Below are 57,671 nucleotides of genomic sequence, written 5' to 3' on the forward strand. Positions count from 1 at the left end.
TCAATCAAAAAATATACAGTCAATTCTCGGCAACTAAAAAGGCTGCCCCTTTTGAGACAGCCTCTTTAGTTTTTTCATTATCTCAAATCTCAATTCTTAAATCCTTTTCTAAACTCCTTGTGAAAGCTTTTCCATTTTTTCTACTGGAATATCTTTTAGATTCAATACCAAAAATCCATCGAGTGAATTTTCAAATTTTGGATCGATATTGAAACAAATGATCTTCGCATTAAGTTGGATATACTGTCGTAGAAGAACCGGCATTTTACTATTGCTTATTTCAATCTCCGAAATTAATGCATCCAATGATTTAAGTGAGCTGAATTGTTCAATTAATACATCTGTATCAACATTTGTATGTGTTACCTTAAACTTTGTTTTAGGTGAAACGTACTGTGCTAAGGTGTGATCATAAAAATTCTTGGTAATAAAATCAATGATCAATGATTGCGAAAGGTTAGAGAAATTGCTACTAATACTAACCGGGCCAATTAAATACTGAAATTCAGGATGTTTAAGAACATAACTACTGATTCCTTTCCATAGTAAGAATAATGGAAGAGGTTTCTGTTGGTACTCTTTAACAATGAACGAACGGCCTAACTCTAGTGAATGTTTAAGCACGTTGTTCATTTGATCTTTAATATTGAACAATGTGTTGATGTAGAAGCCTTTTTTTCCGTAGGCATAAAAAATATCATTTCCACGTCCAATACGATAAGCTCCTACAATCTTTTTAGCTTCTTTGTCCCAAATGAATAAATGCCTGTAATACAGATCGAATTCATCCAAGTCAATTTTTTTGTTGGTTCCTTCGCCTACATGACGGAAAGTAATCTCACGTAAACGTCCAATTTCCCTTATAATGTTCGGGATTTGTTGGGTTTTGGCGATGTATACTTCGTAGTTTTTCTCGGTATAAACTAATGCTTCTTCTTTGATTTGAGCTACATCTTGTTCAAGCAAATGCTGTTCAGTAGCCTCAACAATATCCTCAGGTTTTTTTAAAACACTAAAGAGGTCTTTTACGAAAAACCGGTTAACATCCGTTTCGAAACTCGAATTTAATGCATAGGTTCGGGCCCTTAAATATTTTAATGATTTTTCTGGCGTATTAAACGCATTATATTCAGCAGGCATTATCGGTTTTCCGATTCTTAACTTTATCGTAGTACCTTTTTTATTGAAGAGCTCCGATGGGAGTTTTACTGTTCGAAGTGAAGGGTGTATTAAACCAAGTAAATGGAATAAAACACCATTATTTCCATGGAAATAAATTGGAACAACCGGTAATTGTGCCTTTGTTATTAATTTCCCAACTATAGGAGACCACTTTTTATCGGTGATGGTTTGTGCTTCTGCATTATAAGTAGAGACTTCACCAGCTGGAAAAATACCAACCGGAATATTTTCTTTCAATTTCTCCATGGTTAGCTTCATTCCAGCCATGCTCGAAACGCTTTTAACGTTTTCAAAGGGGTTTACACCAATAAAGTAATCCGAAATATTTGGTATTTTCTTAAGTAAGAAATTAGCCATTACTTTAGCTTCCGGCCGAACCATGCAAAGCAGTTTCACCAAAATTAACCCTTCCACACCTCCATATGGATGATTAGCCAAAGCTATAAAACCACCTTCTTTCGGAATGTTCTTCAGATCATCTTCGTCAAATTCAATAGTAACACCGATATCTTCAAGTACCCCGTCAATAAAATCAAGTCCTTGTTTATCAATATTTTCGGCAAAAATTCTATTTACTTTGTTAATCTTGGTCAACTCCATCACTAGTTCGGCCAGGCCAGGCATTTTCAGCTTATCCAGTTTTGTTGCCTTCGCGAACTCATTTTTCGTGATTAACTTCATTTTTTCCATTTAAGGTTTAATCCGCAAAAATAAGATTTAGGTTTTTAAATATTGCTATTCGCTAAAGATACTTATTTGAGACTTTCTTTAAAGTTTGAAAATTGTGAATTATACTTTAATTTTTCTGTATGAAAAACATCTACAATCTATGGATTTCCTTCTCAAAAAAGGAACAAAATGGCTTATTGGTTTTAGCTGTTATTAGTTTGATTGTCATTGGATTAAACTTTTTAAAGGAAAGGATTTTCAGAGAGCCACCAATTGATTTTACTGAATTTGAGAGAGAAATAGCTCAATTTGAAAAGAGTAAAATGCAGAATTCAAATAATCATGTCTTCAAGAAAATTAATTCAAATGAATTAAAAAGTGCTGAAATTGAGCTAAAACTCTTTAATCCTAATAATCTACAATTAAATGAATGGCTAAGCATGGGTTTAACTGAAAAGCAAGCCCGTGTAATTATTAATTATGTTCATAAAGGAGGGGAGTTCAGAAAGAAGGAGGATTTAAAAAAGATCTATTCCATAACAGAGAAAGATTACACAAGATTAGAACCTTATATTGTAATAGACAATCATTCTAAATCTTCTTCAAACAGCTATAAAGTCGATGGGCCTCCCAAATCATCCATTCTTATAACAAAACCAATAGAGTTAAATGCTGCTGACTCTACTGAGTTAATTACTTTAAAAGGTATTGGGCCAACTTTTGCAAATCGGATTTTAAAATATAGAAACCGACTTGGAGGTTTCCATTCGAAAGAACAACTTAAGGAAGTATACGGCTTAGATTCGGTATTATTTCTTGCAATAATAGATAAGGTATTCGTTAATTCAGCCCTGATTCAAAAGGTTAATATCAATAACGCTTCGTTTAATGACCTTAAAAGGTATCCCTATTGGAGTTACAAACAAATCAATACGGTGTTAAATTATCGAAAGCAACATGGTAAGTTCTTAAAAAGTGAAGATCTGTTACAAGCTGTAGTTCTCGATAAAGCGGTTTTGACCAAATTAACCCCTTATTTATTGTTCGAGTAAAAACTGGTTTTATTTAGAACGTTGGATTTAACTATATACAAAGTTTTATAATGCCTGTCTTATGACAGGCATTTTTGTAAATTCGGTATATAATCATTAATCAAAATCATGACAATTGAACAACAAATTAAGGCTGTAATTAGAGATGTTAATGACTTTCCAAAACCAGGGATCGTTTTTAAAGACATCACACCAATATTAAAACATCCTGGACTCTGCAATGATATTGCCGAAGAATATGTAAAAAGGCTTAATGGTGTTAAAATTGATGAAGTTGCAGCAATTGAAAGTCGTGGTTTTTTATTTGGCATGATGATAGCGCATAAACTAAACGTACCGTTTGTCCCGATCAGAAAGAAAGGGAAACTTCCTTACAAAACAATTGAACAAGCTTATAATCTTGAATATGGCCAAGCTACTCTTGAGGTTCATGCTGATGCGATTGAAGAAGGAAAAATTGTGCTGATTCATGATGATTTATTGGCTACTGGTGGAACAATTGATGCGGCTGCTAAATTGATTGAAAAGTTGGGAGCTAAAGTGGGAGCGATCTCTTTTTTGGTGGAACTTGATTTTTTAAAAGGAAGGGAAAGATTGTTGCCTCATTCTGACAGAATAATTTCTCTCGTCAATTATCAATAACCTTTTATATATAACCTTATGATGACCGATTTAACTTTTGATTCAACCATGAACCTATCCTCCGAAAACCTACGGTTGGTAAGGGAAATGGCCAGAGACTTTGCTGTAAAGAATATTTTGCCCAATGTGATGGACTGGGATGAGAGTCAGTATTTTCCTGTAGAACTTTTTAAACAAATGGGAGAATTGGGAATAATGGGAGTGCTCGTTCCTGAACAGTATGGAGGTGCTGGTTTGGGTTATTTTGAATATGTGGCCATCATTGAAGAAATCGCAAAAGTGTGCGGTTCAATCGGCTTATCGGTAGCAGCACATAATTCGCTTTGTACCGGGCATATTCTTCAGTTCGCTAATGAGGAGCAAAAGCAACGGTGGTTACCTAAACTCGCATCTGCCGAATGGATAGGAGCATGGGGGTTAACCGAGGCAAATACCGGGTCTGACGCTCTGCGCATGAACTCTACCGCTGTTCGAGATGGAGATTATTATATAATTAATGGCAGCAAAAACTGGATTACCCATGGTAAATCAAGTAATGTTGCGGTTGTTATGACCCGTACAGGTAAATCAGGTGATTCAAACGGAGTATCGGCCTTTGTAATTGAAAAGGGCACTCCCGGCTTTACTCATGGTAAAAAAGAGAATAAATTGGGTATGCGTGCTTCTGAAACCACTGAGTTGATTTTAGATAATGTACGTGTTCATAAGGATAATTTATTAGGAGTTGAGGGTGAGGGTTTCAAACAAGCAATGAAGATTTTAGACGGAGGTCGGATATCTATTGCTGCATTAGCATTGGGAATTGCCAAAGGAGCATTTAATGCCGCCAAAAACTATTCGAAACAACGCCAGCAGTTTGGAAAACCGATTTGCGAATTTCAGGCTATTGCATTCAAATTGGCTGATATGGCTACAGAAATTGATGCCGCTGAGTTGTTGATTCATAGGGCCGCGGATTTAAAGAATAGGGGAGAGAAAGTAACCAAACAATCGGCAATGGCTAAGTATTACGCTTCGGAAGTGGCTGTTCGAACAGCTAATGAAGCTGTCCAAATATTTGGTGGCTACGGCTATACAAAAGACTTTCCAGCCGAAAAATATTATCGTGATGCTAAGCTTTGTACAATAGGAGAGGGAACCTCTGAAATACAAAAGATAGTTATTTCCAGGGAAGTGTTAAACGACTAACGGTACTTTAATTATTCTACTAAAAGCCAGGCTTGAAAGTCTGGCTTTTTCATTTATTTTAGGTCTATTAAATCAATCAATTTATGAAGAGAGTTCTAACAATTTTATTTTTCTTATCGGTGATACTTACCATAGCTGCCAATTATTTACAGTTTATAGAGTTAAGATATATCGCAAAGCCTTTAATAATGGTTTTTCTGGCTTGGATTTTCTCGTTAAACACTAATGAACAAAATCAGCCAATTCGAAGAATTACTTATTTAGCTTTTTTGTTTTCGTGGTTAGGTGATATTGCCTTGCTGTTTGCAGATGATTCTTCTAAAGCGCCTGGGTTTTATTTTTTCATTGCTGGTTTAATTAGTTTTTTAACAGCTCATGTATGCTATATCATTGTTTTTAGGAGAATTGCAAAACGTATATTGTTTTCAGGGGTAAATAAGAATAAATTGTTTTTAGGAATACCAGTATTGATAGTCGCGGGAATTTTGATCTTTAAAATTATACCTCATTTAGGGCCGATGATGGCACCAGTAATTGTTTATGCGATAGTTATTTCAACGATGGCAATTGCAGCTATAGCCTTACAGGGAGGAATTGAAACTGCCAATTTTAACGCCATTTACATTGGTGCGGCTCTTTTTTTAATCTCTGATACAACACTTGCGGTTAATCAATTTGTTTCTCCGAGCGCAACTTTAGGAATAGTGGTAATGATAACTTACGGCTTTGCGCAATATTTTATAATGCAAGGCTTATCCAGTCTGCAATTAAGGCAGCAAGTAGTTGAAAAAGTAATTTAAAAATAGTTTGATAATCAGCTTATTTGTCTTACCTTTGTCATCCCACTGAAAGGAGGTATATCAAGGGTATGATTATCATTAACGTAAAAGAAAACGAAGCAATTGATAAGGCGCTTAAGCGTTTTAAAAAGAAGTTTGAAAAGACTGGTGTTTTGCGCGAACTTAGAAGCCGCCAAGCCTTTGAAAAGCATTCTGTAGCACGTCGTAATGTTGTTAAGAAAGCTATTTACAAGCAAACACTTCAGCAAGAGAATCTGTAATTCTTTTTGCAATTACATATCAATGGTCGTATATTCATCTGAAATATACGACCATTTTTTTTGATGCATTTCGAAAGTTTCTTCCGATACCTTGAGTTTGAAAAACGTTACTCTTCCCATACAATAACATCTTACAAAAATGATATTGAGCAATTTTGTGCCTTTCTCACTCAATACGAAATCAATAATCCTGCTGAAGTAACACACCCTATAATCCGGTCGTGGATGGTTGAGCTGATGGATAATAAGCAAAGTTCGGCCACAATAAATCGAAAGTTATCTACTTTACGTACCTATTTCAAGTTTCTTTATCGCGAAAGTTTTATTAATTCTAATCCTGTTCTAAAAGCGCAAGCTCCTAAAAAGGAAAAGCGTCTCCCTGTGGTAGTTGAGGAGGTTTCAATGGAACAACTTTTAAATAATGTAGATTTTGGAGAAGGATTTTCAGGTACGCGGGATAAACTTATCGTTGAAATGTTTTATCAAACCGGTATTCGTTTATCGGAGTTAATCAACCTAAACCATGCCGATGTAGATTTTTTCAACCTCACTATTAAAGTATTAGGTAAAAGAAATAAGGAAAGAATGATTCCTATTACAAAATCATTTGGAAGTTTAATTTCAGATTACGTAATTGTTAAAAAATCAGAAGGATTTGATAACAATAGCGGATGCCTGTTCGTTACTAATAAAGGAGAACAGTTATATCCGAAGTATGTTTACAACTTAGTTAACAATTGTCTTACACACGTAGCCACTATAAAAAAGAAAAGCCCTCATGTTTTAAGGCATTCATTTGCCACTCATTTATTGAATAAAGGGGCTGAACTAAATGCAATTAAAGAACTCTTAGGCCACAGTAGTTTGGCCGCCACTCAGGTGTATACACATAATACCACTGAACGATTAAAATCTATTTATAAACAAGCCCATCCCAGGGCCTAACAAAAAAAAGGAGGATTTATGAAAATTCGTGTGCAATCCATTCGTTTCAATGCAGACATTAAATTGATTGACTTTATTCAACGTAAATTGGATAAGTTAGACTCATTTTTTGATCATGTGATAGACGGAGATGTTTTTTTGAGGCTTGATAAAGCTGAAGATGATGCGAACAAGATTGTAGAAATTAAAATTAATATTCCTGGGAAAGATTTATTTGTTAAAGAACAATGCCAAACATTTGAGGAAGCTACCGATATTGCGGTTGAATCCTTGGCAAAACAATTAAAGAAACATAAAGAAAAATTAAAAACTCATTTAGGAAAAGCCAATTCACCAGTTGAACTTGAGCCGGAGTTTTAAGATAATTAATAAAACAAGCAATGAAAGGCCGATGGAACACCCATCGGCTTTGTTTGTTTTTAGATTTTTTTATTGATGGATTTGGGACTAAATGATGGGGGTGTTCGGCTATCTTTTAATTTGCTTTGAAATATTTCTACCTGACTATCAAATGCAAAGAGAAATCATCAGAAAAAAAACTAAAAATATTCTTGCTATTTGGGTTAAAATATTACTTTTGCAGCCGCTTCGGCAATGTTCTTTGAAGGTACAAAAATCAGATTTTAGGGCTATTTAACCCACTTTTTATTAATCTGAACTCAAACAAAAAATATTTTAAAATAAATTTTGACAGAGTATAAAAATTTGTACATTTGCAATCCCTTAACAAAACAGAAATGTTAAGCGGATAAAGAAACAAAATAAGTTCTTTTAAATAGCAAAATTAAGCCTCCTTAGCTCAGCTGGTAGAGCAACTGACTTGTAATCAGTAGGTCATTGGTTCGATTCCGATAGGAGGCTCAAAAGAAGCAAAGTTTTGTTTCTGATGGGGAGGTTCCAGAGCGGTCAAATGGGACGGACTGTAAATCCGTTACTTCGGTTTCGAAGGTTCGAATCCTTCTCTCCCCACGCTAACAATTAGGTAGATGGTTGATTTTGCAAGTCAAGATCAACCATTTAGCTTCTAAAAACAAAATTACAAGCGGGAGTAGCTCAGTTGGTAGAGCGACAGCCTTCCAAGCTGTAGGTCGCGGGTTCGAGCCTCGTCTCCCGCTCTCTTGTAATCAATATCGTTAACAGTTAGAGTTTCTTTTTAATGAAAGATACCACTAGCGGTTAACCTTTGATTGTTAGGCGAGGCCTTTGTAGCTCAGGGGTAGAGTGCATCCTTGGTAAGGATGAGGTCGGGGGTTCAATTCCCCCCAAAGGCTCTGAATTAGTTTAGTCTAATTTTTAATCAATTTATAAAACTACATTAAGTATAAAATAAAATGGCAAAAGAAAAATTTGACCGTTCCAAAGAACACTTGAACATTGGAACAATCGGTCACGTTGACCACGGTAAAACTACCTTGACTGCCGCTATCACTAAAGTATTAGCAGATGCAGGTTTGTCAGAAGCTCGTTCATTCGATTCTATCGACTCTGCTCCTGAAGAAAAAGAGCGTGGTATTACTATTAACACCGCACACGTTGAGTACTCTACTGCTACTCGTCACTATGCGCACGTTGACTGTCCAGGTCACGCTGACTATGTAAAAAACATGGTTACTGGTGCTGCTCAGATGGACGGTGCTATCTTGGTAGTAGCTGCTACTGATGGTCCTATGCCACAAACTCGTGAGCACATCCTTCTTGCTCGTCAGGTAGGGGTTCCTAAAATTGTAGTGTTTATGAACAAAGTAGACATGGTTGACGATCCAGAATTGTTAGACCTAGTTGAAATGGAAATTCGTGAGTTATTATCATTCTACGAATTTGATGGTGACAACACTCCAGTTATTCGCGGTTCTGCTCTTGGAGGTTTGAACGGTGATGCTAAATGGGTAGCTACCATCATGGAATTAATGAATGCAGTAGATACATTCATTCCAGTTCCACCACGTTTGAAAGATCTTCCTTTCTTGATGCCTGTTGAAGACGTATTCTCGATCACTGGTCGTGGTACTGTAGCAACTGGTCGTATTGAGCGCGGTGTGATCAACTCAGGTGACCCAGTACAAATCATTGGTATGGGTGCAGAAGATTTGAAATCAACTGTAACTGGTGTTGAGATGTTCCGTAAAATCTTAGATTACGGTGAAGCTGGTGATAACGTAGGTTTATTGTTACGTGGTATTGAGAAAACTGATATCCGTCGTGGTATGGTTATCGTGAAACCAAATTCAGTAACTCCTCACGCTGATTTCAAAGCTGAGATCTACGTATTGAGCAAAGCTGAAGGTGGTCGTCACACTCCATTCTTCAACAAATACCGTCCTCAATTCTATTTCCGTACAACTGACGTTACAGGTGAAATTACACTTGAGCCAGGAGTAGAAATGGTAATGCCAGGTGATAACGTTACAATCAACGTTAAATTAATCAGCGCAATCGCTATGGAAAAAGGTCTTCGTTTCGCTATCCGCGAAGGTGGTCGTACCGTAGGTGCTGGTCAGGTAACTGAAATCGTTAAGTAATTAACATAAAATATAAACAACAGCGTTAGTTCGCTAATTGCTGTTGTTTTTACACGGGTGTAGTTCAAGGGTAGAATAGCGGTCTCCAAAACCGTTGATGGGAGTTCGAATCTCTCCACCCGTGCGAAATAATAGGTTAATAGTTTTCTATTGGTTTCTTTTAAATTCAACAGAAACCGGTAAAAATTCTATTAACCATTTATTGTATCTAATAACGTAGTTTAAATGAGCAAGGTAGTAGAATACATCAAAGAATCTAAGAGCGAGTTGTTGAATCATGTAACATGGCCTACAGCTTCTGAATTGTTCAATAGCGCAATGGTAGTTCTTGTAGCTTCAGGAATTTTAGCTGTTGTTGTATTTGCAATGGACGAAGCATTCGGTCAGGCATTACTCGGATCTTTTTATAATTTGTTCGCTTAATTTAGGAGATAGGGATGAGTGATCAATTAAAATGGTACGTAGTAAGAGCCGTTAGCGGAAAGGAAAAGAAGGTAAAACAATATCTTGAAGCCGAAATTAACCGTTTGGGCATCAATCACCTTGTACCGCAGGTGCTTATTCCTATGGAAAAAGTTTATCAGATGCGTAATGGTAAGAAAATTGCCAAAGAGCGTAACTTTTTTCCTGGATATGTACTTATTGAAGCTCAACTCGATGGCGAGCTTGAACACGTTATTAAAAATATTAACAGTGTTATTGGTTTCTTAGGTGATAAAGACGGAACCGCAATTCCTCTCCGTCAATCAGAAGTTAACCGTATTTTAGGAACAGTTGATGAGATAACCACTCAAGGAGAAACAACAGGTGTTCCATATTATGTTGGTGAGAACGTAAAAGTGATGGATGGACCGTTCAATGGCTTTACAGGAGTTATTGAAGAGGTGAATGAAGAGAAGAAGAAACTTAAAGTGATGGTTAAAATTTTCGGAAGAAGAACCCCACTTGAGTTGAACTACATGCAAGTAGAAAAAGAATAATCATAAATATTTGATAATGTGGCGCAAAAGGTTTACCTTTGCGCCTCATTAATTTTATATTAGTGAGTTATAAATGTTACTTATTGCTTCCACAATTGTTTAACATTTCTTAATTAACAAACGAGACATGGCAAAAGAAGTTAGTGCGCTTGTTAAATTACAAATCAAAGGTGGTGCTGCCAATCCTTCTCCTCCAGTAGGACCTGCATTAGGTGCTAAAGGGGTGAATATCATGGAGTTCTGTAAGCAGTTTAATGCTAGAACCCAGGATAAACCTGGTAAAGTACTTCCGGTTGTAATTACAGTTTATGCCGATAAGTCGTTTGATTTTATCATCAAAACTCCTCCAGTAGCAATTCAGTTATTGGAAGTTACCAAACTTAAAAGCGGTTCGGCTGAGCCTAACCGTAAAAAAGTTGCATCGGTATCTTGGGATCAAGTACGTACCATTGCAGAAGATAAAATGCCTGACTTAAACGCGTTTACAATCGAATCAGCAATGTCAATGGTTGCTGGTACTGCACGCAGTATGGGTATCACCGTATCAGGTGAACGTCCATTTTAATTAAATTATTAAATTATTAAGGGTAAAACAGTGGCAAGATTAACAAAAAATCGCAAAAAAGTACTATCCCTGTTGGAGAAAGATAAAGCTTACTCTCTACAGGAAGCCTCTGCCTTAGTAAAACAGATCACCACTACCAAGTTCGACGCTTCTGTTGATTTAGATATTCGTTTGGGTGTAGACCCACGTAAAGCTAATCAAATGGTGAGAGGTATCGCTGTGTTGCCACACGGTACCGGTAAAACTGTTCGCGTTTTAGTATTATGTACTCCAGACAAAGAACAGGAAGCTAAAGAGGCCGGTGCGGATTTCGTAGGCTTGGATGATTATATTACTAAGATTGAGCAAGGTTGGACTGATGTTGATATCATCATCACCACTCCTGCTTGTATGGCTAAAGTAGGTAAGTTAGGCCGAGTTTTAGGTCCACGTAACTTGATGCCAAATCCTAAGTCAGGTACTGTTACTAACGAAGTTGGTAAAGCAGTAACTGATGTTAAAGGTGGTAAAATTGACTTCAAAGTTGATAAAACCGGTATCATTCATACCTCAGTAGGTAAGGTATCATTTGCACCTGAGAAAATTTACGAAAATGCGTTAGAAGTAATTCAAACAATTTCTCGTTTAAAACCTTCAGCAGCTAAAGGTACTTACTTTAAAAGTATTCACTTGTCAAGCACAATGAGTGCGGGCATTCATGTTGAAACTAAATCTGTAGCGGGAATCTAAGACATGAACAGAGAAGAAAAAAATGTAATCGTTCTCGATCTTAAAGAAAAGATGGAAACGTACGGTACTTTTTACATTACCGACACTTCAAATCTAACTGTTGCTAAGATTAACGCGATCAGAAAAAAATGTTTCGAAAGAGACATTAAGTTTCAGGTAGCTAAAAATTCCCTTATTCGTAAGGCAATGGAAGCTACTGGTGTTGATTACAGCCCATTATTCGCTGCACTAAAAGGTACGTCTGGCGTTATGTTTTCTAATACTGGAAACATTCCTGCTAAATTGATCAAAGAATTACGCAGTGAAAAAGGTGCTGAGAAACCAATTTTGAAAGGTGCTTCAATTGAACAAGCTTTCTTTGTTGGCGACAATCAGTTAGATACGCTTACGGCGATCAAATCTCGTCAAGAGCTTATTGGTGATATCATTGGTTTATTACAATCTCCTGCTAAGAACGTTATTTCGGCTCTTAAATCAGAAGGTGGTAAATTGGCTGGTATCCTTAAAACATTATCAGAAAGAGGCGAATAAGCTGCCATTAGAGTGCTTATAGAATAATTAACTTAGTATTTAAACTATCAAATTTTTATAAAGATGGCAGATTTGAAAGCGTTTGCTGAACAACTAGTAAACTTAACAGTTAAAGAAGTTAACGAGCTTGCTCAAATTTTAAAAGACGAGTACGGTATTGAGCCTGCTGCTGCTGCACCTGTAATGGTAGCTGGTGGTGCTGCTGCTGCTGCTGTAGAAGAAGAAAAAACTTCTTTTGATGTAATTCTTGCTGACGCAGGAGGTCAAAAATTAGCAGTTGTTAAATTGGTTAAAGATTTAACTGGCTTAGGTTTGAAAGAAGCTAAAGACTTAGTAGACGGTGCTCCTAAACCTTTAAAAGAAGGTGTTGCTAAAGACGAAGCTGAAGCTTTGAAAAAGCAATTAGAAGAAGCTGGAGCTAAAGTTGAAATTAAGTAATTACTTAATTCACATATTACAGGATGAGACTCTTCCCAAAAGGGGGAGTCTATTCCTGTTTTTATAAGTTTAATTAAATTTACGCGAATTCATTGATAATGAGTGCGTTATCAATGTTTTAAACGATGTTTGAAACCTTTAATAGTTTTCACTCTCAAACTTTATTCCCTTGGCAAACAACACTAATAATTCGCAAAGAGTAAGTTTCGCTACAAGTAAACATGTATTGGATTATCCGGATTTTCTGGATGTGCAATTGGAATCATTCCAACAATTTTTCCAATTGGACACCACTGCCGATGATCGTCATACAGAAGGCTTGTTTAAAGTATTCAGCGAAAACTTCCCTATTTCCGACTCTCGTGGCATTTTCGTGCTTGAGTTTTTGGATTATTTCATTGATCCGCCTCGTTACGATATTCAAGAATGTATTGAACGTGGTTTAACCTATAGCGTACCTTTAAAGGCCAAGCTTAGGTTGTATTGTACTGATCCGGAGCACGAAGATTTTGAAACGATTGTTCAGGATGTGTATTTAGGTACCATCCCTTACATGACTCCTAAAGGTACATTTGTGATCAATGGTGCTGAGCGTGTTATTGTGTCTCAGCTGCACCGTTCTCCAGGTGTATTCTTCGGTCAGAGCCGTCACACTAACGGAACTAAGCTTTATTCTGCCCGTGTTATTCCTTTCAAAGGATCATGGATTGAGTTTGCTACTGACGTAAACAATGTGATGTACGCTTACATTGACCGTAAGAAGAAATTCCCTGTAACTACGTTGCTGCGTGCCATAGGATATGATTCTGACAAAGACATTCTTGAATTGTTTGACCTTGCCGATGAGGTCAAGGTGAGCAAATCAGGTTTGAAAAAATATGTTGGCCGTCGTTTGGCTGCCAGAGTTTTACGTAAATGGGTTGAAGACTTCGTAGATGAAGATACCGGTGAAGTGGTATCTATTGATCGTAACGAAGTAATCATGGAACGTGAAACAATCCTTGAAGACGATCATATCGACTTGATCATAGATGCAGGTGTTAAATCGATCATCTTAACTAAAGATGACGTTACTACTGCTGATCATGCTATTATATATAACACGCTTCAAAAAGATACTTCAAACTCTGAAAAAGAAGCTGTTGAGCACATTTATCGTGCATTACGTAATGCTGAACCACCTGATGAAGAAACTGCTCGTGGTATTATCGAGCGTTTGTTCTTCTCTGATAAACGTTACGATTTAGGTGATGTAGGTCGTTACCGTATCAATCGTAAGTTAGGTTTAGATACTGATGAGGATACTAAGGTGTTAACCAAAGTTGATATCATCGAAATTGTAAAATACCTTATTCGTTTGATCAACGCTAAGGCTGAGGTGGATGATATCGATCACTTGTCGAACCGTCGTGTTCGTACAGTAGGTGAGCAATTGTACGCACAGTTTGGTGTTGGTTTGGCTCGTATGGCTCGTACTATTCGTGAGCGTATGAACATTCGCGATAACGAGGTATTTACACCTACAGACCTTATCAACGCACGTACATTATCATCAGTGATCAACTCGTTCTTCGGAACTAACCAGTTATCACAGTTCATGGATCAAACTAACCCATTAGCAGAGATTACGCATAAACGTCGTCTTTCAGCTTTAGGTCCAGGTGGTCTTTCTCGTGAGCGTGCTGGTTTCGAGGTTCGTGACGTTCACTATACTCACTACGGTCGTTTATGTACAATTGAGACTCCTGAGGGGCCAAACATTGGTCTTATCTCGTCTCTGTGTGTACACGCTAAGATCAATAACTTAGGTTTTATCGAAACTCCATATCGTAAAGTTATTGAAGGTAAAGTTTCGGTTGATGAGCCTGTTATTTACATGAGTGCTGAGGATGAGGATGGTAAAACCATTGCTCAGGCGAACGCAAATTATGATGATAAAGGAAATTTCTTAACTCCAAAAGTTAAATCTCGTTACGAGGGTGACTTCCCGGTAATTGAGCCTGAGAAAATTGACCTTATCGATATTGCGCCTAACCAGATTACTTCAATTGCAGCTTCATTGATTCCTTTCTTGGAGCATGATGATGCCAACCGTGCCTTGATGGGTTCGAACATGCAGCGTCAGGCGGTTCCTTTATTACGTCCTGAATCTCCAATTGTAGGTACAGGTCTTGAAGGTCGTGTTGCGTCTGACTCTCGTACGTTGATGAATGCCGAAGGTGATGGAGAGGTTGTTTATGTTGATGCCAACAAAATCACAATCCGTTATGAACGTACGGATGATGATCGCTTGGTATCATTTGATGGCGACGAGCGTACTTATTCATTAACCAAATTCAAGAAAACGAATCAGAGTACATGTATCAACCTTAAGCCAATTGTTAAAAAAGGACAAAAGGTTAAAAAAGGCCAGGTACTTACAGAAGGATATGCAACTCAAAATGGTGAGTTAGCATTAGGACGTAACTTAAAAGTAGCGTTCATGCCTTGGCAAGGATTCAACTTTGAGGATGCGATTGTGATTTCTGAGCGTATTGCACGTGAGGATATCTTTACATCGCTTCATATTGAAGAGTTTGAATTAGAGGTTCGTGATACTAAACGTGGAGAGGAAGAATTAACTCCGGATATTCCTAACGTATCAGAAGAAGCAACAAAAGACCTTGACGAAAACGGTATTATCCGTATTGGTGCAGAGGTTAAAGAAGGCGATATTCTGATCGGTAAGATCACCCCTAAAGGTGAGTCTGATCCTTCACCGGAAGAAAAATTATTACGTGCCATCTTTGGAGATAAAGCCGGTGATGTGAAAGATGCTTCATTGAAAGCTTCTCCATCAATCAGCGGTGTTGTTATCGATACCAAATTATTCTCTCGTGCTAAGAAAACATCTAAAAATGATGAAAAAGCACAATTAGAGAAGTTAGAGGCACGTCATAACAACAACAACAATAAGCTAAAAGATACTTTAGTTGAGAAATTATTCGAGTTAGTTAACGGTAAAACATCTCAAGGCGTTCATGACAATTACAAAGAATTGTTGATCGCTAAAGGAGTGAAATTCACTCAGAAGATGTTGGTTGAACTTAACTACGAGAATATCAACCCTAATAAGTGGACAACTGATAAAGATAAAAACGATCAGATTAAGTTGTTGCTTCACAACTATGGTATTAAAGTGAACGAGGAATTGGGAGATTATCGTCGTCAGAAATTCGCTATTAGCGTTGGAGACGAGCTTCCTTCAGGAATTGTTCAAATGGCTAAAGTTTATGTTGCTAAAAAACGTAAGCTGAAAGTAGGAGATAAGATGGCTGGTCGTCACGGTAACAAGGGTATTGTTGCTCGTATTGTTCGCGACGAAGATATGCCATTCTTAGAAGACGGAACTCCTGTAGATATCGTGTTAAATCCGCTTGGGGTACCTTCTCGTATGAACTTGGGTCAGATTTATGAGACCATTTTAGGATGGGCTGGTAAAGAGTTAGGTATCAAGTTCGCTACTCCAATTTTCGATGGTGCCAGTCACTCGGAAGTTGAAGAGTGGATCAAGAAAGCGGGTGTTCCTGAGTCAGGTAGAACGTATTTATACGATGGTTTAACAGGCGATCGTTTCCACCAGCCAACAACAGTAGGTATTATCTACATGCTGAAATTGGGTCACATGGTTGACGATAAAATGCACGCTCGTTCGATCGGTCCTTACTCACTTATTACTCAACAACCATTGGGTGGTAAGGCACAGTTTGGTGGTCAGCGTTTCGGTGAGATGGAGGTTTGGGCACTTGAAGCATTCGGTGCATCCAATATTCTTCAAGAAATTCTTACTGTTAAATCTGATGACGTTATTGGTCGTGCGAAAACTTACGAAGCCATTGTTAAAGGTGAAAACCTTCCAACTCCTGGCGTACCAGAATCGTTTAACGTATTGGTACATGAGTTACGCGGCTTAGGCTTAGACGTTACATTAGAATAATGATCGAAAGAATGAATGAGTGAATGACGTGATAGAATCTTTCATTTACTCATTCACTCATTCTATAGTTCTCTCATTCAACATAGAATTATGTCGTACAAAAAAGAAAATAAGATCAAAAGTAATTTCACCAAAATTACGATCAGCCTTGCTTCACCTGAGAACATTCTTGAACGTTCAAGTGGTGAGGTATTAAAGCCAGAAACGATCAACTACCGTACCTATAAACCGGAGCGAGATGGTTTATTCTGCGAGCGTATTTTCGGTCCGGTTAAGGACTATGAGTGCGCCTGCGGTAAATACAAACGTATCCGTTACAAAGGCATTGTGTGCGACCGTTGTGGTGTAGAAGTTACCGAGAAGAAAGTACGTCGTGAGCGTATGGGTCACATCAATTTGGTTGTGCCTGTTGCTCACATTTGGTACTTCCGTTCCTTGCCAAATAAAATCGGTTATTTGTTAGGTCTTCCTACCAAAAAATTAGATTTAATTATTTACTATGAGCGTTATGTGGTTATCCAAGCGGGTATTAAAGCTCAGGATGGTATCCAATACCTTGATTTCTTAACAGAAGAAGAATACTTAGATATTTTAGATACTCTTCCAAAAGAAAATCAATATTTAGACGATAAGGATCCTAATAAATTTGTGGCTAAAATGGGTGCTGAAGCTCTTCAGGACTTATTAGGTCGTTTACAATTAGATCAATTATCATACGACTTACGTCACCAGGCCGCTAACGAAACTTCACAACAACGTAAAAACGAGGCTTTAAAACGCCTTCAGGTTGTAGAAGCATTCCGTGGTGCTCAAGCTAATATTGAGAACCGTCCGGAGTGGATGATCGTTAAGATCGTTCCTGTAATTCCACCAGAATTACGTCCTTTAGTTCCTTTGGATGGTGGTCGTTTCGCAACTTCAGATTTGAACGATTTATATCGTCGTGTGATCATTCGTAACAACCGTTTGAAACGTTTGATCGAGATTAAAGCTCCTGAAGTGATTTTACGTAACGAAAAACGTATGTTACAGGAAGCTGTTGACTCGTTATTCGATAACTCACGTAAAGTTAATGCTGTTAAAACTGAAGGTAACCGTGCTTTGAAATCGCTTTCAGATATTCTGAAAGGTAAACAAGGTCGTTTCCGTCAAAACTTGTTAGGTAAACGTGTTGACTATTCTGCTCGTTCGGTAATTGTTGTAGGTCCTACCTTAAAATTACACGAATGTGGTTTACCTAAAGATATGGCTGCCGAGCTGTTCAAACCATTTATCATTCGTAAAATGATTGAGCGTGGTGTTGTTAAAACAGTTAAATCAGCTAAGAAAATTGTTGACCGCAAAGATCCTTTAGTTTGGGATATTCTTGAAAACGTATTAAAAGGACACCCTGTTCTTCTAAACCGTGCTCCTACACTTCACCGTTTAGGTATTCAGGCATTCCAACCTAAATTGGTTGAAGGTAAAGCAATTCAATTACACCCATTAGTGTGTACCGCGTTCAACGCCGACTTTGACGGTGACCAGATGGCTGTTCACTTACCATTAGGTAATGCAGCTGTTTTGGAAGCCCAAATTTTAATGTTGGCGGCTCACAACATCTTGAACCCTGCTAACGGTACACCAATTACGGTACCTTCGCAAGACATGGTGTTAGGTCTGTATTATATCACTAAAGGACGTAAGTCTACGCCAGATCGTATTGTTCGTGGTGAAGGTTCGATATTCTATAGCCCGGAAGAAGTTCGCATCGCGTTAAATGAAAATCGTATTGATTTACATGCCTGGATCAAGGTTAAGGTTAACACTATTGACGAAAATGGTGAACCTGTAAATAAATTGATCGAGACCACAGTAGGTCGTGTAATTGTCAACGAGTTTTCTCCAGTAGAAACCGGTTATATCAATGAGTTGTTGACCAAAAAATCATTGCGTGATATTATTGGTAACATCGTTAAAATTACTGGTATGGCTCGTGCAGCTAAGTTCCTTGATGATATCAAAGAACTTGGTTTCCAGATGGCGTTCAAAGGTGGTTTATCGTTCAACTTGAAAGATGTAACTATCCCTGAAGAAAAAGCGATCTTATTAAATCAGGCTCAGGAAGAAGTTGATGAGGTAATGAATAACTATAACATGGGTTTCATTACCAACAACGAGCGTTACAATCAGATCATCGATATCTGGACACGTATCAACTCTCGTTTAACTGATCACCTGATGAAGCAATTGGCTTCAGATAACCAAGGTTTCAACTCTGTGTATATGATGTTGGATTCTGGTGCCCGTGGTTCTAAAGAGCAGATTCGTCAGCTTTGCGGAATGAGGGGTCTGATGGCGAAACCTCAGAAATCAGGTTCAGGTGGTGAGATTATCGAAAACCCGATTCTTTCAAACTTTAAAGAAGGTCTGTCGGTATTAGAGTACTTTATCTCTACCCACGGTGCTCGTAAAGGTTTGGCGGATACGGCGTTGAAAACTGCCGATGCCGGTTATCTGACTCGTCGTTTACATGACGTTGCACAGGATATGGTTGTTTCAGAGCCAGATTGTGGTACCCTTCGTGGTGTATTAACATCAGCTTTGAAAGATAACGAAGAGGTAGTAGAACCATTGTACGATCGTATTTTGGGTCGGGTATCTCTAAACGATGTTGTTGATCCGATGACAGGCGATACATTAGCTGTGGCAGGTGCTGAGATCACAGAGGAGATTGCACAACGTATCGAAGAATCAGCGGTTGACGCTGTTGAGATTCGTTCGGTATTGACCTGTGAATCTAAACGCGGTACTTGTGCTAAGTGTTACGGCCGTAACCTTGCAACCGGTAAAATGGTTCAGATAGGTGAGGCAGTGGGTGTAATTGCAGCTCAGTCAATTGGTGAGCCAGGTACACAGCTTACACTTCGTACCTTCCACGTGGGTGGTACCGCATCAAACATTGCTGCAGAGTCACAAATTACAGCTAAGTTCCCTGGTAAGTTAGAGTTCGAAAATATTCGTACCGTTACCTTAAAAACTGATGATGCTAATATTGAAGTTGTTTTAGGTCGTTCTGGTGAGATTCGTTTAGTTGAAGAAGCTACCGGAAAAGTAATTATGACCAACAACATTCCTTACGGTGCACATTTGTTCGTTCAGGATGGTCAAAAAGTAGAAAAAGGTGCCGCTATTTGTAGCTGGGACCCTTATAATGCTGTTATCGTTTCTGAATATACAGGTAAAGTTGAGTTTGAAGCAATTCTTGAGGGTGTTACCTTCCGGGAAGAATCAGACGAGCAAACTGGTCACAAAGAGAAAGTGATTATTGATAGCCGTGATAAAACCAAAAACCCAATTATCCGCATTATTGGAAAAGACGGTGAAAAAGGTTATAGTATTCCAGTAGGGGCACACATTGCTGTTGATGAAAACGAGAAAGTATCTTCAGGTCAGGTGCTTGTTAAGATTCCTCGTTCTGCAGGTAAAACCCGAGATATCACCGGTGGTCTTCCTCGTGTAACCGAGTTATTTGAGGCTCGTAACCCATCTAACCCTGCTATCGTTACTGAAATTGACGGTGTTGTTACTTTAGGTGGAGTTAAACGTGGTAATCGTGAGATCATCATCGAATCAAAAGATGGCGAAATCAAAAAGTACCTTGTTTCATTATCTAAACACATTCTTGTTCAGGATAATGACTTTATTAAAGCTGGTATGCCGTTGTCAGATGGTTCAATCAGTCCTACTGACATTCTTGCCATCAAAGGCCCTGGTGCTGTTCAAGAGTATCTTGTAAATGGTGTTCAGGAGGTTTACCGCTTGCAGGGTGTGAAAATCAACGATAAACACTTCGAGGTTATCGTTCACCAAATGATGCAGAAAGTATTCATCGAAGATCCGGGAGATACTCGTTTCTTAGAAAAAGAAGCTGTTGACAAACTCGACTTTATGGATGAGAATGACAACATGTTTGATAAGAAAGTAGTTATAGATCCAGGAGAGTCAACTTCGGTTAAGAAAGGTCAAATTATCACAGTTCGTAAACTACGTGATGAGAACTCAATCCTTAAACGTCGTGATATGAAATTAGTAGAGGCTCGCGATGCGGTTGCTGCTACTTCTAGTCCGGTGTTGCAAGGTATTACCCGTTCTTCATTAGGTACTAAGAGCTGGATTTCGGCTGCATCTTTCCAGGAAACAACCAAAGTACTTAACGAGGCAGCGATTGCTGGTAAAACTGACTTAATGTTAGGTTTGAAAGAAAATGTGATCGTTGGTCACTTAATTCCTTCAGGTACCGGTATGCGTGCTTATGATCGTATGATTGTAGGTTCTCGTGAAGAGTATGAGAAATTACTTGCTTCAAAAGAAGATGAAGACTAGTCTTCTATAAGTTTTAATGCAAAGCGCGACTTCGAAAGAAGTCGCGCTTTGCTGTTTAATAACGGTATATACATTGTATTTTTACAGCAGAAGATAACAGCTATGAAATTTAAACTAGGAGATTTTGTTCGATTTGTTGACGAAAGAAGAGAAGGCTACATAACTCGAATTATCGACGCTCAATCAGTTGGAGTAACCGGAGAAGATGACTTTGAGATTCCGGTGCTTACCACTAAAATTACCATAATTCATGGAAATCATTTAGATGATTCAGAAAAACCATTAGAGATTAAAGCAACACCTGAAATTTCACTCAATAATTTTATTAAGCGAGGTATTTATTTTGCGGTTGTTGACGATGCAAAGGCTAAATCAGTTGTTCATCTGCATATAATTAATGAAACTTCTTACGACTTACTAGTAAGCATAATAAGCGAACAAAGGCAACAATATAAGGGTGTTTTTTCGGGATTGATAGCCTCGGATGAAATCGCAAAAATATGTTCCTTGTCGTTGGCAGAGCTTGATCTATGGCCAAAATTATTAACTCAATTAATCGTACATGCTAATGCGGATATTAAACCAGAGCCGCCCCTATTAAAAGAGTTTAAGTTCAAAGCCAAAGATTTTAGTGGTGCGAAAAAGAATGTTGTGCAGTTAAATGCCAGTGGTTGGGTGTTTCAAATTGATGAACCTGAATTGATTCTTGATGTCGATAAATTGAAAGAAAGTTTGTTCAATGTAAAAGAAGAAAAACCTAAAGTTGAGAAACCGCAGCATGAAATCGATCTGCATATAGAGAAATTAAGAGATGATTTTCATTTTATAAAGAAGACGGATATATTGCAAATTCAATTAGCACAGTTTCATAAAAGTTTGGATGCAGCTATTGTACATCATTTGCCATCAATTGTGTTTATTCATGGGATAGGTAACGGAACTTTAAAGCATGAACTGTATAAAGTGCTTAGCAAACATCCGCATGTAAGAACTTTTAAAGATGCCGGCAAGGATAAATTTGGTTATGGGGCCACAGAAGTGCTTCTGAAATAATAAAAATTCTAAAGATTTAAATCAATCATACGCTATATTTGAGCATTAAAGATTGCTATCATGGAAGAAAATAACGAAAATCAATTAAGCATAGAATTATCGGAGGATATTGCAGAAGGCACATATTCTAATTTAGCCATTATCACACATTCATCAACCGAATTTGTAGTGGACTTTGTTCGTATAATGCCTGGTGTTCCAAAAGCCAAAGTAAAATCACGTATTGTATTAACCCCAGAGCATGCCAAAAGATTGTTAAATGCCTTGGAGGATAATATACACAAATATGAAATGGTTCATGGCAAAATTAAAACCCATGAAGGGCAGCAAGCTTTGCCAATGAACTTTGGAGGGCCAACCGCACAGGCTTAATCTAATTGTAAAGATATTGTAAAATGACACAAATAATGATTTGTGTCATTTTTGTTTAGAAACGTTACTCCGATCTTTGAAAAGATTACTAAATCTAATATTGATGGATAAACAAGCGTTCTTAAAATCTGAATATGAGCAATCAATATCGTATGAATCATACAGAGAGTTGATTGATGACTTATTACCACATAACCTTACGACTGGAAATAATAACTCACCTGATATGATTGAATATGCCAGAATGAATGTTCAACGTATGAATAGATGGGATAAAACTTATATTCCATCTGCAGAGTTAAGTGAAATACTTAAAAATCATCACCAGAAAGAAATTTGGCTGGTATTAACAGAGGGTTGGTGTGGCGATGCTGCTCAAAATGTTCCTTTAATTAAAAAGATAGCTGATTTAAGCCCAAATATAGAAGTGCGATTTCTTTTAAGAGATCAACATATTGAGTTAATGGATCAGTATTTAACTAACGGCGGACAGAGTATTCCAAAGTTAATTCGTGTGAATGCAGAAACATTTGAAGAAATTGGAACCTGGGGGCCTCGTCCAACTGTGTTACAGGAACAAGTTCTTCATATGAAAAATGAAATGAGAATGCCAAAAGAAGAAATGGCGCTCGAAATTCATTTATGGTACGCAAGGAATAAAGGAATAGCACTGGAAACCGAATTTATGGCAATGCTAAATGAAGCTATTTTGGCGTAATGTTTTATCATGGTTTAGTTTTAAAGCTCTGGAATTCCAGGGCTTTTTTGTTTTTGAACCCTAGAGGTTAAATAGATTGAAATGCTGATTTTGTATATTTAAATATCTAAAAATCAACGCTATGAAAAACGTATTTGCTGACATACACTGTCATCCTACTATGAAACCCTACGGACAAAGCTTTGGCCGTGATACAGGAATTAACAGTCCAAAAACAAATAACAAAACCTCGATTTGGCACTATGACCCACCGAACTTACCTGATAAAATTTTAAATTTTGTTGGTGGTATTACCCGGTTTTCCCAAACAAACCTGACTGCCTTGGGCTATGGTAATGTGGGCTTAATATGTGTTTCTCTATATCCCATCGAAAAAAGGTTTTTTAATAATCATTTAGGCACTAGCAAGGTTTCGGATGTAGTTAACAATTTTATTACCGGATTAGGGAAGGCTAGGGTAGATTTTGTGCAGTCGGTGAGTGATTACTTTGGGGATTTGGAGCAAGAGTATGCTTTTTTGCAACAATTGGAAGGCAAGATCTATGCTATCAGTAATCAGCAATACAGGTATGTTATTGCTAAGAATTATGCCGAGATTGAGGCTCTACTGGATGAGAATGATCCAATCTTTACTATTGTTCTCCTAATCACTTTTGAAGGTTGTCATGCCTTGGGAACCGGAATTGATCCGGTAAACAATCCATGTAACGAAGTGAAAGTTTTAGCTAATATTGATAAGATTAAGAATTGGCCCAATAAACCCCTGTTTGTCACTTTTGCCCACCATTTTTATAATGAGTTATGTGGTCATGCTAAAAGCCTGAAAGGCATTGTTGGAACTGTTTGTGACCAGCAGTATAAGTTGGGCGAAGGTTTTACTGATTTAGGTAAAAAGGTTGCCCAAAAGCTACTTGACAATACTGATGGAAAACGGATAATTATTGATGTAAAACATATGAGCCGAAAATCGAGATTAGAATATTTTGATTTTTTGGCTTCAGAGTTTCCTCATGAACAGATTCCGATAGTGGCAAGCCATGGGGGAGTGTGTGGCAATGAACAAGACAGGCATTTATTTGTAGACGAGGAAATCAATTTTTATGATGATGAATTATTGGTGATAGCCAAATCAAGGGGGCTCTTTGGGGTACAGTTGGATGAACGAAGAATTGCCAGCAAACCAGAGCTTGAAAATACTAAGGGTGAGATTTTTCGAAAAAAAATACTTTATAATTGGGCTCGTTTGGTTTGGAGGCAAATTGAACATATTGCTGTTCTACTTGATTCAAATGGATTATTTGCCTGGGATATCCAATGTCTCGGATCGGATTATGATGGAATTGTAGACCCAATAAATGGTTATTGGACTTCAGAAGAGTTTCAGTTTTTAGACGATTACCTGCTTAAGCACGCCTATAATTTTGAAAAGAGTAACATGAAAAACATGCAATTGGAAACTAATAAGATTTCGGCAGAACAAATTGTGAATCGATTCATGTCTTTAAATGTACAGGAGTTTGTAAGTAGAAATTATTAATGGACGGTAGAGGTGGATATAAAGAATATAGTCCATCAAACGGGGCAAGTCAATTGGACTTGCACATTGGAGTTTTACTCTAGGTATATATTTATTACTTGATAAATCCGTACCATGCGATATGAAAAAAATAGTTATAGCAGATGTAACCATTTAAGTTCGATAATAGGTTATTTTGATTTATTGAACTAACAAGTTGCAACCTCTGATGTCACTGTTATCAAATCGACCTAAAATTTCAAATGTTTGATCAGTATATACCTTGCCTAAATCTTGCGTAGCAATAAACGAACAAGAATTAATATTAGCTAAATCGATAATATTGATCCCTCCGGAATGATTGTCCGCATTTAAACTTAGAGGGTCATTAGTGTCGCGAGTTAGTACTTTCATCCAGGGTGGACAAGCAAAAACACCTTCGCCTTTTGAATAAGCTTGTGATAATAACTCAGTCATTCCATACTCTGAATGAATCTCATTCACACCAAAACCTTTTTGCAAAATTTCATGCAGTTCGGCTCTAACCATTTCTTTACGCTTTCCCTTCATCCCACCCGTTTCCATTACTATGGTATGGTTTAAAGTCATTGGGTAGGCTTCTATAAAATCGAGCAATGCGTAGGTAACACCAATTAATATTGTTTTTTGTTGTTCGGCTTCAAGTGTAATTAGTGTTTCATGTAGTTCATCGTGATTGTGAAGGAAGAAACCGCTTTTCGGATGTCCGGATTGTTTAATAAGTTCTTCAACCATTAAAATTAATGATGAACCTTCGCGTTCCAGGTAGGATGGAAGGAGCGCAACAAAGCAATAATCTTTTGGTGAGCCATAAAAATATTTAAAACCCTTTATAAAACTGTCTATATAAACCTGAACATCAGAAACCAGATGTCGACTTTGGATCATTCCGGTAGTACCTGAACTGCTGAAAATAACTTCTGCAGATTGTTGCTCAGTAATTATTTCATGAGTTTTAAAAAAACTGATAGGTAAAAAAGGAATCGATCGGAAAGTATCAACTTCTGTAGGATTTACTTTAATATGTTGTAAATATTCTTTATAAACCGGATTGGACTGGGCTTGATAACGAAAAACGGCTAGACAAAGCTCGTTAAAAGCTTGCTCGTTACCAATAGAAAAGATTGATGAGTAATTAGGTTTGTTCACGCAGCAAAAGTAATCAACAACAATCGTATCAAAAAATAAAGCCTCTACAGGTTGATGCAGAGGCTTAGGGTAAAGAAACGATTAGGAATATAGAATCGTTTATCTTTATGATTGCTCCTCTTTTTTAGCTATTGCGGTTTTACAGTAATAACCAGTAAGAGCAGCTAAACCGGCGGCCAATCCGCCAATAATACCTGTGATAAATATGAGTATCACCGGGGATTTAACCATAAGCATTTCGGCTACTTTATCAGTTAAAATCCCTTCTGTTTTAAAGTGAATAAAAAAAGCAAACAAAAACCAGCACATGAAAATAGCTCCAAATGCAGATAGAAAAGTTTTTGATCCTTTCTCACCTTTCCAAATTGCTAAAGCAAATGGTATCAGCATTATTATCCACCAAGGCAATACTAATTGCAATATAGCACATATGATAAATATTAAGAAAAATAGCATATTATTATTTATTTAATTTTACTATAGAAATAATTCGTTTATCGCTTGTTGTTGGATTTAACAAATAAACCAACTCATTTAATTTTCCTTCAGACCAGGTATCAACCATATTGTCATAATACCAGCTGCCTGGGTTTCCGGACTGCCCGCCCGGATAGACTCCATAAGCTTTTACATTTTTTCCAAGTTCAACGATCATTCTCCATGATGGTCCGTTGTGTTGACTTAATGCATTTACCGAACCTTTACTACCTCCATTAAATAAATGCTTACTATTGAACCCAGGGATCTTAGCCAAATGCGGTACAAAGGTGTCTTTCACATAACCCCATTGCCATTTTTCGCCCATTGGTCCATACTTCTGGGTAAGTGTATCAATTGCTGCCAGGTAACTAGATGTGACCAAATCACCTAAAGTTTCTTTTTGTGGAGTGTTTACATTGTCTATCCATTTTGAATTTTGCTCATTCAAAATAATTTGTGTGGTACGGTCTCTTGATGGAGAACGCATTATACTTCCTTTGCCGGTAAAGTCATCTGCCCATATAGCGTTTCGTAGTAGATTATACCAGGTGTCGAAAATCGTTGCCGCTATTTCATTGGCATTGTAATAATTATCCCATGAATTTAATAAACGGTAGGCTTCCACTGCCTCTTTTTTACTAAGTTGATTCTGATCAATTAAGGAGATTAACGTTGTCTTAACGTTTTCGGCATGTACACTGTAGTTGTCGTTTTGTAAACCTCTGATCGAATCTGCTGTAATATGATTCATTTGCGCCAAGCGTCTGTTGATACGCGTGCCTCGTTCATATGGAGCAAACTCCCAGTTTAGGTAATATGGGTAGGAGGGGTCGGTACTTGATTGATTTGCAGAGCTAACAAATCCACGTTCAGGATTTTTAACTGTTGGGTTTTGCTCTGCAGGGATCCAGCCTTGCCAATCATTTTTAGGGTCGGTTCCGTCTAAAACAAATTTGCCCTGTTCTTTCCATTTCAGCGGATACTTTCCATTAGGAGTAATGGCAATGTCATTTTGATTGTCGGCGAAAATAAAGTTTTGTGCCGGCGCGCCATATGTTTTTAACGCATTACGGTAATCGTCGTAGTTTTTAGCACGGTTAAGACCATAAAACGTAGATAGTTCATCGGACTTATCATGGGCAATCCAACGCATTGCGGCTCCTACCGGAATATTGTCATTAAAGGGTTTTTGCTGTTCATAATAAACCACCGGACCTTGGTGCGTATAAACTACAGTATCGATTAACGACTTACCATTTCTAATACCAATAGTTTCAATGCGTTTGGTGGTTTTGTTCCATTGATTGTTCCACCAGTATTCGTCTTTTTTATTGTCCTTAAATTTAACCTGATACCAGTCCAAAACATCGGCGTCAACATTGGTAACTCCCCAGCTAACATCTTTATTGAAACCAATAATCACATGAGGCGATCCGGGAAGGGACACACCATAAACATTCATTGTAGGTGTTACGATCTGAATTTGATACCAAATGCTAGGTAAAGTTAAATCAAGGTGAGGATCATTGGACAAAATTGGCATGCCGCTGGCGGTTTTAGAACCCGAAACCGCCCAGTTATTACTGCCTATGCCTTCAATTTTTTCTTGCGGATGAATAGAGTCAGCCATCATAGCAATAAAGCTGGAAGGCGGTTCAGGTACTTTTAAGGGATTGAAAGTCCATTTGGTGCCAACAGGAATAATTGGATCTTCGCGAAACGGATAATCACGGAAAAGATCATTCACTACCGATGGCCCATATTCTTTTAAAATATTGGTCAGGTAAAAATCATCAGATCCTCCAGCCAGCGTTGAGGTCATTTGCTTCAATAACAATGCGCACTTTAATGGTGTCCATTGTTCTGGCTTATAATCTAAAATTTTAAACTCAATCGGATAATCTTTCGGGCTTAGTGAAGCAATGTATGCGTTGATACCTGCAGTATAGGCTTCTACCACTAATCGACTTTGAGGATTTTCCATCATTCCTTTTAATGATTGTTCGGCGCCATATACCATTCCGGTTCTGCGTTTGTATTTGTCAAGTTCAATGGCTTTATCACCAATAACCTCCGAAATTCTTCCTGAAGCAAATCGGGTTTGGAAATCCATTTGCCATAAACGGTCTTTTGCGGTTACATAACCTTGTGTGAAATAGGCATCATAATCGTTTTTGGCAAAAATATGCGGAACGCGGTTTTCGTCATATAATAAGCTTACTTCTTCCCTTAACCCAGGAAGAGATAAAGCTTGTTCTTTTTCTGCGCTTTTCACTTCAGCATTTTGCAAAAATCCGCAATAGGGACTTAAAAATCGCCCAAGAGGAGGTATTGGTCCTGTTTTATTATCCATTACGTAAAACAGGATTCCCGAAACCACCAAAAGGGCAATCGCTCTGAAAATCTTCATTGTATATGCTTTAAAATCGGTTTAAGAAATAATATTAGGAACTTATTTTGACAAACAAAACAATATACTACGATTGTTGGCATGTTTAAAAAAAATTCTTCTGCAAGCATAAAAAAATTTGTTATTCCCCTTTTTTTAATATTTTAGGACCCTTGAAACCAATTTAGAAACCTAATTACTTATAATTTATGAAACACAATTACCAGAGATTTTGGCTAACAACGGTCTTTGCTCTCTTGTTGCACGTTTTTGCGTTTGCGCAATCTACTGTAACTGTGAGTGGAACCGTTAAGGATAAAGCCACTGGAGAAGAATTGCCTGCTGTTAGTATTTCGGTAAAGGGTAAAAACACCGGAACCTCAACTGATTCAAAAGGACATTTTTCTTTTAAAACGAGTACTCCCGTTCCGTTTGTTCTTACAGTTAGCTCTATCGGATTTAAACCTATTGAAGTTAATGTAACCGGAAACACAAGCAACTTAGTTATTGAATTGACAACTGAGGCCGTACTTGGTCAGGAAGTAGTTGTTGCTGCATCGAGGGTAGAGGAGAAAATTCTCGAATCACCGGTTTCGATTGAGCGTATTGGTGTTAAAGCCATGCAATCTAACCCGGCTCCTTCTTTTTATGATGCAATTGCGAACTTAAAAGGAGCTGACGTTGTTACCTCTTCATTAACCTTTAAAACCATTACTACTCGTGGTTTTGGTGGTAGCGGTAATACCCGTGTTAACCAATTGGTAGATGGTATGGATAACCAGGCACCTGGTTTGAACTTTTCAGTAGGTAACGTAATCGGTTTAACCGAGCTTGACGCTGAAAATGTAGAGATTTTACCTGGTGCTTCTTCGGCTTTATATGGCGCAGGAGGTATGAACGGTACCATCTTAATGACTGGTAAAGATCCATTTAAATACACTGGATTAAGCTTTCAAACTAAACAAGGCTTAATGCATGTAGGAGATCCTGCACAAGGGAAATCATTGTACAGTGAGTATGCATTACGTTATGCACAGCAGTTTAATAACAAATTGGCGTTTAAGGTTAATGCAAGTTATTTAAAAGCTGATGACTGGCAGGCAAATGATACCCGTAACTATAACAGAGGAACCGACAAAGTCATTGATGGCAATCGTGCTTCAGATCCAAATTACGACGGTGTAAACGTTTATGGTGACGAGATCAGTGCAAATATTAAACAAATTGCTGGATTGATGGAGCAAGCAGGAGCAATCCCTGCAGGTTCTTCAGCATTTGTTCCTAATCAAAATGTTTCTCGTACTGGTTATGATGAATCATCATTAGTTGACTACGGTACCTACAATGTGAAATTGGGTGGTGAACTACAATACAAGCTAAATGAAACCTTAACTTTAGTAGGTTCAGGAAGATGGGGTAAAGGAACAACGGTTTATACAGGTTCGGATCGTTACTCATTGAGTAACTTCAACATCGGACAGTATAAATTAGAGTTAAAAGGAAGTGATTTTTACGTACGTGCTTATACTACGCAAGAAGATGCGGGTGAATCATACAATGGAACTGTTTTAGCACAGTTAATGAATGAAAGTTGGAAGCCAAGCTTTAATCCTGCAAATGCTGCAGGTTCGTGGTATCCACAGTATGTAGGTGCTTACCTAACTGCTTATCAAACAATTTATGCACAGGCTCTTGGTCAGGGTGTTCCGGCGGATCAGGCAGCAGCTATGGCTTCTGCACAAGCACATTCACCTGCTCGCCAATTTGCTGATCAAGGTCGTTTAGTCCCAGGAACAGATGGATTTAATACTGCAAAAAATACTGTGGCTTCTATTCCAATTCCAAGAGGTGCATTGTTTACTGACAAATCTGATTTATACCAGGCTGAAGGTTTATATAACTTGTCGAAATTCACTTCTAAAGTTGTTGACTTACAAGTGGGAGGTAACTACCGTATGTATAGTTTGAATTCAAAAGGAACCTTGTTTGTTGATACTTTAGGTAAAGCGATCGATGTAAAAGAATACGGTGCATTTGCTCAGGTTTCTAAAAGATTCTTAGACGATAAAATTAAATTATCAGGTTCATTACGTTACGATAAAAACGAGAACTTCAAAGGTCAGTTTTCTCCACGTGTATCTGCTGTATGGACATTTATTCCTGAAAACAGCTTCCGTGCTTCATACCAAACTGGTTTCCGTAACCCAACTAACCAAGATCAGTACATTAACTTAAACACTGGTAGCTCATTGTTAATTGGAGGTTTGCCACAATTCCAAACCGCCTATAACTTTGGTAATAACCCTGGCTATACCTCAGAAAGCGTTGTGGCTTACAGAAAGTCGTTTGGTGATACATATGCAGCTGAATTAAAGAAGGGGACTCCTTCAAATCAAGCAGCTCAAATAGCGATAAGCACTGCAGCTCCTTTATTGCAGAAATATAGCTTCAAAGAGTTTAATCCTGAAAAAGTTGAGTCATTTGAGTTTGGTTATAAAGGCTTGATCAATAAAAAATTATTGGTTGACTTATTCTACTATGCTAGTTCGTACAAAAACTTTATTGGTATGATTACTTTAGTTCAACCGAAGCCAACAAGCTCAACTCCTAGCGATATGCAAGCTTATGCAGCTTTAGTTGATCCACGCACCAGCCAGAACTATTCAACTTATGTGAATAATACCAGTGCAACTGTGAAAACACAAGGTTGGGGTGCAGGTTTTGATTACTTAATGCCAGATAACTTTGTTTTATCATCAAACGTTTCATATAACGATATTAAAAATGAAACAGCTGGTTTCAGAGATCAATTTAATACACCTAAATACCGCTTTAACGCAGGCTTTAGCAATAATGATCTATTTAAAGGTTTAGGTTTCGGTTTAAATTATCGTTACCAGTCAGAGTTTTTATATGATGGAAGCTTTGGTGCAGGAACAGTGCCTTCTGTAGGTACGTTTGATGCTCAATTAAGCTACAAGATCCTTCCTATTAAAACGATGATTAAGATGGGTGGTTCTAATATTGGCAACAAATACTATCAAAACGCATTTGGTAACCCAGGCGTTGGTGGTTTATACTACGTATCATTAACTTTTGATCAATTATTAAAATAGTTAGTAGAAAATTATTCAATTAAATAGGTTTAACGCCGGTTGTTAATCAACCGGCGTTTTTTGTAAATAAATAAATTTTAAGACTTTGGGAGTTTCTCCATACAAATGTGCATTGAAATCACGTTAGAATTATTGTTAAGAACTGTATCGTGTATGCTGTTACTATGTTGTAATTGAAGAATTTCTTACCGATATTGACCGCCAATTTAATAAACCAAATATGTCGCCCATCAAAGCCTGTATATTCGACCTTGACGGGGTTATCGTTGATACTACTCATTTTCATTATCTGGCATGGAAACGTTTAACTAATGAGTTGGGATTTGATATAACCGAAGAAGATAATGAGCAATTAAAAGGAGTAAGTAGAATGGAATGCCTTCGTATAATTTTAAGTATTGGAGGAGTCTCAACCTCCGCTGATAAGTTGTATGATTTGGCAGAAATGAAAAATCGCTGGTATCTGGAGCATATCTATACCATGACTGAGCAGAATGTGATAGCCGGAGCCGTTGAGTTTATTGATGCAGTTCAAAAGGCCGGATTAAAAGTTGCCATTGCGTCTGCCAGTAAGAATGCTGGAATTATTCTCGACAAACTAAATCTAAGAGATCGGTTTAGTGTATTAGTTGATGGAAACGTGGTGAATAAGAGTAAACCTAATCCCGAGATATTCCTACGATCGGCACGTGAGCTGGGTGTTGAACCTGATAGTTGTATTGTTTTTGAAGATGCTATTTCAGGTATTCAGGCAGCGAATAATGCGGGTATGCGTTCGGTCGGTATTGGCTCAGATGACATGCTTAAAAATGCACATCTGGTGGTACCAACACTTGGAGCGATGAGTCTTGAAGACTTGTTTTCGCTTGAAAACTTTGCATAAAATATTCACATTTATAGTTGTCCCAAGCTACTGTTTAAACACTTATTTTTTACCGATTCCGGTTTTAATATCTCAAAGTGTTATATTTACACTAATTGATATTTAATGCTATTAAGTGGTATTAAAGTAACTCAGGATGATTATGGAGAATTTAACAAACCTCGATCTTATGATTGACCCGTCTTTAAAAGTTTCCGATGATAACAATGAGGAAAAGTTTCTAAACAATCCGATTGTAACCGTTGGTCCGGTAACCAAACAATATTTAAAGGCGGTTAAAAGCTATATAACCGATGGCAACCGTTTTGTGTTTTCCGACGGAGCCTCAAAAGTACAAGTGTCTGTAATTAGCGATGAAATTATCAGAGTGAGAATGGCCCCACAGGGAACCTTCTTAGCTGACTTTTCTTACGCGCTTCAACCTTATGATCATGTAATTACAGAAGTAAAATTCATAGAGAATGACCTTCAGTATCTCATTTCAACTCCAAAAGTTACCTGTGCTATTACTAAAGCCGATTTTTTAATCTCCTTTATTGATCGTGATGGGTTTTTAATGAGTTCAGATGCCAAGCCAATGCATTATGAAGAAAATGTGCAGTTTGGGGGATACTATATTTACTGCAGTAAAACTTGCCAGACAACGGAAGATTTTTATGCATTAGGTGATAAGGCAACCGAATTTAATCTACGCGGCAAAAGAATGGTATTGTGGAATACTGATACCTACGCGTTTGCAAAGAATCAGGATCCATTATATCGAAGCATACCTTTTTATTTGAGTTTGAATAAGGGTTATTGTTATGGTATTTTTCACGATAATACTTTTAAAACTCATTATGACTTTGCTGTTGAAAGCATGGATTGCACCAGCTTTTGGTCTGACGGAGGTGAATTAAATTACTATTACATTCATGGTCCGCAGATGGTTGATGTGGTGAGGCGTTATTCAATGCTAACCGGGACACACCAAATGCCTCCAATGTGGGCATTGGGTTTTCATCAATGTCGCTGGAGTTATTATCCTGATAAGAAAGTAAAACAAGTAGCCAATACATTCAGGGAAAAGAAAATCCCTTGTGATGCCATTTATCTCGATATCGATTATATGAATGGCTATCGTTGCTTTACCTGGAATGAACGCTATTTCCCTGACCCTAAAAACTTATTAAGCGAACTAAATGATATCGGCTTTAAAACGGTAGTTATTATTGATCCGGGGATTAAAGTAGATGAAAACTATTGGGTGTTTAAAGAAGGGAAGGCGAATAATTATTTCTGCCGTCGTTGCGATGATTACTTTATGGAAGGTAACGTGTGGCCCGGGCGATGTCAGTTCCCTGATTTTACCAATCCGAAAGTACGTGAGTGGTGGGGAGGATTGTTTCAGGGCTTGTTAGATGCCGGTGTCGACGGGGTTTGGAACGATATGAACGAACCGGCAGTTTTTGGCTCTGGCTCTTTCCCTGATGACGTTCGTCATAATTTCGACCATCATAGAGGTTCTCACCGCAAAGCCCATAATGTTTACGGAATGCAAATGGTGCGGGCTACTTACGAGGGCTTGCAGAAACTTCAGAAAAATAAACGTCCATTTACAATCACCCGTGCTGGTTATTCAGGTGTTCAGCGATATTCTTCTGTTTGGACAGGTGATAACGTAGCTACCTGGGAGCATTTGAAATTGGCTAATGTTATGTGCCAGCGCTTAAGTATTTCGGGTATTTCGTTTTGTGGAACTGATATAGGAGGGTTTACTGGTGAACCCGATGGAGAACTGTTTACGCGCTGGATCCAGTTGGGTGTGTTTACTCCTCTTATGCGGGCGCATTCCGCCGGTGACACTCGCGAACGGGAACCATGGTCGTTTGGTGAACCTTTTGAATCTATTTGTCGCAAGTTTATTGAATTGCGCTACAAACTGCTACCATACCTGTATTCTGCTTTTTGGCAACATTACAAATATCACTTACCGGTTTTACGTCCTGTGGTAATGCTCGAGCCTAATGAGCATATTAACCATTTCCGCGAAGATGAATTTTCTTTTGGTGACAGTATATTGGTTTGCCCGGTTCTTCAACCTGGTGTGGCTAACCGAAAAGTATATTTACCAAAGGGTACCTGGTACGACTACTGGACTAATCATAAGTATAAAGGTGGTAAAGAGTTTGTCATCAGCACTCCGTTAGATAGCATGCCGATTTTTGTGAAAGGAGGAGCCTCAATCCCTGAGTATCCGGTAATGCAGCATGTGAATGAGTTTGAACTGGAGTCAGTGACCTTAAAAACCTGGTTTTCAGAAATGGAAGAGAAATCTATCATTTATGAAGATCACGGTGAGAACTTTGCCTACAAGCTGGATATTTATTTAGAAAAAACAATAACTGTAAGAGGAACCAATGGTTCATTTGTAATGGAACAAACAATGCATGGTATGTATACTCCTCGTTACGAGAAGTATGAGCACATTGTTTATGGCCTCCCGTTTAAAGTGAAGAAAGTGATTGTGGATGGCAAGGAAATCAAAAAATATAGTTTTGATACAACGAATGTTCTTTCTTTCACAACTACCAAACAGTTTAAGAAAATTGAAATATTGGCCTGAGAGCCATTTATAAATTAAAAACGGTGCAGAGGGTAATTCTCAGCACCGTTTTTTGTTAAAATATAATTACTAATAAGTGATCTTCTGCTTCAAATCAATAGGGGCTAAAATGAAATCTGGATTATTTCAGTAAGTTTTCTTGTGTCCACGACTCAAGTTTTCCCTCTTTTTCAATTGCTAAAAGCTTTTCCACATCCTTGTCTTTGACTGCAGTTTTTTCTTTTACATACTTAGCAAGCAATGTTTTTACTGCTGTTAAGCTTGCCTTAAGCTTGTCTTGATCATATGAATTTTCTAAAACATATTTGGTATAGCCATACATGTAAGAGCCTAAAAGTTCAGGGTTTTTATCAAATAGTTTACCGACACTTTCAGAAATCATAATAGAAACTGTAGGACTGCCAGATATCCATTTTATTAAAAAGACTTTTGCTTCCTCACGTTTTTCTTGTTGTTCGGTCCACGAAACGGACTCAATCCAATTGATACAGTTAAGTACATCCCTTTCATATATACCATAATCCTCCTTTGCTACAAGTTTGTAATCTTTAGGAATTTGAACTTCCTGAGCAAAAGATAGTTTTGAAAGACTTAAAAGGATAAAAAATAGAATTAATCGTTTTGTTGTTTTCATATGTGTTCTTTTAAATAGTTTACAACGTTTACTAAGTCACAGGTAGCGAATTTTGTAAATGGCATCCGCGAATGACGAAAATAAACCGATTGAAATAAATAAACAAACACCAGCTGGTGTCCCTATTTATTTTTTAAACATAGGTAAAGGATTCAGTGGGTACTTTAAAAAGTTCAGGGAAGACTGTTTTAACAGAAATGCATGAAATCCTAAGTTTGGAAATACCGCTCTAATTTCAGAAACTGCTGCTCTATTAAGGTTAAAGTGCATTAATCCTTGTGTTACATCTATCCAATCAGCTTGCCTGAATGTTTCAACCGTCTTCTTAAAAGGTCCGTTATAGCTGCTTATTTTATGATGCATTTCAATCATCAGTGTTATTTCTTCTTGCCAGTCCACTTTGTTGATACCTTGTAAATATTCATTTGCTGCGACAACAGATGGTTGCAGGTAATCAAAAGTTCGGTTAGTCCATATGCCTAAATCATGGAAAACAGCAGCAACGGCGTATTTATCAATATTATCACTGTTGTTATCGAGCTTAAGACAAAGATTAAACACCCGATAAACATGATTTCGGTACAGGTTGAAGTCAGCGCTTAGAGATAATTTATTTTCCTCTAAAACTTCTTCAATTATTGTATGAGCGAGCATAGACTTAGAGAAACTTTAAAATAGCGTTTGGTTAATGGAATAAAAACAAATCAACTTGTTAGTGTTGGCTGAAAATTTAAACGATATTTTTCAACTACAAACTAATCGACCAATGCTATCTCACCAAGCATTTGTGCATCAAGCTTTATTTTTATAGTTTTCTTTTCCGATTTAATAAGTTTTGAAAGACGAATTCTGCGGGTTTGATAACCCAAAGATTTAAATTCAATCATGCTTCTTAACGAAATGTTGCTCGGTATATATAGACTGAAAAAGCCATTTAAATCGGTTTGAATAGTAATGTTAGTGCCAATAATTGTAACGAAAGCACCCGGTAATGGAGTTTCATCAGTTTCATCTACAACTGTGCCTTTCACAATTCTTACACTATCCGTTGATGTAATACTTTCTGAATTGTTTACAAATTGTTGATTGGTTATAGAAATATCGGTTGAGTTTGATTCGGCTTTTGCTTGATTAATAATCCCCAGAGAAATTAATAAGGAGCCCAAAACTGAAAATAGTCGTTTGGTTCGTGAAATGGGTTTTGCCAACACTCGATTTAACTGTGATTGACTCAAATTACCGCAGGTTTTTGCGTTGGTGATCTTTATATATTCAATGATCTCATTATCTGATAAGTTTCTGAAATCAATAACTGTTTTCTGACAACTGTCGCAAAAGCGTCCCTGGTCGTTAAAGGTCATATTATTCCAATTCTTTGAACAAGGACTTTCTATCTGTATTCTCATAGGTGTTTAGAGGTAATGTTTCAATTAATACGTCTATAAATCTAAAATTCAATAACCTAAAATAATTAATCGCTATAAAAATCCAATTAGGATAAGTGCATTAGAAAAATCAGGGTTGAAATAACAATCAAAATAAAATTGATACAATCAGCCAATTCAATTTTGCTTATTATTGCATTTCATGAAACCGATTGTGATCATACTCGCTTTTTTTGTGCTGCTGTTATCAGTGGTGCCTTGCTGTATGTTCGATAATTGCAATCAGGATGAGACGAAGAAAGAGTGCTCAACTGCAAAACAGGTAGAAAAAGATGGTTTATGTTCTCCTTTCTCAAGTTGCAGTGTCTGCTGCGGTTTTACCGTTTCAACTCAGATAGTTTCATTCGAAACCAAACCCAAACTTCTCAGTACTCAATATTCTTTTTATACTGATAACTACCTTTCAGTTTATCATTTATCTATCTGGCAGCCGCCAAAGCAAGCATAAAATCCAATTTTTATTTCATAGTCATTTAACTTTTGTAATTGCGTTTTGTCATTGGCAAGGTTACGTTTATACATAACCTCGATTGTGCATAGCAACTACATTCAGTAAATTTTTATTAAAACCGTTTGCCAGCCAGGTTGATGCTCTAGCAAATGGAGTCAAGTTTTTATATATGCTAGATAGAATTATTTACTTCTCTATAAAGAATAAATTGGTCATTGGACTGTTTACACTTGCACTGATAGCAGTTGGAGTGTATTCACTTACCCGCTTACCAATTGATGCAGTACCGGACATAACCAATAATCAGGTTCAGATTATCACCTATGCTCCTTCCCAATCAGCACCTGATATTGAGCGTTTGGTTACTTACCCTGTTGAACAAACCATGGCTACTATACCCGGAATTGAGGAAGTGCGTTCATTTTCACGTTTTGGATTATCGGTTGTTACGGTTGTTTTTAAAGACAATATTGATGTTTATTGGGCCCGGCAACAGATCAACGAAAGATTAGGTAAGGCCAAAGAATTAATTCCAGATGGTGTAGGGGCACCTGAAATGGCTCCGGTAACAACCGGATTAGGTGAGATTTACCAATATGCAATTCATCCCCAAAAAGGATATGAACAAAAGTTTAATGCAACAGAGCTTAGAACCATTCAGGATTGGATCGTAAAGCGACAATTGTTAGGAACAGAGGGGGTGGCTGACATTAGCAGTTTTGGGGGAAATGTGAAAGAATATGAAATCGCTATTAATTCTGATAAACTCAGAAGTTTGAATATTACCATTGCCCAACTCTTTACAGCACTTGAAAAAAATAACCAAAACACGGGAGGTGCTTACATCGACCGAAAACCGAATGCCTATTTTATCCGTTCCGAAGGATTGATCAACAACCTGGATGACATCGGTAAAATCGTTATCAGAACGAATAGTAACGGAATTCCTGTTTTGATTCGAGACATTGCGGATGTGAAATTCGGATATGGAGCACGTTATGGCGCAATGACCTATAATGATAAGGGAGAAGTAGTTGGAGGCGTGATAATGATGCTTAAAGGCGAAAACTCTTCAAAGGTTATCAAAAATGTAAAAAGTCGCATTGAGCAAATTTCCAAAACATTGCCCGAAGGTTTGGAGATAGAGCCCTTTCTGGATCGAACCAAATTGGTCGACAAAGCCATTAATACCGTTACTAAAAACCTTGCAGAGGGAGCTTTAATAGTGATTTTTGTGTTGGTGCTATTGTTGGGGAATTTACGTGCGGGTTTGGTGGTTGCTTCAGTTATTCCTTTGTCAATGCTTTTTGCCATTACCATGATGAATTTCTTTGGTGTTTCCGGCAACCTGATGAGTTTAGGTGCAATTGATTTTGGGCTGATCGTTGATGGTGCTGTAATTATTGTGGAGGCTGCCATGCATCATTTAGGTTTAGGAAAGGTAAATCGACGGCTAACGCAGCAGGAAATGGATCTGGAGGTTTACAATTCTGCGCGTAAAATCAGGAATAGTGCAGCTTTTGGCGAGATCATTATTTTGATTGTTTACCTGCCGATCTTGGCATTGGTTGGTATTGAAGGAAAAATGTTTAAACCTATGGCTCAAACTGTTTCATTCGCCATTTTGGGTGCCTTTATTTTATCGCTAACCTATGTGCCAATGATGAGTGCCTTGTGTTTGAGCAAGAATGTGGAGCATAAACGTACCGTTGCTGACCGTATCATGGACTTCTTTCACCGCATTTATGATCCAGTCATTAATTGGGCGCTGACCAAACGAGCCATAATTACAATAACTGCTGTTGTATTGTTTATTGGAAGTTTGATCTTGTTCAGTCGTTTGGGGGCTGAATTTATTCCTTCTTTAGATGAAGGTGATTTTGCTGTTGAAACACGGGTAATGACAGGGAGCAGCATTAGTCAAACCGTTGAAGCTGCACAAAAAGGTGCAAAAGTATTGTTAGCAAATTTTCCTGAAGTAAAAGAGGTGGTTGGCAAAGTGGGCTCAAGCGAAATACCTACTGATCCAATGCCTGTTGAAGCTTGTGATATGATGGTGATCCTGAAAGATCGTTCAGAGTGGAAAAGCGCTACTTCTAAAAATGAACTTGCTGAGAAGATGCAACAAACACTGGAAGAGCATTTGCCTGGAGTAGAATTTGGTTTTCAACAGCCTATACAAATGCGTTTTAATGAGTTGATGACGGGTGCACGACAGGATGTGGTTTTGAAAATTTACGGGGAAGATCTTGATATGCTGACCAAATACGGAGGACAAATCGGTAAAATGCTTAACGGAGTTGAAGGAGCAAAAGATATTTATGTAGAAAAAGTAAGTGGTTTACCTCAGATTGTGATCAATTACAATCGAGATCGCATTGCTCAGTTTGGACTAAGCATATCAGATATAAACCAGGCTATCAATACCGCTTTCGCGGGTCAGGCAGCCGGATTTGTCTATGAGGGTGAAAAAAGATTTGCCTTAACTGTTCGTCTCAACGAGCAAAGTCGCCAAAGCATTGATGATGTTAAAAACCTCTATGTAAATACTGATGATGGCCATCAGATTCCATTGGAACAAGTGGCAGACGTTAAAATGATAGTTGGCCCAAGCCAAATTCAACGCGATGATGCTAAGCGAAGAATTATTGTTGGTTTCAACGTCAGGGACCGTGATGTAGAAAGCATTGTGAATGAAGTTAAAAGTAAAGTGGAAAATCAAGTGAAGTTTGCTCCAGGTTATTACGTAACCTATGGCGGTGCGTTTAAAAACCTGGAAGAGGCACGAATCAGGTTGAGCATCGCAGTTCCGGTAGCTTTACTCTTAATTCTGATTTTATTGTTCTTTACGTTCAAATCGATAAAACAAAGTCTGCTCATTTTTACAGCAATACCGCTTTCAGCTATTGGAGGCATTTTAGCCTTATGGGTAAGAGATATGCCTTTCAGTATCTCGGCGGGTGTTGGTTTTATTGCCCTGTTTGGAGTATCGGTTTTAAATGGCATTGTATTGATCGCTGAATTTAACCGACTGAAAAAAGAGGGTTTAACCCATATCAAGGAGATCATTCTTAAGGGAACAAGTACTCGTTTGCGCCCGGTAATTATGACTGCAGCCGTGGCTTCTTTAGGATTCCTTCCAATGGCACTTTCGGGATCTGAAGGTGCTGAAGTGCAGCGCCCATTGGCAACGGTTGTAATTGGAGGATTAATAACCTCTACTATTTTAACATTAGTTGTATTGCCGATTCTTTATATGTACGTAGAAGAACTAAAAATTAAAGCCGGAAAAAAGATATTGGCTGGAATTATTGGCTTATGGTTTTTCCTTCCCTGTAAATCGAATGCTCAGCAGTTAACCTTAGATTCAGCAATAACTATCGCTATTCAGCGAAATCAGTTAATCAAAACAGCCTCATTAGGAGTTGATCAGCAAAAAAAGCTAAAAGGAACCGCAATCGATATTCCTAAAACGGAAATTTCATTATTGGCCGGGCAATACAATGGTCCGAGTAAACAAGATAAAAATATAACCATTACTCAGTCGCTTCCTTTTCCAACGGTTTTTTCGGCTAATGCGGCTTTAGCTAATGAAGAAATAAAAAGTGCTGAGTTAAAGAAAGCTGTCACAGTTAACGAGTTGATATTGAAAATAAAGCAAACCTATTATACCATTCAGTATTTGTTAGATCGAAAGCAATTGTTGGAGCAACAAGACAGTTTATATGCTCAGTTTGCAAGAGCCTCTCAGCTTCGTTATAAAACAGGTGAGAGTACTTTGTTAGAAAAATCGGCAGCAGAAACACAGCTGAACGAAATTCATAATCTGTTGCGATTGAATGATGCAGATATAGAGGTTGAACTTAATAAATTCAATGTTTGGTTAAATGGTTCGGGTTATTCTGTAATTCATTCTCAAGCAAAGGAACGAGTTTATAAAGAGAACAGTGAAACAGCTAAGGTTGCTCAAAACCCTAATCTTAACTACTTTAAACAACAAGTTAACGTAGCCGGACAGCAAAAGCGAGTGGAGCAAAACCGCATGTTGCCAGACCTTACTGTGGGCTATTTTAATCAGTCGTTAATTGGTTATCATGATGTAAGCGGACAAGCTCAATATTTTGATGCTTCAGATCGCTTTCAGGGATTTCAGGTTGGAGTTGCCCTTCCATTGTGGTTTAGATCTAAATCATCAAAAATTAAAGCTGCAGATATTCAAAAGCAAATAGCTCAAAATGAGTTTGAACAAGCTGAAAAGACCTTAAGCGGTTCTTATCAACAGCACTATGCTTATTACCAGAAGAACTTGAAAAGCATTACTTATTACCGGGAAAGTGCTTTGCCCAATGCTGAACTGATTAGTAAACAATCGCAAGAAGCTTATAGGCTAGGTGAAATTTCTTATTCAGAATATCTATTGAATATGAACCAGGCTTTGTCGATTAAAGAAGCTTATTTAAAATCATTGCAAGAATTGAATCAGAGTGTTATCACACTTGAATACCTGACCGGGAAAAACTAAAACTGTTAAATGAAGTAAGATGAAACGTAATTATTTATCATATATATCGATTTTAATGTTAACTGCTTTTTTATTGAGCTGTGGAAGTAAGGCAGACAATCAGGAAACAAAAGAGGGTGCTGTGCCTGAAGAAAAAGCAGAGGATGATCATGGACATGAAAATGAAGTTGAGCTTTCCTCAATTCAGTATAAAGCTGCTGAAATTCAGTTGGGAAAGATTGAGGAACGAGAGCTTGGACAAACCATCAAAGCAAATGGTGTTTTGGATGTGCCACCGCAAAACCTGGTTAGCATTTCAGTACCATTTGGTGGCTTTCTGCGTTCAACTGATCTTTTACAGGGTTCACGAGTAAAAAAGGGGCAATTGATCGCTACTATTCAAAATCCTGAATACATCCAGTTTCAACAAGATTACCTGGAATCAAAAAGTCAATTGGAGTTTTTAGAGGCAGAATATAAACGCCAGGAAGAGCTTGCTTCAGCAAATATAAATTCAAAGAAAACTTTGCAAAAAGCAAAAGCCGAATATTTGTCAATGCAGGCAAGAGTACAAGGATTAAAGGCTAAGCTGCAATTAATCAATATCAATACTGCTTCTGTGGAAAATGGTAACTTTAAAAGTACAGTGTCTGTTCATTCACCAATTAATGGTTATGTAACAGCTGTGAATGTAAATATTGGCTCATTTATAAATCCTACAGATGTTTTATTCAGAATTGTTGATACTGAGCACTTACATGCCGAATTAACTATTTATGAAAGGGATATGCCTAAGTTGAAGATTGGGCAACGAGTAAGAGTTTATCTGTCGAACGATAAAAAGGAACGATTGGCAAAAGTTCATTTAATAGGCAGAGAAGTGAGTAACGAACGAACGATAACTGTTCATTGTCATTTGGACGATGAGGATATTTCATTGATTCCGGGTACATTTTTAACCGGTATTGTTGAAACAGGAGCTACTAAAGTTACGGCATTACCTGATGAAGCTATTGTACAAAATGGTACTGCAAAAGTGATTTTTATTGCCAATGGGTCAAGAAAAGAAGGAAACGAAACAGTACAATTATTCAAAGCGGTTGAAGTAACAACTGGGGTTGCTGAAGGAGGTTTTACAGAAGTGATCTTACCTTCTGAAATTGATAAAACAACAACAATTGTAACAAAGGGTGCGTATGATTTGTTAGCTAAGATGAATAGTGGTGAGGAAGAAGGTCACGGCCATTAATAGAATAGGTATTTTATGTGCAATGCCGCGAGGTTTTCCTTGCGGCAAAGCCATTTAAAAGAATTTAATTTATGCGAACACCATATTTTCATAAGGGAGGTCACGATGAATGTTGCAGTATAGAATCGGAGCAAGCGAAAAGTGAAAATGCTGCACATAAGGTTCATGAGACTTCTTCTTCACCTTTTAAAGAATATATACCTTCCATTGCCAGCTTTGTGTTGTTAATGCTTGGTTTACTGATGGATCATTTTGTTCATCCATCTTTTTTCAATAGCTACATCCGCCTTGCCTGGTATTTGGTTGCCTATATTCCGGTTGCCGGGCCTGTTATTAGAAAAGGATTTACACTTATTGCTAAAGGCGAAGTGTTTACTGAGTTTTTTTTGATGGGCCTTGCAACAATTGGCGCTTTTGCCATTGGTCAATATCCCGAAGGTGTTGCTGTAATGCTCTTTTACACTATTGGTGAATTGTTTCAAGGGGCGGCGGTAAGCAAAGCAAAAGGAAATATTAAAGCCCTGTTAGATGTAAGGCCCGATGTTGCCAACGTACTCAGAAATGGTTCTTTTATCAGCCTAAAACCTGAACGGGTAAATGTTGATGAACCCATTCAAATTAAGGTAGGAGAAAAGGTGCCTCTGGATGGAATCATGCTTTCTGATCATGCTAGTTTTAATACTTCAGCTTTAACAGGTGAAAGCAAGCCAAAAACGATTCATAAGAATGAGCAGGTGTTAGCCGGAATGCTTAATCTCGATCGCGTTATCGAACTAAAAGTAAACCGTAAATACTCCGATAGTAGCTTAGCAAGAATACTTGAACTGGTTCAGAATGCAACAGCAAAAAAGGCTAAAACAGAATTGTTCATTCGCAAGTTCGCCAAAATCTACACCCCGATAGTGGTTTACCTTGCAATTGCTTTAACCCTTCTGCCTTACTTTTTTGTTGAACATTATATCTTTTCTGAATGGTTATATAGAGCCTTGATTTTTCTGGTTATTTCTTGCCCTTGCGCATTGGTTATTTCCATTCCGCTAGGATATTTTGGCGGTATCGGAGCGGCTTCTCGAAACGGCATTTTGTTTAAAGGCTCCAATTACCTCGATCTTATTGCTAAGGTAGAAACAGTGGTCATGGATAAAACAGGAACTTTAACCGAAGGGGTCTTCAAAGTTCAAAAAGTGCATTCAAACGGATACGATGAAAAGGAGTTCATAAAAATGTTGGGTGCTCTCGAAAGTAAATCCACACATCCTATTGCCAATGCCATTGTTGATTATTCGAAGAATGGAGTTGAACAATTAGCAATTACAAATGTTGAAGAGGTTGCCGGGTTAGGATTGAAGGGGGAATGGCGAGGTAAAAAGCTGTTGGCGGGAAACAGTAAGTTGATGGATAGATTCGATGTTACTTATGATTCGGATTTAAAAGAAATTGCTGAAACAACTGTAATGATGGCTGTTGATGGAAAGTTTGCAGGTTATGTTCTTATTGCCGACCAACTTAAACCGGATGCAAAAGAAGCAATTGAAAAATTGCAAGCTAATGGAGTTCGACAAACGGTAATGCTTTCAGGTGATAAAACTTCGATTACCCAAAAGGTTGCCGATTTTTTGGGCATTGATCAGGCTTTTGGTGATCTATTGCCGGAGCATAAGGTTGAAAAGTTTGAAGAAATTAAGAAAGGTAAACCGGGAGTAGTGGCATTCGTAGGAGATGGAATAAATGATGCTCCGGTTTTAGCATTGGCCGATATTGGCATTGCTATGGGTGGTTTAGGTAGCGATGCTGCCATTGAAACTGCTGATGTGGTGATACAAACTGATCAACCATCGAAAATAGCCACGGCCATTAGAATTGGACGAGCGACCAAAGCTATTGTTTGGCAAAATATTGGACTTGCATTCACTGTAAAAGCGGCCGTTTTAATTTTAGGAGCCGGTGGATTGGCTACTATGTGGGAAGCAGTTTTTGCAGATGTAGGAGTGGCTTTATTAGCGGTTTTGAATGCCGTGCGGATACAACGAATGAAGTTCTAATCATTCAAAGTTCAATGTTTACCAATTAATTCTTGTTGATCCGCTTTACGGTTTTTGATCCATTTGAATCAATTAAATATTCATTTGCTCGTTTCTTACTATCTTTTTACGATATTTAGGCTTATAAAAGCGATATAACATCCATCACTCTATGACTTCTTCCGTACTATCTTACAGTCGATTCTCCGATTTCGATATCAGTCTATTTAAAGCCGGTAAACATTTCAGATTATATGAAAAACTTGGTTCACATGTGGTAGAACACGAAGGTGTAACCGGGACTTATTTTGCCGTTTGGGCTCCCAATGCCACTGGAGTTTCGGTTATCGGGAATTTTAATGGTTGGAATAGTGAGTCACACATTTTAAATCCTCGATGGGACTCGTCAGGCATCTGGGAAGGTTTCATTCCTGATATAGGAAAAGGAGAGGCATATAAGTATTTTATCAGAACACACGAAAACGGTTATTTCGAGCGAGGTGACCCTTATGCTTTATTTTGGGAAGAACCTCCCCGCACCGCATCAATAGTGTGGGATACCTGGTATGAATGGAATGACCAGGAATGGATGAATAGAAGGAATCAAAATAACGCCCTGGATAAGCCAATTTCGGTGTATGAGGTTCATCTGGCCTCTTGGCGTCGCGATCCTTCTAACCCCGATCGATTCCTTTCTTATCGGGAGCTGGCTCATCAACTGGTTGAATATGTAATCCATATGGGCTTTACGCATGTGGAGTTTATGCCAATTATGGAGCACCCTTTCTCTGGATCATGGGGTTATCAGGTTACCGGCTATTTTGCGCCTACCTCTCGTTTTGGTACACCGCAAGATTTTATGTTTTTAATGGAAAGCTTGCATAATGCCGGAATAGGTATTTATCTCGACTGGGTTCCTTCGCATTTTCCGGGTGATGCACATGGTTTATACAATTATGATGGTTCGCATCTGTATGAGCATTCCGATCCTCGTCAGGGCTTTCATCCCGACTGGAACAGTTATATTTTTAACTACGGAAGAAATGAGGTTCGTTCATTTCTGATTAGTAATGCACTCTTCTGGCTCGACCGTTATCATGCGGATGGTTTACGTGTTGATGCAGTGGCTTCAATGCTGTACCTCGATTATTCACGTAAAGAGGGTGAATGGGTGCCTAATCAATATGGTGGTCGGGAAAATCTTGATGCGGTTTCGTTTATGAAAGAACTTAACGAAGTGGCTTATGGAAATTATGGCGATATACAGATGATTGCTGAAGAATCGACCTCGTGGCCGGGTGTTTCACATCCAACCTGGCAAGGCGGTTTAGGTTTTGGGATGAAATGGATGATGGGCTGGATGAATGATACGTTAAGGTATTTTTCAAAAGAGCCTATTTATCGCAGGCATCATCAGCAAGACCTTACTTTTAGTACAGTTTACGCATTTACCGAGAATTTTATGCTGCCTCTTTCACATGATGAGGTGGTACATGGAAAAGGATCATTAGTAAGCAAAATGCCTGGAGACGAGTGGCAACGTTTTGCCAATTTAAGGGCGCTATTCGGCTTTATGTTTACTCATCCCGGAACAAAGCTGTTGTTCCAGGGGTGCGAGTTTGCTCAAACTGCTGAATGGAACCATGACCATTCGCTTGATTGGCATTTAACCCAATACGATCCTCATAAAGGCATGGAAGATTTGGTGAAAGATCTGAATCAACTATACCGTAATGAGCCGGCCTTGTATGAAAACAATTTTTCAGGTTATGGTTTCGAATGGCTTGATCAATCGGATGCAGAGAATTCTGTATTTCTATATTGCCGCAAGGGGCATAACTGGCAGGAATATGTAGTGGTAGCAGCTAACCTAACACCAGTGGCTCGTCATAATTACAGGATAGGTTTACCCCATAATGGCGTGTGGACGGAGATCTTTAATACGGATAAACATGATTACTGGGGCAGCGGAGTGGTAAATCCTTATCCACTTGAGGCTGAAATGCAACCACAACATGGTAAAGCGCAGTCGATTTCAATTAGCCTGCCTCCACTAGGGGTTTCTGTGTGGAAGCTGAAAGATCATCCTTCATTTAGGGAACACGTTGAAAAAACAGAGACGATTGCTCCGAAAGAAAAATCGATTGAGTCAAATGGGGTAAAAGCGGATAAGAAGGAATCAACAGCATCCACAGAAAATTCGGTGAAGGCTAAAGTGGTAAAAGCTGAAAAGGCGAAGGAGACAACTCTCAAGGAGAAGCCGGTTAAGACTAATGGAGTAAAAGTTGAAATGAAGGATTCGTCAGTGCCAAAAAATGGAAATGGTAAATCAAAAAAAGCCTCTTCAAAATGAAAACTAGAATCTTAATACTCTTTATTTTATTTGCCTGGAGTGCCAAAGGGCAAATTCCCACGGCTTATCCTTCTGATGAAAAGCAATTATACAAAGTCCTTTTTTCTTTAGACAGTAGCTTATTTGCAACGGCTTATACCTGTCATCCTGAGATTACTCAGAAGTTTTTTACAGATGATATGGAGTTTTATCATGATAAAGGAGGCATAACCATTTCTAAAGCTGCATTCATAGCTAACTTGAAAAAGAACTTTTGTGATCCCAACCGAGAAGTTGGACTGAAGAGGGTTTTAGTTCCCGTAACAATGAAAGTTTATCCAATGGGAAATTATGGGGCAGTTCAAACAGGTGAGCATTATTTCTACGAAGTATACAAAGACGGTACTGAAAAGCGTGTTGGAATAGCCAAATTTACTCATTTATGGATGTTTAAAGATGGTGTTTGGAGAATTTCAAGGGTCATCAGCTATGATCATCAACCGGCGAGTAATTAATCTTTAAAATGAATGATCTTTCAGCGAAATTTGCCTATTAAATAATTAGGGCATGCAGTTGAAAAAAGATTCGGTTGAAAAGACAAACCTACATCCACGTAATAAACATCGTGGTCGTTATAATTTCAGAGAACTAATCAATGCTTGCCCTGAACTTTCAGCTTTTGTATCGGAAAACCAATTTGGTATCGAGTCTGTTGATTTTGCCAATGCAGGTGCAGTAAAAATGCTGAATAAAGCATTGCTGAAACAATTTTATAAGATTGATTTCTGGGATATTCCGGCAGGTTACCTATGTCCGCCTATTCCTGGTCGGGCCGATTATATTCATTACCTGGCTGATTTATTAGCTGAAGCCAATAACGGTGTGGTGCCGCAAGGTGAAACTGTAAAGGTTTTAGATATTGGAACCGGTGCCAATTGTATTTATCCCATCATAGGAACCACAGAATATCGATGGAATTTTGTGGGTTCTGATATTGACCTTCGATCTATTCAATCGGCTGAAAAAATAATTAAGGCAAATCTCTATCTGCAATCTAAAATTGAACTCCGTTTACAGAAATATTCCAATCAGATATTTAAAGGATTGATAAAATCTGAAGATCGTTTTCATTTAACACTCTGCAACCCGCCTTTTCATTCATCGGCCGCAGAGGCTACTTCAGGCACTAACCGGAAATTATCTAACCTTGGTAAAAAACAAAGTCATAAACCCGCACTTAATTTTGGAGGCCAGCATAATGAACTTTGGTGTGAAGGTGGCGAATTTGAGTTTATCAGACGGATGATCGATGAAAGCGCTCAATTAACAAAGCAATGCTTATGGTTTACCACTCTTGTTTCAAAAAGCGCAAACCTAAATGGAATCTATGTGTTGTTGAAAAGAGCTCAGATACAAGAATTTAAGACAGTGGAAATGAGTCAGGGAAATAAGGTTAGCAGGTTTGTAGCCTGGACTTTTCTGACAAAAGAAGAACAGGAAAACTGGTTTTTATAATGTTTTTTCAGCAGCCGATCCGAATAAAAAATACTCATAAATGAGTATTGTCTCGCTAGTAGAATGCTCCTACTTTTGCTTCGTAACCTTTACAATCATTCAGCAATTAATGCAAATGATAAACTGTTTGGAAAGAAAAAACAGACTTATAGGGTTACCAACAAAATTGCTTGTCATGATGGCGAGGTTGGCCGCAAGAATAATATAAAAAGCCCGAGTAATCGGGCTTTTTCATTTGAAACTATTTCTCAGCATTGGGAAAAGTTTTAACAATTCCTCTTTATCTAACCTACGACTGAAAGAGGCATACTCGAATTCTTCTGCATGTTCAAACTGTTTACCTTTAACCTCTCCGTAGTGAGTATTTAACCAATTTCTCATGCTGTCACTAATGGCACTATAGTCTCCCCAATATTTTTCAAAAAAGGTTTTATAGTTTTTAGGTTCTTTAGGTACTTCATTTAAGATGCCACGTTGATAGGGTGCAAACTCGAAAAACTGGGATGCATGAGCTGCAAATGAATCTAATTTCTTGTTGTATGTTTTATCAATAGGAATTACCACATCTGCCTGATGAGTGAATTTCTTTGAATAATAATCTCTTACAACTAAAAACACAGGACGTTTGGTGAGAGCTGGGATTTCAGGAAGAAATAGTGGGGCAAAACTTAAACCTGCTCCTTGACGAACCGCTGTAGCTACGGCCATGTTATCCGGATGACCACCTCCAAGCATTTCCATAAAAGTAATCACTATATCAGGGTTCCACTTTCGAATGATTGTTACTATTTCTTTTCTGACTTCAATAGACGGTTCCAATTCACCATCATGATGATTTGAAATGAGATAGCTGGCTCCTAAAATTTTACCAGCGGCAATAGCTTCTTGCTTTCTCCTTTCTGCAATTGCCTCTTTGGTCATGGTCCAGTGGCCAACATCTCCATTTGTTAACGATGCGATTTGTACCTCGGCACCATGCTCTGCAAAGGAAGCAATAGTGCCACCTACATATTCTTCAGCTTCGTCGGGGTGAGCCGTGAGCACTAAAACACGTATTGGATTTTTTTGAGCAATTGAATGCAGGGTTAAAAGACAAATAAATAGTAAAAAGAAAAGGTGTTTTTTCATATAAATACGATTGGAAGTTATTTTGATAAATGAAGATATTCTTTGCCCTGTTATTTTTCAACTAAGCAACGAATTGTAAGCTATTAGTTACGTTTTTGGTATACGTAGAATTGTCTATTTCTGTAACTTCCATCCTTCAAAAATTAATACCTATCTGTCTATTAACCTTAAAAACTAATTCAAAATGGCAACTACAATCAATCCTTATCTTACTTTTACTGGTAAGTGCGAAGAAGCATTTAACTTTTACAAATCGGTTTTTGGTGGCGACTTTGCCTTTGTCGGGCGTTTTAAAGATATGCCACCTCAGGAAGGCATGCCTCCAATGCCAGCAGAAGCTGCTGATATGCTGATGCATATTTCGTTGCCAATAGGAGGAGGGGTATTAATGGGAAGCGATACTTGCGAAGGATGGGGCCCATCGTTAACAGTGGGTAATAATATTACAATCTCCATCAACGCGACAAATAAAGAAGATGCAGACCGTTTGTTTAATGGGCTTTCGGCGGGCGGCCATGTAACTATGCCAATGAGCGATACATTCTGGGGAGCATACTTTGGTATGTTTACCGATAAGTTTGGTATCAATTGGATGGTTAATTTCGATAAAAACTCTCCTAGCTAAGCAAAAGCTTTTAAACTGAAGAAGTATAAGGGAGCCTATGGGCTCCCTTTAATTTAATTTAATTAGATATAAAGCCATGTGGATTTGCCCGCTTTGCCAGCAGCAGTTTCTTCACCAAAACCAAAATCATTCGTGCAACGACCGTACGCTGGAATGTTTCCTGGAAGGGAAATCAGAAATTACCACTCTGCTATTTAACCGATTTGTTGACGAGTATCGTAAAATCGGCGATTTTGTATTGCATCCTACGAAATCGAAAATTGGTTTTGCTGCCAAAATCAGGTTTTGTTCCATCATCAATTTAGGTAAAAATTATATTGATGTGGTTTTTCATATGAATCAGCTGTTTGAAGATAATTTATGCTTTCATAAAATGGGACAAATTCCTGGTTCAAATACATTCAATCATCATTGCCGGATATTTTCTATCGATGATATAAATGATGAACTCAAACAATACATGCAAATAGCCTATGATTTGGGCATAAAGAAGGAAAACTTATAATACGATTATGAATCTATCTACAGAAAAAGCATTACAAAAATTAAAAGACAGCAAGCAATTATTTACGGAAGTATTTAAGCATGGGACCTTATCGGTTGAAGTTTACAAGCCTGAAAAAATAGATCATCAGCAGCCACATGATCGTGATGAGATTTACGTTATAATGTCCGGGAGTGGTGATTTTTATATAAATGGAGAAATTTATCCGTTTACAACAGGGGATTTTTTATTTGTTCCGGCAGGTATTGAACATAGATTTGTGAATTTTACAGATAACTTTTCAACCTGGGTGTTTTTTTACGGGCCTAAAGGAGGGGAGAAGGCTGATCAGTAAAACAATGCCAATTGTTGGATGTAGTTAAGGAAATGCTTTTTATGAAATTAAAGATCAAAACATACTTTAAGAAGATTGGAATTCTCGGCTTTTTGTTCTTCCTGATTAAGGGTTTGATTTGGCTTTATTTCTTATATTTTATGAATGAACAATTGGATTAATATTCTTTTTAGCTTCGCGAAGAATAAACTATACATTATAAATGCCTATTAAAGAATGAAAAGAAACACAGCTCTCTGGATAATGGCGGTTGTTTTTATACTAGCCTGTAACACTAAAACAAATAAAACAACGGTTCAGACTGATTCAATAAGTGTATCTGATTCACCAAAATCAAATGAATATTGTTATTCATACATTAAGGATAAAGACAGTGTTTTGTTACGGTTTAAAATGTCGGATGATAGCCTGATTCTTGGAACGTTGAATTATAATTTCCACGAAAAGGACAGTAATAAGGGCAATGTGCAAGGTATGCTAAAAGGTGATACCTTATTATTGGATTATATTTTTCAATCGGAAGGAGTGGAGTCAGTAAGGGAAGTGGCGTTTCTTAAAAAAGGAGAGGACTTTGTGGAAGGCTACGGAGACTTAGTTGAGAAAGATGGCAGAATGATGTTTAAAGAGCATAAAAAGTTGAATTTTGGAGGCCAAACAATACTTCGGCCTATAGAATGTAAATGATGAGCAAGCCTGAATATAAAATATAAGAGCAGCACTAATCAACTTAGTGCTGCTCTTATATTTTAATTAGTTACGGTAAAATTGCTCGGACTGACAATAGTCTGTCCGTTGCTTGCCACGGTAATTTTCATTGCTCCCGGATTCACATTTGAAGGAACAACTACTTTTATGGTGGATTCATTTGCGCTTATAACTTCAGTTGCTACGGTACCAAACTTAACAGTGGTGTAATAGCTATAGTTGCTAGGATAGAAGCCTACTCCACTTATTGTAACTACAGTTCCAGGTACTCCTGATGTTGGCGAAAAAGAAGTTATTGCTGGTGCAAGAATTTTAAAAGTGCCTGGTGCAGTAATTTTCTTATCCCCATATTCAACGCTCACTTTAACATCGCCCTCTTGTGCTGCATAAGGTACAACTACTTTTAATGATCCTGATGAGCTAGAAACGCTGGAAGCAGTATAACTTCCGAAGTAAACATTATACCATTGATTCGGAACAAATTCACCTGAAATGGTTACTTCCTTGCCTATTCCACCTGATGAAGGGCTGAAACCGCTTACAGTATGCTGTTTTACGGTTAGTTTCTGAGGGGCATAAACCGTATGTGGTCCTACAGTTAAACTAACTGATTGTTCTCCTTCTTCAATGGTCGTAGGAATATAGAAAGATAGTTGATTGCCATTTATTGAATAGAGTGAAACAGGATTATCACCAATCTTTATAGCGTTATTATTTACCTGCGAATTCGATGGCAGATTTGAGCAGGTAAGTGTCACTAAGCTTCCATATAAACCTTTTGTAGTTGATATTGCTTCGATAACAGGTGGCGTAACAATAAACTTGTCAGGGAAATTTGTTGTCACTCCGTCGATAATAACACTAACCGGTAATTCAGATTGACCTACATTCAATGGTATTGAGGTTTGAGCAGAGGTATAATACGGGTAATTGCTTCCGTATAAATAAGATTCTGTTTGACCAAACATAGCCTTGTAGTTGCTGTAATAACTTGTGCTAATATTATGTCCGGTAAAAGTAACAACCGTACCTACTGGTCCCGACTTAGGATTAAAGTCGGTAATATATGGTTTCATGGCAAAATATGATGAGGTAGTTATTTTTTGGCTACCTATTGTTACTGCAACCTGTACATCATATGTTCCATTTACACCCGAAGGAACCTGTACAATGATTTTTGAGGGAGTGGTCTCTGTTACGGTAGCTTTAACATTGTTGAAGGTTACTGTAACTTCATCTTTATTAGAAGTATAGAAATTTCCGTTAATGGTAATTAGGTCTCCTACTTTACCACTGTTCGGATATAAACTACTTGTACTTATTGAAGGCAATTGAACAGAAAGTACTTGACCGTAAGCCGTACCATTTTTATTGGTTAGGTACATTCTGATGTATAAGGTATTGTAATAGTAACTGTTCGATACAGTTATGTTTCCAATTTCCTGGTTTATTTCTCCTTCTGAGACATCTTTTCCTAATGAAACACGTGTTCCGGAGGTAATATCGACATTGGGGTTTACGCCGTACACAAACCCATAATCGCTTACGTCAAAATCACCAACACTAACTATATTACCTTTAACTTTAACTTTAGTAGGAGATATAGCAATAAAATCAAGTGTTTGCAGCTTAGGATGTTGGTCAAGCTCTTTTTCACAGCCTTGAAACAAAAGAATAACAAAGACCAAAAGACTAATTAAGCCTGTGTATTTAAGTTTTATCATAATTATCAATAACTAACTAACTACTAAAAAATATATCCCAAACGAATTCCATTCGTCATGTTCGACCCAAAGGAGAAATTAGAACTTGAAGTATTCGGCTGATAACCAGGATTAGAAGTGCCTGTTCCTGTTTGAGTTTCTTTCATTTTTTGATAGTCAGTTTTGGTAAATCCAAAATTGAACTCATATCCAAAATAAAAATGGCTGGCAAGATAAAAATCGAAACCGGTTAGCACATTTAAACCATATTTGAAATAACCTCTCTCTGTTGTTTGGGTAGTATAATTACCGGTTTCAGGGTTATAAACAGTGCTTATCCAGCCACCGGTGCGAGTGGTGGTGGTTCCTCCGTTGGTAATTTCTTGTTTAGTTGATTTATTTGAAAGTGTTAAATCGGCACCGATGTATGGCGATAATCTACGGGTTCCTTTAAAATGCTTTTCTAAACCGAAGTTTAAACCTAGGGTAGTACTGCTGGTTTCGTTCTTATAGAAATTAGAGTTAGTCCCATAAGGATTGTTGTAATCATCATTTGTTCCGGTTGAATTGGCAATTAAACCTAGGCGTAGTGCTAGCTCAGGACTTTTGAAATAGCGCACCTTAATAAGGTTTACGGCATTGTTTAAGCTCAATTGACCACTAAAAGGATTAACATTTAGTTCGGTAGCAAAATTTTTGGCGGTAGCCTTAAGAGTTTCTTCGGGTTCGCTTACAATTGTCTCTGTTTGGGTTGATTGCGCATAGGTAAATAGCGTAAAAGTAAGCATGAAAATGCTTAACAAGGTTTTTTTCATGTAATTGGTGTTTTATAAGGATTTTTTAAATAGCAACTGAAATCAAAATTGATGGTTGTTAAATGATTTGAAATAACTCATTAATTAGGACTCGAATTAAGTAGATGGTTGGCAATGCAACTTTTTTAATGACAGCTTACTTATTTGCGCTGCAAATTTGATGGTTTTAATTAATATTATCAATACTAAATTAGGGGTATGTAGGTAAAGGTTATTAGTTAATTAGTTTAAGTTTTGATTTGCTTATAATTATTTTATTAAAAAAGGGAGTTTCTAGTTGAGAGAAGAAAAGGGTTAGGCTTTTTTCGCCGGCTTAAATTCAATAACCGGGTTTTCCGCATGTACCGCCGTTGTTCTAAATATTTTCTTTAACTTCAACTATCAACTTACTAAAAATGAAAACAAATCTATCTTTCCAAAAACTCCTGACAATTCTGTTTATTGCTGCGTCAATTTCTTTCTCTTCTAATGCCCAGGAATTAAGTAAGCAAGAAAAGGATTATGCCTTAAAATTGCTTAAATCAACTAGAGAAAAGTTCTTGTCAGAGATTAAAAACCTTACCCCTGAACAATGGAACTTTAAAGCAGATTCAACACGGTGGTCGATTGCTGAGTGTGCAGAACACATAACCGTTTCAGAAGAAACACTTTTTGGTTTGGTGACAAAAATTATGGCCGACTCGGCTAACGCGGACAAGCAAGCAGAAGTAAAGATTAAGACCGATGATCTGGTTAAAAAGATTGAAGACCGGTCGGTAAAAGCAAAGGCTCCTGAAATGCTTAAGCCTACTCACCGATGGAAAACAGAGGCCGAGTTGATTGCTCAGTTTGAGGCCGATCGTCAAAAGACAATAGATTATGTGAAAAATGCCAATAGTGATCTTCATACACACTTGATGCAACAACCCGCTTTTGGTTACCTCGATGCTTATCAATGGTTAGTGTTGTTGGCAGCACATAGTGCTCGTCATACTGCGCAAATTGAAGAGGTAAAAACGCTTCCCGGTTATCCGAAGAACTAAAGAAATTTAGCTAAAAAACTAAAAAGGCTCCCGTTTATCTAAATGGGCGCCTTTTTAGTTTTTAAAACTTATTACCTATTGCTTTGCGAAAGTTTTAACCGATGTTTTCTTCTTTCTGAACCAAATTGCTAATAAAATAATCCCAGCAATCGCAGCCAGTAAATTACCCAACGCTGCAATAATGGTTAATACATCTCGTGAAGTTTTACCCAATTCATCAGCAAAATGAAATTTATGTAACATCGCAAAGCTTAATCCTTCTCGCAAGTCTATATCATTAATTTTTGCTGCCAGTTTGCCTGAAGAGGTTTCAACATACCAACGTTCGTTATTATTCATTTTGTATTGAACCTTATAAACCGGTAGGCGTTTGTTCACGAACCCATACTCGCCTTTAAATTCAGTAACCGGAGTAACGGAAATAATGTTTTCATCTGTTTGCTTGCTGAATACCGAAGCCATAAACCGCGCATATTGCTGATCTCCATTGGGCAAAACTTGCAGGTTAGGAAGACTAAGATATCGAACCATTGGCATTGGTGATTTCATATTCATGCCAAACTTAGCCGCTGCAACGCCCATTTTTTCGCAGCATTCTTCTTTTGTAAATCCTTTTTGAGATGAACAGGTGATCTGTAAAAAAACAGTATTATTTATCTTTATCAATGAAATATTCTTCACATCATATTGCTTCGACAATGAATTTGGCTTAAAGTTGAGCTCTGTTGCCTTATAATCTTCTTCAATAAAATACTGCTGACGGGTATCAGGCTTAAACTTGGCGAAAGCATGATACGCACCACTGAAAGTAAACATCAATGAGGTAATTGAGACCACAATGGCAATTCGCCGGTGAAGCTTTCTATACTTTACTGCTGAATTACCTGTGTTCCCTTTTTTTGATTTAGTAATGAAGGCAATGTAAATACCCATTAGAGTGGCAACGAAAGCCGCTAAACATAAGAGGCATAAAGCTACTAGACGAAAAGATCCAAAGTGATCTAAAAACTTCCAGCTATGAAAATTCCGGAATAATGAGGAAAACATCGCCCTGTTATTTTCAACGGCTAAACCCAAGCGATCACTTGAAGGGTCGACATAAAGACGAATTCCATCTGCTCTGTCAAAAACTACTTTGTAGACCGGTAAGAGGCGGTTTATTTCAAGGTATTCTTCATCAAATTGTTTAACAAGCGATATAGTTTGAATCGTTGCAGTTGAATCTCCCAAAAGTTGGCTTGCTATTTTGCCTGCGTATAGTTCAGCTCCCTTATGATTTATGGAGGCATCGGCAGCATTAATGTAAACTAACTCAGCTTGTCCCTTTTTGGCTATCTGATAGTAAACATTCCCATCAAGCTCTATCAACCTAAAATTGCTGATAGAGAGAATCTTATTTTTAAGTAAGGCCGAATCTAGTGAAACGTTAACTTTCGACAGGTCGATTGTTTTCGATATCAAAAACTGGTTTTTTATTTTAGGTTTAAACGATGACATTAAAGGGTGCATTATCCCACTAATCGTC

General features: G+C 37.8%; 46 protein-coding genes and 5 tRNA genes. 40 read left to right on the forward strand and 11 right to left on the reverse strand.

Annotated elements, in window-relative coordinates:
- Positions 1-108: 108 nt before the first annotated feature.
- Positions 109-1,863: a lysophospholipid acyltransferase family protein gene (locus NF867_RS13445; RefSeq protein WP_252588535.1), complete on the reverse strand. Its 1,755-nt coding sequence runs from the start codon at positions 1,861-1,863 to the stop codon at positions 109-111.
- A gap of 128 nt (positions 1,864-1,991) precedes the next feature.
- Here NF867_RS13445 and NF867_RS13450 point away from each other — a divergent pair, with 128 nt between their 5' ends.
- The 25 genes from NF867_RS13450 (at position 1,992) to NF867_RS13570 (ending at position 24,521) form a co-directional block, all read left to right on the forward strand.
- Complete coding sequence (locus tag NF867_RS13450; protein WP_252588537.1) at positions 1,992-2,903, forward strand: ComEA family DNA-binding protein; 912 nt, start codon at positions 1,992-1,994, stop codon at positions 2,901-2,903.
- Positions 2,904-3,011: 108 nt separating this feature from the next.
- Positions 3,012-3,545 (forward strand): adenine phosphoribosyltransferase, encoded by a 534-nt coding sequence (locus NF867_RS13455; RefSeq protein ID WP_252588538.1) that lies wholly within the window; start codon positions 3,012-3,014, stop codon positions 3,543-3,545.
- A 48-nt stretch (positions 3,546-3,593) separates the two neighbouring features.
- Entirely contained in the window at positions 3,594-4,733 is a 1,140-nt protein-coding gene (locus tag NF867_RS13460; RefSeq protein ID WP_252588540.1) for an acyl-CoA dehydrogenase family protein, read from the forward strand.
- 83 nt (positions 4,734-4,816) lie between these two features.
- Entirely contained in the window at positions 4,817-5,533 is a 717-nt protein-coding gene (locus NF867_RS13465) for a lysoplasmalogenase (RefSeq protein ID WP_252588542.1), read from the forward strand.
- Positions 5,534-5,601: 68 nt separating this feature from the next.
- Complete coding sequence (rpsU, locus tag NF867_RS13470; protein ID WP_103787699.1) at positions 5,602-5,793, forward strand: 30S ribosomal protein S21; 192 nt, start codon at positions 5,602-5,604, stop codon at positions 5,791-5,793.
- Positions 5,794-5,856: 63 nt separating this feature from the next.
- On the forward strand, positions 5,857-6,738 hold the full coding sequence (gene xerA / locus NF867_RS13475) for a site-specific tyrosine recombinase/integron integrase (protein WP_252588544.1): 882 nt from the start codon (positions 5,857-5,859) through the stop codon (positions 6,736-6,738).
- Positions 6,739-6,756: 18 nt separating this feature from the next.
- The gene (gene hpf / locus NF867_RS13480; protein ID WP_252588546.1) at positions 6,757-7,098 is read left to right on the forward strand and encodes a ribosome hibernation-promoting factor, HPF/YfiA family; all 342 of its coding nucleotides are present in this window, start codon (positions 6,757-6,759) and stop codon (positions 7,096-7,098) included.
- A gap of 428 nt (positions 7,099-7,526) precedes the next feature.
- Positions 7,527-7,599, forward strand: a tRNA-Thr gene (locus NF867_RS13485).
- Positions 7,600-7,626: 27 nt separating this feature from the next.
- Positions 7,627-7,707 (forward strand) — tRNA-Tyr (locus tag NF867_RS13490).
- Positions 7,708-7,780: 73 nt separating this feature from the next.
- Positions 7,781-7,853 (forward strand) — tRNA-Gly (locus NF867_RS13495).
- Between the two features lie 84 nt (positions 7,854-7,937).
- Positions 7,938-8,009 (forward strand) — tRNA-Thr (locus tag NF867_RS13500).
- A 60-nt stretch (positions 8,010-8,069) separates the two neighbouring features.
- Positions 8,070-9,257, forward strand: a complete 1,188-nt coding sequence (tuf, locus tag NF867_RS13505; RefSeq protein WP_103787696.1) for an elongation factor Tu — start codon at positions 8,070-8,072, stop codon at positions 9,255-9,257.
- Between the two features lie 53 nt (positions 9,258-9,310).
- Positions 9,311-9,381: transfer RNA gene (locus tag NF867_RS13510), tRNA-Trp, on the forward strand.
- Positions 9,382-9,482: 101 nt separating this feature from the next.
- Positions 9,483-9,680 (forward strand): preprotein translocase subunit SecE, encoded by a 198-nt coding sequence (gene secE / locus NF867_RS13515; protein WP_252588550.1) that lies wholly within the window; start codon positions 9,483-9,485, stop codon positions 9,678-9,680.
- A 14-nt stretch (positions 9,681-9,694) separates the two neighbouring features.
- Positions 9,695-10,237: a transcription termination/antitermination protein NusG gene (nusG, locus tag NF867_RS13520; RefSeq protein WP_252588552.1), complete on the forward strand. Its 543-nt coding sequence runs from the start codon at positions 9,695-9,697 to the stop codon at positions 10,235-10,237.
- Positions 10,238-10,364: 127 nt separating this feature from the next.
- Positions 10,365-10,802, forward strand: coding sequence for a 50S ribosomal protein L11 (rplK, locus tag NF867_RS13525; RefSeq protein ID WP_252588554.1), 438 nt, complete (start codon positions 10,365-10,367; stop codon positions 10,800-10,802).
- Positions 10,803-10,832: 30 nt separating this feature from the next.
- Entirely contained in the window at positions 10,833-11,531 is a 699-nt protein-coding gene (gene rplA / locus NF867_RS13530; RefSeq protein WP_252588556.1) for a 50S ribosomal protein L1, read from the forward strand.
- A gap of 3 nt (positions 11,532-11,534) precedes the next feature.
- The gene (gene rplJ, locus NF867_RS13535) at positions 11,535-12,062 is read left to right on the forward strand and encodes a 50S ribosomal protein L10 (RefSeq protein WP_252588557.1); all 528 of its coding nucleotides are present in this window, start codon (positions 11,535-11,537) and stop codon (positions 12,060-12,062) included.
- Positions 12,063-12,125: 63 nt separating this feature from the next.
- Positions 12,126-12,500 (forward strand): 50S ribosomal protein L7/L12, encoded by a 375-nt coding sequence (rplL, locus tag NF867_RS13540; RefSeq protein WP_252588559.1) that lies wholly within the window; start codon positions 12,126-12,128, stop codon positions 12,498-12,500.
- A 169-nt stretch (positions 12,501-12,669) separates the two neighbouring features.
- A complete protein-coding gene (gene rpoB, locus NF867_RS13545; protein WP_252588561.1) occupies positions 12,670-16,476 on the forward strand; it encodes a DNA-directed RNA polymerase subunit beta in 3,807 nt (1,268 codons plus the stop codon).
- Between the two features lie 90 nt (positions 16,477-16,566).
- Positions 16,567-20,841, forward strand: a complete 4,275-nt coding sequence (rpoC, locus tag NF867_RS13550; protein ID WP_252588563.1) for a DNA-directed RNA polymerase subunit beta' — start codon at positions 16,567-16,569, stop codon at positions 20,839-20,841.
- A 102-nt stretch (positions 20,842-20,943) separates the two neighbouring features.
- Positions 20,944-21,894, forward strand: a complete 951-nt coding sequence (locus tag NF867_RS13555; RefSeq protein ID WP_252588564.1) for a Smr/MutS family protein — start codon at positions 20,944-20,946, stop codon at positions 21,892-21,894.
- 60 nt (positions 21,895-21,954) lie between these two features.
- Positions 21,955-22,266 carry a DUF3467 domain-containing protein gene (locus NF867_RS13560; protein WP_252588565.1) on the forward strand — a complete coding sequence of 104 codons (312 nt, stop codon included), beginning with the start codon at positions 21,955-21,957 and terminating at the stop codon, positions 22,264-22,266.
- 103 nt (positions 22,267-22,369) lie between these two features.
- Positions 22,370-22,984 carry a thioredoxin family protein gene (locus NF867_RS13565; RefSeq protein WP_252588566.1) on the forward strand — a complete coding sequence of 205 codons (615 nt, stop codon included), beginning with the start codon at positions 22,370-22,372 and terminating at the stop codon, positions 22,982-22,984.
- 121 nt (positions 22,985-23,105) lie between these two features.
- Positions 23,106-24,521: a membrane dipeptidase gene (locus tag NF867_RS13570; RefSeq protein WP_252588568.1), complete on the forward strand. Its 1,416-nt coding sequence runs from the start codon at positions 23,106-23,108 to the stop codon at positions 24,519-24,521.
- Between the two features lie 180 nt (positions 24,522-24,701).
- On the opposite strand, the gene NF867_RS13575 is transcribed toward NF867_RS13570, so the two are convergent.
- The 3 genes from NF867_RS13575 to NF867_RS13585 all read right to left on the reverse strand — a co-directional run bounded on the left by NF867_RS13575 (position 24,702) and on the right by NF867_RS13585 (position 28,578).
- Entirely contained in the window at positions 24,702-25,688 is a 987-nt protein-coding gene (locus NF867_RS13575) for a LuxE/PaaK family acyltransferase (protein WP_252588570.1), read from the reverse strand.
- 105 nt (positions 25,689-25,793) lie between these two features.
- A complete protein-coding gene (locus NF867_RS13580) occupies positions 25,794-26,144 on the reverse strand; it encodes a hypothetical protein (protein WP_252588572.1) in 351 nt (116 codons plus the stop codon).
- 4 nt (positions 26,145-26,148) lie between these two features.
- Positions 26,149-28,578 carry a penicillin acylase family protein gene (locus NF867_RS13585; protein ID WP_252588574.1) on the reverse strand — a complete coding sequence of 810 codons (2,430 nt, stop codon included), beginning with the start codon at positions 28,576-28,578 and terminating at the stop codon, positions 26,149-26,151.
- A gap of 188 nt (positions 28,579-28,766) precedes the next feature.
- On the opposite strand from NF867_RS13585, the gene NF867_RS13590 reads away from it, so the two are divergent.
- From NF867_RS13590 to NF867_RS13600, 3 genes are all read left to right on the forward strand, one after another.
- On the forward strand, positions 28,767-31,673 hold the full coding sequence (locus tag NF867_RS13590; RefSeq protein WP_252588576.1) for a TonB-dependent receptor: 2,907 nt from the start codon (positions 28,767-28,769) through the stop codon (positions 31,671-31,673).
- A 220-nt stretch (positions 31,674-31,893) separates the two neighbouring features.
- On the forward strand, positions 31,894-32,556 hold the full coding sequence (gene pgmB / locus NF867_RS13595) for a beta-phosphoglucomutase (protein WP_252588577.1): 663 nt from the start codon (positions 31,894-31,896) through the stop codon (positions 32,554-32,556).
- Positions 32,557-32,698: 142 nt separating this feature from the next.
- Entirely contained in the window at positions 32,699-35,161 is a 2,463-nt protein-coding gene (locus tag NF867_RS13600) for a glycoside hydrolase family 31 protein (protein WP_380725329.1), read from the forward strand.
- A 121-nt stretch (positions 35,162-35,282) separates the two neighbouring features.
- On the opposite strand, the gene NF867_RS13605 is transcribed toward NF867_RS13600, so the two are convergent.
- The 3 genes from NF867_RS13605 to NF867_RS13615 form a co-directional block, all read right to left on the reverse strand.
- Positions 35,283-35,795, reverse strand: a complete 513-nt coding sequence (locus tag NF867_RS13605; protein WP_252588579.1) for a hypothetical protein — start codon at positions 35,793-35,795, stop codon at positions 35,283-35,285.
- A gap of 126 nt (positions 35,796-35,921) precedes the next feature.
- Positions 35,922-36,449 carry an HD domain-containing protein gene (locus NF867_RS13610; RefSeq protein WP_252588581.1) on the reverse strand — a complete coding sequence of 176 codons (528 nt, stop codon included), beginning with the start codon at positions 36,447-36,449 and terminating at the stop codon, positions 35,922-35,924.
- Between the two features lie 101 nt (positions 36,450-36,550).
- The gene (locus NF867_RS13615; protein WP_252588582.1) at positions 36,551-37,201 is read right to left on the reverse strand and encodes a carboxypeptidase-like regulatory domain-containing protein; all 651 of its coding nucleotides are present in this window, start codon (positions 37,199-37,201) and stop codon (positions 36,551-36,553) included.
- 181 nt (positions 37,202-37,382) lie between these two features.
- Between NF867_RS13615 and NF867_RS18500 the strand changes: the two genes are divergently transcribed.
- From NF867_RS18500 to rlmF, 7 genes are all read left to right on the forward strand, one after another.
- Entirely contained in the window at positions 37,383-37,688 is a 306-nt protein-coding gene (locus NF867_RS18500) for a DUF6660 family protein (protein WP_380725332.1), read from the forward strand.
- Between the two features lie 172 nt (positions 37,689-37,860).
- On the forward strand, positions 37,861-42,213 hold the full coding sequence (locus NF867_RS13620) for a CusA/CzcA family heavy metal efflux RND transporter (protein ID WP_252588584.1): 4,353 nt from the start codon (positions 37,861-37,863) through the stop codon (positions 42,211-42,213).
- Between the two features lie 19 nt (positions 42,214-42,232).
- Positions 42,233-43,441 carry an efflux RND transporter periplasmic adaptor subunit gene (locus tag NF867_RS13625; RefSeq protein ID WP_252588586.1) on the forward strand — a complete coding sequence of 403 codons (1,209 nt, stop codon included), beginning with the start codon at positions 42,233-42,235 and terminating at the stop codon, positions 43,439-43,441.
- Between the two features lie 71 nt (positions 43,442-43,512).
- The gene (locus NF867_RS13630) at positions 43,513-45,483 is read left to right on the forward strand and encodes a heavy metal translocating P-type ATPase (protein WP_252588588.1); all 1,971 of its coding nucleotides are present in this window, start codon (positions 43,513-43,515) and stop codon (positions 45,481-45,483) included.
- Between the two features lie 151 nt (positions 45,484-45,634).
- The gene (gene glgB, locus NF867_RS13635; RefSeq protein ID WP_252588589.1) at positions 45,635-47,815 is read left to right on the forward strand and encodes a 1,4-alpha-glucan branching protein GlgB; all 2,181 of its coding nucleotides are present in this window, start codon (positions 45,635-45,637) and stop codon (positions 47,813-47,815) included.
- On the forward strand, positions 47,812-48,309 hold the full coding sequence (locus NF867_RS13640) for a nuclear transport factor 2 family protein (RefSeq protein WP_252588591.1): 498 nt from the start codon (positions 47,812-47,814) through the stop codon (positions 48,307-48,309). Before glgB ends, NF867_RS13640 begins: the two co-directional genes overlap by 4 nt.
- A gap of 52 nt (positions 48,310-48,361) precedes the next feature.
- Positions 48,362-49,309: a 23S rRNA (adenine(1618)-N(6))-methyltransferase RlmF gene (rlmF, locus tag NF867_RS13645; protein WP_252588593.1), complete on the forward strand. Its 948-nt coding sequence runs from the start codon at positions 48,362-48,364 to the stop codon at positions 49,307-49,309.
- Positions 49,310-49,540: 231 nt separating this feature from the next.
- Here rlmF and NF867_RS13650 read toward each other — a convergent pair whose 3' ends face one another.
- Entirely contained in the window at positions 49,541-50,437 is an 897-nt protein-coding gene (locus tag NF867_RS13650; RefSeq protein ID WP_252588594.1) for a PIG-L deacetylase family protein, read from the reverse strand.
- 184 nt (positions 50,438-50,621) lie between these two features.
- Between NF867_RS13650 and NF867_RS13655 the strand changes: the two genes are divergently transcribed.
- The 4 genes from NF867_RS13655 (at position 50,622) to NF867_RS13670 (ending at position 52,585) form a co-directional block, all read left to right on the forward strand.
- The gene (locus tag NF867_RS13655) at positions 50,622-51,062 is read left to right on the forward strand and encodes a VOC family protein (RefSeq protein WP_252588596.1); all 441 of its coding nucleotides are present in this window, start codon (positions 50,622-50,624) and stop codon (positions 51,060-51,062) included.
- A gap of 76 nt (positions 51,063-51,138) precedes the next feature.
- Complete coding sequence (locus NF867_RS13660) at positions 51,139-51,567, forward strand: DUF5655 domain-containing protein (RefSeq protein ID WP_252588598.1); 429 nt, start codon at positions 51,139-51,141, stop codon at positions 51,565-51,567.
- A gap of 7 nt (positions 51,568-51,574) precedes the next feature.
- Positions 51,575-51,901, forward strand: coding sequence for a cupin domain-containing protein (locus NF867_RS13665; RefSeq protein ID WP_252588599.1), 327 nt, complete (start codon positions 51,575-51,577; stop codon positions 51,899-51,901).
- A 216-nt stretch (positions 51,902-52,117) separates the two neighbouring features.
- Positions 52,118-52,585: a hypothetical protein gene (locus NF867_RS13670; protein WP_252588601.1), complete on the forward strand. Its 468-nt coding sequence runs from the start codon at positions 52,118-52,120 to the stop codon at positions 52,583-52,585.
- Between the two features lie 62 nt (positions 52,586-52,647).
- On the opposite strand, the gene NF867_RS13675 is transcribed toward NF867_RS13670, so the two are convergent.
- Both NF867_RS13675 and NF867_RS13680 read right to left on the reverse strand, forming a co-directional pair.
- Entirely contained in the window at positions 52,648-54,330 is a 1,683-nt protein-coding gene (locus tag NF867_RS13675; protein ID WP_252588603.1) for an IPT/TIG domain-containing protein, read from the reverse strand.
- A gap of 23 nt (positions 54,331-54,353) precedes the next feature.
- A complete protein-coding gene (locus NF867_RS13680; protein ID WP_252588605.1) occupies positions 54,354-55,124 on the reverse strand; it encodes a hypothetical protein in 771 nt (256 codons plus the stop codon).
- Positions 55,125-55,519: 395 nt separating this feature from the next.
- On the opposite strand from NF867_RS13680, the gene NF867_RS13685 reads away from it, so the two are divergent.
- Entirely contained in the window at positions 55,520-56,146 is a 627-nt protein-coding gene (locus tag NF867_RS13685; RefSeq protein ID WP_252588606.1) for a DinB family protein, read from the forward strand.
- A 75-nt stretch (positions 56,147-56,221) separates the two neighbouring features.
- On the opposite strand, the gene NF867_RS13690 is transcribed toward NF867_RS13685, so the two are convergent.
- A complete protein-coding gene (locus NF867_RS13690; protein WP_341870049.1) occupies positions 56,222-57,607 on the reverse strand; it encodes a PepSY domain-containing protein in 1,386 nt (461 codons plus the stop codon).
- Positions 57,608-57,671 lie beyond the last annotated feature (64 nt).

The organism is Solitalea agri, from assembly GCF_023914155.1.
GTDB classification, from domain to species: Bacteria; Bacteroidota; Bacteroidia; order Sphingobacteriales; family Sphingobacteriaceae; genus Solitalea; species Solitalea agri.

What these genes read in the sequence shown, in the direction of transcription:
- NF867_RS13445 (WP_252588535.1), bottom strand. Translation starts at nt 1,863, where the DNA reads ATGAAGTTAATCACGAAAAATGAGTTCGCGAAGGCAACAAAACTGGAT.
- NF867_RS13450 (WP_252588537.1), top strand. Translation starts at nt 1,992, where the DNA reads ATGAAAAACATCTACAATCTATGGATTTCCTTCTCAAAAAAGGAACAA.
- NF867_RS13455 (WP_252588538.1), top strand. Translation starts at nt 3,012, where the DNA reads ATGACAATTGAACAACAAATTAAGGCTGTAATTAGAGATGTTAATGAC.
- NF867_RS13460 (WP_252588540.1), top strand. Translation starts at nt 3,594, where the DNA reads ATGAACCTATCCTCCGAAAACCTACGGTTGGTAAGGGAAATGGCCAGA.
- NF867_RS13465 (WP_252588542.1), top strand. Translation starts at nt 4,817, where the DNA reads ATGAAGAGAGTTCTAACAATTTTATTTTTCTTATCGGTGATACTTACC.
- rpsU (WP_103787699.1), top strand. Translation starts at nt 5,602, where the DNA reads ATGATTATCATTAACGTAAAAGAAAACGAAGCAATTGATAAGGCGCTT.
- xerA (WP_252588544.1), top strand. Translation starts at nt 5,857, where the DNA reads ATGCATTTCGAAAGTTTCTTCCGATACCTTGAGTTTGAAAAACGTTAC.
- hpf (WP_252588546.1), top strand. Translation starts at nt 6,757, where the DNA reads ATGAAAATTCGTGTGCAATCCATTCGTTTCAATGCAGACATTAAATTG.
- tuf (WP_103787696.1), top strand. Translation starts at nt 8,070, where the DNA reads ATGGCAAAAGAAAAATTTGACCGTTCCAAAGAACACTTGAACATTGGA.
- secE (WP_252588550.1), top strand. Translation starts at nt 9,483, where the DNA reads ATGAGCAAGGTAGTAGAATACATCAAAGAATCTAAGAGCGAGTTGTTG.
- nusG (WP_252588552.1), top strand. Translation starts at nt 9,695, where the DNA reads ATGAGTGATCAATTAAAATGGTACGTAGTAAGAGCCGTTAGCGGAAAG.
- rplK (WP_252588554.1), top strand. Translation starts at nt 10,365, where the DNA reads ATGGCAAAAGAAGTTAGTGCGCTTGTTAAATTACAAATCAAAGGTGGT.
- rplJ (WP_252588557.1), top strand. Translation starts at nt 11,535, where the DNA reads ATGAACAGAGAAGAAAAAAATGTAATCGTTCTCGATCTTAAAGAAAAG.
- rplL (WP_252588559.1), top strand. Translation starts at nt 12,126, where the DNA reads ATGGCAGATTTGAAAGCGTTTGCTGAACAACTAGTAAACTTAACAGTT.
- rpoC (WP_252588563.1), top strand. Translation starts at nt 16,567, where the DNA reads ATGTCGTACAAAAAAGAAAATAAGATCAAAAGTAATTTCACCAAAATT.
- NF867_RS13555 (WP_252588564.1), top strand. Translation starts at nt 20,944, where the DNA reads ATGAAATTTAAACTAGGAGATTTTGTTCGATTTGTTGACGAAAGAAGA.
- NF867_RS13560 (WP_252588565.1), top strand. Translation starts at nt 21,955, where the DNA reads ATGGAAGAAAATAACGAAAATCAATTAAGCATAGAATTATCGGAGGAT.
- NF867_RS13565 (WP_252588566.1), top strand. Translation starts at nt 22,370, where the DNA reads ATGGATAAACAAGCGTTCTTAAAATCTGAATATGAGCAATCAATATCG.
- NF867_RS13570 (WP_252588568.1), top strand. Translation starts at nt 23,106, where the DNA reads ATGAAAAACGTATTTGCTGACATACACTGTCATCCTACTATGAAACCC.
- NF867_RS13580 (WP_252588572.1), bottom strand. Translation starts at nt 26,144, where the DNA reads ATGCTATTTTTCTTAATATTTATCATATGTGCTATATTGCAATTAGTA.
- NF867_RS13585 (WP_252588574.1), bottom strand. Translation starts at nt 28,578, where the DNA reads ATGAAGATTTTCAGAGCGATTGCCCTTTTGGTGGTTTCGGGAATCCTG.
- NF867_RS13590 (WP_252588576.1), top strand. Translation starts at nt 28,767, where the DNA reads ATGAAACACAATTACCAGAGATTTTGGCTAACAACGGTCTTTGCTCTC.
- pgmB (WP_252588577.1), top strand. Translation starts at nt 31,894, where the DNA reads ATGTCGCCCATCAAAGCCTGTATATTCGACCTTGACGGGGTTATCGTT.
- NF867_RS13600 (WP_380725329.1), top strand. Translation starts at nt 32,699, where the DNA reads ATGGAGAATTTAACAAACCTCGATCTTATGATTGACCCGTCTTTAAAA.
- NF867_RS13605 (WP_252588579.1), bottom strand. Translation starts at nt 35,795, where the DNA reads ATGAAAACAACAAAACGATTAATTCTATTTTTTATCCTTTTAAGTCTT.
- NF867_RS13610 (WP_252588581.1), bottom strand. Translation starts at nt 36,449, where the DNA reads ATGCTCGCTCATACAATAATTGAAGAAGTTTTAGAGGAAAATAAATTA.
- NF867_RS13615 (WP_252588582.1), bottom strand. Translation starts at nt 37,201, where the DNA reads ATGAGAATACAGATAGAAAGTCCTTGTTCAAAGAATTGGAATAATATG.
- NF867_RS18500 (WP_380725332.1), top strand. Translation starts at nt 37,383, where the DNA reads ATGAAACCGATTGTGATCATACTCGCTTTTTTTGTGCTGCTGTTATCA.
- NF867_RS13620 (WP_252588584.1), top strand. Translation starts at nt 37,861, where the DNA reads ATGCTAGATAGAATTATTTACTTCTCTATAAAGAATAAATTGGTCATT.
- NF867_RS13625 (WP_252588586.1), top strand. Translation starts at nt 42,233, where the DNA reads ATGAAACGTAATTATTTATCATATATATCGATTTTAATGTTAACTGCT.
- NF867_RS13630 (WP_252588588.1), top strand. Translation starts at nt 43,513, where the DNA reads ATGCGAACACCATATTTTCATAAGGGAGGTCACGATGAATGTTGCAGT.
- glgB (WP_252588589.1), top strand. Translation starts at nt 45,635, where the DNA reads ATGACTTCTTCCGTACTATCTTACAGTCGATTCTCCGATTTCGATATC.
- NF867_RS13640 (WP_252588591.1), top strand. Translation starts at nt 47,812, where the DNA reads ATGAAAACTAGAATCTTAATACTCTTTATTTTATTTGCCTGGAGTGCC.
- rlmF (WP_252588593.1), top strand. Translation starts at nt 48,362, where the DNA reads ATGCAGTTGAAAAAAGATTCGGTTGAAAAGACAAACCTACATCCACGT.
- NF867_RS13650 (WP_252588594.1), bottom strand. Translation starts at nt 50,437, where the DNA reads ATGAAAAAACACCTTTTCTTTTTACTATTTATTTGTCTTTTAACCCTG.
- NF867_RS13655 (WP_252588596.1), top strand. Translation starts at nt 50,622, where the DNA reads ATGGCAACTACAATCAATCCTTATCTTACTTTTACTGGTAAGTGCGAA.
- NF867_RS13660 (WP_252588598.1), top strand. Translation starts at nt 51,139, where the DNA reads ATGTGGATTTGCCCGCTTTGCCAGCAGCAGTTTCTTCACCAAAACCAA.
- NF867_RS13665 (WP_252588599.1), top strand. Translation starts at nt 51,575, where the DNA reads ATGAATCTATCTACAGAAAAAGCATTACAAAAATTAAAAGACAGCAAG.
- NF867_RS13670 (WP_252588601.1), top strand. Translation starts at nt 52,118, where the DNA reads ATGAAAAGAAACACAGCTCTCTGGATAATGGCGGTTGTTTTTATACTA.
- NF867_RS13675 (WP_252588603.1), bottom strand. Translation starts at nt 54,330, where the DNA reads ATGATAAAACTTAAATACACAGGCTTAATTAGTCTTTTGGTCTTTGTT.
- NF867_RS13680 (WP_252588605.1), bottom strand. Translation starts at nt 55,124, where the DNA reads ATGAAAAAAACCTTGTTAAGCATTTTCATGCTTACTTTTACGCTATTT.
- NF867_RS13685 (WP_252588606.1), top strand. Translation starts at nt 55,520, where the DNA reads ATGAAAACAAATCTATCTTTCCAAAAACTCCTGACAATTCTGTTTATT.